Consider the following 56,363-nt stretch of genomic DNA (forward strand, 5'->3'; position numbering starts at 1 on the left):
GACGCTTGTAGCGGTCGACGCCATAGTTCATCAGCGCGTGGCAGGAGTCGAGCAGTTTCTCCACCTCATCAACGCCGTACCGCTCCTCGCATTCGGTGATGTATTTGCGGGCGAAGATCAGGTAGTCGATTATCGAGCTGGCATCGGTCCAGCTGCGGAACAGGTAGTTATTCTTGAAAAAGGAGTTGTGCCCGTAGCAGGCGTGAGCCATCACCAGCGCCTGCATGGTAATGGTGTTCTCCTCCATCAGATAGGCGATACAGGGGTTGGAGTTGATGACAATTTCGTAGGCCAGCCCCTGCTGGCCGTGCTTATACGCCTGCTCGGTTTCGATAAATTTCTTACCAAACGACCAGTGCGGGTAGTTGATTGGCATTCCGACGCTGGAGTAGGCATCCATCATCTGCTCGGAAGTAATGACTTCGATCTGATGCGGGTAGGTGTCGAGACGATACAGCTTCGCCACCCGGTCAACCTCGGCGAGGTAGGTTTCCAGCAGTTCAAAAGTCCAGTCGGGTCCATCGCTTAAACGAGTCGTGTCCCTGTTTATGGAATCAATCGTAGCCATTAGCGCGCCCTCATTGTCGGTGACTCTCTCTATACGGAGAGCCTCACAACAAGCATAGAACACGGCTCGGCAAACTGCGCCTGCGAACAATTTCTTTTCTTCGCGATTTAGCAATCTTAAAGGCCTGGTTTAGCCTTTAATGCAGAATTTTATTCTGGTGAAAAATGAAGCGCAGCAGGAGATAGTAAATCTTCGGGGTCAGGGCTGGTGCGGTTTGCTGTGAGATAAGTCACCATAAATAAAGCGTATGTTGAATAATATTTTCAACTGAGTTATCAATTTGTAATCAGATGATTGTTCTTTAACTATTACGGAGTCGCTATGCGAGTCGTCATACTGGGAAGTGGGGTGGTTGGGGTAGCTAGTGCATGGTATTTAAGTCAGGCAGGGCATCAGGTGACGGTTATCGACCGCCAGCCGGGGCCGGCGGAAGAGACCAGCGCCGCCAACGCCGGACAGATCTCCCCGGGCTACGCCGCACCCTGGGCCGCGCCCGGCGTGCCGCTGAAGGCCATTAAGTGGATGTTTCAGCGCCACGCGCCGCTGGCGATCGGCCTTGACGGCACGCAGTTCCAGCTAAAATGGATGTGGCAGATGCTGCGCAACTGCGACACCCGCCACTATATGGAAAACAAAGGCCGCATGGTGCGACTGGCGGAGTACAGCCGTGACTGCCTGAAGGCGCTGCGCGAAAGCACCGGCATCCAGTATGAAGGGCGCCAGGGCGGGACGCTGCAGCTTTTCCGTACCGAAAAACAGTATGAGAACGCCACCCGCGACATCGCCGTGCTGCAGGATGCCGGCGTGCCGTATCAGCTGCTGGAGGCCAAACGTCTGCTGGAAGTCGAACCCGCCTTAGCCGAGGTGAGCCACAGGCTGACCGGCGGCCTGCGTTTACCGAACGATGAAACCGGCGACTGCCAGCTGTTTACCACGCGCCTGGCGGCGATGGCGGAGCAGGCGGGCGTCACCTTCCGCTTTAATACCTCGGTTGACGCGCTGCTGTACGAAGGAGAGCAGATCGCCGGCGTGAAGTGCGGCGATGAAATTGTCAAAGGCGATGCCTACGTCATGGCCTTCGGCTCCTACTCGACGGCGATGCTGAAAGGGCTGGTGGACATCCCGGTCTATCCGCTGAAGGGCTACTCGCTGACGATCCCGATCGCCGAGGAGGACGGGGCGCCGGTATCGACTATCCTTGATGAGACTTACAAAATTGCGATTACCCGCTTTGACCAGCGGATCCGCGTCGGCGGGATGGCGGAAATCGTCGGCTTTAATAAAGAGCTGCTGCAGCCGCGTCGCGAAACGCTGGAGATGGTGGTGCGCGATCTGTTCCCGCGCGGCGGCCACGTAGAGCAGGCGACCTTCTGGACCGGCCTACGTCCGATGACCCCGGACGGCACGCCGGTGGTCGGGCGCACGCCGTATAAAAACCTGTGGCTCAATACCGGGCACGGCACCCTGGGCTGGACCATGGCGTGCGGCTCAGGACAGCTTTTGAGCGATTTGATTTCGGGTCGCACTCCGGCTATTCCGTACGACGATCTTGCCGTCGCCCGCTATAGCTCGGGCTTCACTCCGGCGCGTGCTCAGCACCTGCACGGCGTTCACAACTAAGGAGTCTTCATGTCCCGTCCGGTACTGGCCAGCATTGATTTGTCGGCCCTGCGGCAGAATTTGCAGATTGTCCGGCGCGCGGCCCCGGGCTCGCGGCTGTGGGCGGTGGTGAAAGCCAACGCCTACGGCCACGGCCTGGCGCGCGTGTGGAATGCGCTCAGCGGCGCAGATGGCTTTGCCATGCTGAACCTTGAAGAGGCGATCCTGCTGCGCGAGCAGGGCTGGAAAGGACCGATTCTGCTGCTCGAGGGCTTCTTCCACGCCGACGAGCTGGCGCTGTTTGATAAGTATCGCCTGACCACCAGCGTGCACAGCAACTGGCAAATCAAGGCGCTGCAGCAGGCGAAGCTCCACGCTCCGCTGGATATCTACGTTAAGGTCAACAGCGGCATGAACCGGCTGGGCTTTATGCCGGAGCGCATCCATACCGTCTGGCAGCAGCTGCGGGCGCTGGGCAACGTCAGCGAAATGACGCTGATGTCGCACTTTGCCGACGCGGAAAATCCGCAGGGCATCGTCGAGCCGATGCGCCGCATCGAGCAGGCGGCAGAAGGGCTGGCGTGCTCGCGTTCGCTGGCGAACTCGGCGGCGACCCTTTGGCACCCGGAAGCGCATTTTGACTGGGTCAGACCGGGGATCGTGCTCTACGGCGCCTCGCCGTCCGGCCAGTGGCAGGATATCGCCAACAGCGGCCTGAAGCCAGTGATGACCCTCAGCAGCGAGATTATTGCCGTGCAGAACCTGAAGGCGGGTGAGGCGGTGGGCTACGGCGGCCTCTACCGGACAACGGAGGAGCAGCGGATTGGCATCGTGGCCTGCGGCTATGCCGACGGCTATCCGCGCATTGCGCCGGCGGGAACGCCGGTGCTGGTTGATGGCGTGCGCACCACGCTGGTGGGGCGCGTGTCGATGGATATGCTGGCGGTAGACCTCACGCCTTGCCCACAGGCCGGCATCGGTGCGCCGGTCGAACTGTGGGGCAAAGAGGTTAAAATCGACGACGTGGCCGCCGCCAGCGGTACCGTCGGCTATGAGCTAATGTGCGCTTTGGCGCCGCGCGTCCCTGTTGTGACGGCGTAACTTTCCGTGAGGCGGATCACTCCGCCTCATCTTCCGCAACGCGAACGCCCACCTTCAGCACGTGGTCCTCTTCTTTTTCGGCCACCGTCCACACCATCCCGGCGAACTCAACGTGGTCACCCACAACCGGCGCCGCTCCGAGCTGATGCTGAACGACATCACCCAGCGACAGCTGGCGATCGCGATACTCTTCCCCGCCCTCCAGGCCATAAATTTGCGCCACATCTGCGAATTTTGCGCTGGCATCGAGAATAAAGTCGCCGAAGAAGCGCTGATCGAGCGCCACCGGCGGCGACTGGCTGAACATCTTACCCAGCGCGGGCAGGTCGCGCTCGCGGCCAATCACGCACAGAATATCTCCCTCCAGCAGGCGGGTGCTGCCGGTGGGGTGCAGCAGCGCGTTATCGCGAAACAGGGCGGCAATGCGCGTTTCCGGCGGCATATGCAGATCGCGCAGCGCCGCGCCGACGCACCATTTATCGGCGCTAAGCTGATAGACAAACTGCTCCCACGGGTTCTCCGGATGGATATCCAGCCCGACCCGGGAAATGGGCCAGCCTACCGGCGGGACCACCACCCGAGCTTTTTTCGCCGCCCACGATAGCGAGGTGCCCTGCAGCAGCAGTGAGACCAGCACCACGAAGAAGGCGACGTTGAAGAACAGGCGCGCATTCTCAAGCCCGGCCATCATCGGGAATACGGCGAGGATAATCGGTACCGCGCCGCGTAATCCTACCCAGCTGATGAAGATGCGCTCGCGCAGGTTAAACCCGCGAAATGGCAGCAGGCCGGCGAAGACCGACAGCGGACGGGCGACAAAAATCATCCACATCGACAGCAGCAGCGCCGGGATCGCAATCGGCCACAGGTCCGACGGCGTCAGCAGCAGGCCGAGCACCAGGAACATGCCGATTTGCGCCAGCCACGCCAGGCCGTCGAAGTTTTGCAGAATGCCGTGACGGTTGCGAATCGGCCGGTTGCCGAGCAGGAAGCCGCACAGATAAACCGCCAGGATGCCGCTGCCGTCCAGCGAGGTGGTGACGGCGAAAATCATAATCCCGCCGCTCAGTGCCAGCAGAGGATAGAGGCCGGTTGGCAGCACGATGCGGTTTATCATCTGCAGGAGCAGATAGCCGCCGCCGAGGCCGATGACGATCCCAAGGCCAAACTGCTGCACGATGTGGACCGCAAACATCCAGCTGAGGCCGGTTTCGTGCTGCTGAATCATCTCGATAAGCGTGATGGTCAGAAACACCGCCATCGGATCGTTGCTGCCGGATTCGATCTCCAGCGTTGAGCCGACGCGCTCGTTGAGGCCCTTGCCGCCGAGCAGGGAGAAGACCGCCGCGGCGTCGGTGGAGCCGACAATCGCGCCGATCAGCATCCCCTCAATCAGGTTGAGATGAAACAGCCACGCCGCCATCAGCCCGGTCAGGCAGGAGGTGATCAGTACCCCGACGGTGGCCAGCGAAAGCGCGGGCCATAGCGCCACGCGAAAGGAGCTGGCCTGGGTGCGCATCCCGCCGTCCAGCAGGATCACCGCCAGCGCCAGGTTACTCGCCATATAGGCGAAAGGGTAGTTGTCAAAAGGGATGCCGCCGATACCGTCAACGCCCGCCAGCATGCCGATAGCCAGGAAGATGACCAGAATCGGAATGCCGAGACGTGAGGAAAAGGAACTCAATAAAATGCTACAGGTTACTAATACAGAACCCAGAATAAACAGACTAATAACCGCACCGGCATCCAATGTTCATGCACTCCTTACGCGTATGAAGACTTTGAGAAATTGACATCATATTAACCATCCGCGGGGGATCCGGAAATGTGTCACGGAAAATTTTATTCCGTCAGCACCGGATGGCCGCTCAGCGTGAGGGTGGTGGTGGCCGCATTGTTCACCAGCAGCGCCCGCGCGCCGAGCGGCAGGGTGACGGTACGCTGCTCGTGGCCGAAATCTAAGCCGTCGATCAGCGGAACAGCGAGCTGCGCGCGCAGGTAAGCGTAAACTGCCGGTAAATCGTATCCGGCGTCGTAATCGTTGGGCGCGGCGCCGCTGAAGCTGCCGAGGATAATCGCCCGCTGGCGTGCAAGAATGCCGCTATGCAGCAGCTGCAGCAGCATGCGCTCGACGCGGAACGGATGTTCGTTGATATCTTCCAGCACCAGAATGCCATCGGCAATCTGCGGCAGCCACGGCGTGCCGATAAGCGAGGTGAGCATCGCCAGGTTGCCGCCCCACAGCGTGCCCTGCGCGCGGCACTCCGGACCGTCGCCGTCCCATTCGAGGGTAAACTGCGGGCTGCTCAGCGCCTGCCAGAAGTGAAATTCCGTGAACGGATCCAGCGTTTCTGCACCAAAATTACCTGCCAGCATCGGCCCGCTGAAGGTGATTATGCTACCCTTTGCCAGCAGACCCAGCTGGATCGCCGTGAAATCACTGTGGCCGCAGATCAGCAGCGGGTCCTGCCGCTGGCGCGCGGTCAGGCCCTGCCAATCGATGTGCGGCAGCAGGCGGCTGGCACCGTAGCCGCCGCGCACCGGCATGACGATGCGGTTGCTGCCGTCGAGGGTAGCGAGCTGGTTGATATCGTCCAGGCGTTGCTGCTCAGTCCCGGCAAAGCGCTGCTGTCGGCGGGTAATGACCTGCTGGTTTATCACCTGGTGTCCTGCTTCCAGCAGACGGCTGACGCCGCGGGCCGCCGCCTGCTGGTTGGTGCAGTAGCCTGAGGGGGCGACCAGATAAAACTGAGACATGGCAATTCCTTGCTAAGAATGAAAGGGTTATCATGCCGCCTGGAGCGATTATTGTCATCTCCAGGCAGCAAACTTCAGCCAATAAGGATAGATGTGTGAAATTGAGATGGTGCGTTTTTTTATTTGTGTTCCTGGCCGGCTGTAGCTCGAAACATGATTACCGCAATCCACCGTGGAACGCCGAGGTTCCGGTGAAGCGGGCGATGCAGTGGATGCCAATCAGCGAAAAAGCCGGCGCAGCGTGGGGCGTTGACCCGCAGCTGGTGACGGCAATTATCGCCATCGAGTCCGGCGGTAATCCTACGGTAGTGAGTAAATCCGGTGCGGTTGGCCTGATGCAGCTGAAGCCTTCGACCTCCGGGCGCGATGTTTACCAGCGCATGGGCTGGCGCGGCGAGCCGTCGGTGAGCGAGCTGAAAAACCCGGAGCGTAATATTTCGATGGGCGCGGCCTATCTGAGCATTCTTGAGAACGGTCCGCTGGCCGGGATTAAAGATCCGCAGGTGATGCGCTACGCGGTGGTGGTCTCCTACGCCAACGGCGCCGGCGCGCTGCTGCGCACCTTCTCGTCGAACCGCCAGGACGCGATTGACGAAATTAATGATATGGATGCCGACGACTTCTTCGAGCACGTAGCGAAAAAGCACCCGGCTCCGCAGGCGCCGCGCTATATCTGGAAGCTGCAGAAAGCGCTGGACGCGATGTAATCATCGCCACCTTGCGCCACTCGCGCCGCGCTTAGCGGGGCGACAGAACGCGTGATTCTGTCACCCGCAGGCGCGGCGTTTTAGACTCTGGCTTAGAAATCGTAGCCGACGGTGGCCGTCACGCTGCGCTCCGCGCCCCAGTAGCAGTTACCGGTTCCGTAGCAGCCGGAGAGGTACTCCCGGTCGCTGAGGTTATTCGCATTCACCTGCACGAACGCCCCTTTCAGCGACGGCGACCAGACGCCGAGATCCGCACGCACCATCGCATCCAGCAGGGTCACCGACGGCAGACGCTCGGTATTGGCATCATCCGCCCACTGTTTCCCAATGTAGCGTACCCCCGCACCGGCGCTGATCCCCGCCGGGAACTGATAGCGCGCCCAGAAGGAAGCCATCTGATCCGGCGAGAGCTGCGGCGTATTATCGTTGGTACCGTCCTTGGTTTCCTGGAAGCGCAGGCGGTTCCAGGTATAGGAGGCGATGGTGCTCAGCTGCGGCGTAATTTGGTTATGCATCTCCAGCTCGACGCCCTGAGAGTGCACCTTCCCGGCCGGAACAAAGGTTGCGGTGGCGATATTCGGATCGCGGGTGGCGACGTCTTTCTGGGTTAAATCATAGATAGCGATACTGTACATATCGGCGCTGCCCGGCGGCTGGAACTTCAGACCCGCTTCTACCTGTTCCGCGGTCGTCGGTTTGAGCAGGGTGCCGTCGGCTCCCGGCAGCATCGCCGGGGTAATGGCCTGGCTGTAGCTCAGGTACGGCGAGAGGCCGTTTTCCAGCGCGTACAGCAGGGAGGCGCGGCCGCTGATATGGTCATCCGAACGGCGGCTCGAGGTACCGAACGTGTCGCTGACCTGCTGGGAAACGATGCGGTCGTAGCGGCCGGAGAGGTCCAGATGCCAGCGATTCCACACCATCTCATCCTGCAGATAGAGCCCGGTCTGGTAATAGCGGCGGTTATTGTTATCGCTGTAGGTGACGGTATGCCCGCTCTGAGCGGTATAGCCGGTAAACGGATCGAGCGGCGAGGCGCCGCCGGCACCGGTCCATAAATCGTTGCGGAAGCGGTGGTATTCCGCGCCGAGTATGAGGGTATGCGCCAGCTCGCCGGTACTAAAATCGGCGCGCAGGCGGTTATCCGTGGACCACGCGTCCAGCGAGCCGCGCGAGCCGCTGTAGCCGCGGGAGAGCATATTCGTGTCGTCAACCCAGCCCACCTGATACACCTGATCTAACGAGACGTTGGTGTGGGTATAGCTGCCGGCGGAATAGGCCGACCAGACGTCGCTGAACTGGTGATTAAACTCATAGCTGTAGATCTGCTCGCGACGCTGATAGCCATCGGCCGGATCGCCTTCGTTGGTGCTGGTGGAGAGCTTGCGCCCATTGTGCGCGTAGCGGGTGCCATCCAGCGGCAGCGAACCGTGATAGCCGCCCGACGGATCTTTTTGCAGATAGGCGCGCAGCAGCAGCGACGTGTCGCTATCCGGCTGCCAGAGCAGGGACGGCGAAATGGCGTAACGCTCTTCGCGGGAGTTGTCATACTGGGTATCGCTGGAGCGCGTCATGCCGATAATCCGATAGGCCCACTGGTCGTTAATGGCATCGGTATAGTCGAAGGCGGCGCCTTTGGTATTTTGCGTTCCGCCGCTGAGGCGGAAATGACCTTCGGAGGTGAACTGCGGGCGCTTCGAGGTCAGGTTGACCAGGCCGCCCGGCACGCTCTGTCCGTACAGCGCGGAGGAGGGGCCGCGAATAACGTCCACCCGTTCGATAAACCACGGATCGACCTGAATGACGTTGTGGCTCCCGCCGTCGCTCATCAGGCGCATGCCGTCGAGGAACAGGTTGTCGACGTCGCCGCCGTGATAGCCGCGCAGGGAGACGGTATCAAAACGCGTCGCGCCGCCGCCAAAGCTCGAGTAGACACCGGGCGTGTACTGTAGCGCCTGGCTAATCGTATTCGCGCCCTGATCGGCCATTTGCTGCCGGGTAATAACCGACACCGACTGGGCGGTAGTAATCAGCGGCTGATCGGTTTTGGTGGCCCCTGCGGAGGTCTTTGCGCTATAGCCCACGGTGGGCGTGCTGGCGGAATCGACGGGCTGGGCGGTAACCACGACCGTCTCTTCCGCAAGGCCTGCGAGAGGGAAAGCGGTAGCGAGGGCGCACAGCAAGGCGGAGCGTTTGAAGGTGACGCGAGCGATCATTGCATAATCCTGATGTTACGCAGCCTGGTACTCCTGTACGCCGCCGCGTGAAAAAGCGAAATTGTCAATTTTCGTCATAAAGTAATGCGAATTATTATTGTTTATCTTTTCGTTATCAAGATGTAATTGCCGCGCAGAAAAGTAAAACCTCATGATAAGTATGGTATTTATCGACGCAGGCGCGGCGGGCGGGGGATGGCGCGGCGAAAGCTGCTGCGCCGGGCTACCAGATTTGGTAGCCCGGCGCTAAGGAGCGGCGGGAGCTAAGAGCGGCTTTGCAGACGCAGCAGCGCCAGCGCTCTCCAGCCGTCGGCAAGGAACGGCATGGCTGAGAGCGTCAGCAGCTCCTCCGGCGTCCCGCCGTCGCTAAAGACAATGGCCTGCACTCGGCTAAGCGGCCAGCCCTCCGCCGGCCTATCGAGCAGCACAAAGCCGTCGCTGCAGCTGGTCTCCCCGGGGGTCAGCACCCGGTAAAACCAGCCGTTGCGCGACTGCTGGTGCATCAGCTCCGGCGCGTGAGGGTCCCTTAGCCGCTCGGCCATGGTCTGACAGGCCACGCGTCCCCAGGAGATCTGGATTTCGGCGCTGCCGAGGCGAAAAACATCCCCCGGACAGACGTTGGCTTCCGTCATCCCCCGAGTAGAAAAGTTCTCGCCGAACAGACCGATATGCAGCTGCTGTCCCGCCAGCGCCGGGTAGCGCTCGCGCCAGTAGTCGTAATGCTCGCGCGCGTAGTGCATCAGCGCGCAGTCGCGATCGGCAAAATGCTCCTCAATACCGTTCTCTGCCTGCAGGCCGTGGGTATCGAGGAACACGCGTCCGCTTAGCGCCGTTTTACGCAGGGAACCGTCCGCCTGGCGCTGGTTGACGAGAATGCTGCGCAGCATTACCGGAAAATCTGTCTTCATGGTGCTCTCCTTGTTCTCCGCCGCGGCGGAGAAGGTCTCAGAATTTATACTCCACGCCGGCCCAGAAGTTACGCCCCTCCTCAATAAATCCTTCACCGTAGTAGTATCGGGTATCGAAGAGGTTGTTAATCGAGGCGTTGACGCTAAAACCGTGGCCTATGGCGTAATCGGTCCGCAGATGGGTAATGGCAAATCCCGACGCTTTTTGCGATCCGTCGCTGCTGCTGTAGCTGGAGGAACGCGCTTCTTCAGAGAGCGTGATTTGCAGCGGCTCGACGGGCTTGAGGGTCAGCCAGGCGGTCAGCGTCTGCGCCGGCAGATCGGTGACCTTGCCCGCCTCTTCGCGTTTGGCATCAGCGTGAATCAGGCCGTAGCTTAGCCCGACGTCGAGCTGCCCGAACGGCGAGCCTTTGATCCCCACATCCAGGCCGGTATAGTCAACCCGGCCGCTGTTCTGGTTCTGTACCGTATCGGCATCGATATTGATCGCCAGGATGGCGTCGCTGACCCGGTTATAGTAGGTGCTTATCTCGTAGGCCCAGCGGTCGTTGAGGCGTCCATTCCAGGTCAAATCGACGCCGCGGGCGCGCTCGGGCTTGAGCTGCGGATTGACCAGCGCAATCTGGTCTTTGGCGGGCTTCGAGGTGGTATAGCGCTCTTTGAGCGTCGGGAAGCGGGTGCGATCGGACCAGGAGAACGACAGGGTGTCTTCGTTGCTAAAGCGGTAGCGAGCCATTGTTTCCCAGTTAAACGCGCTCTGCCGGTTGTCGTCGTAGCGGGTCAGGCTGCCGTTCTTTTCGTGCTTCATTCCCTGAAGACTGTTGCGCCAGTCATAGCTCATCCCGGCGACGAGGTCGAGATTCTCCGCTGCCGCCCACTGGTATTCGCTGGCGACGGACCAGGTGCGATCCTTATAGCGATCGTACGGACCGTTGACGGCGCTCTTCTCCCGATGAACATCATCTTTCCAGTTAACGGCAAAAGAGAGCTGGTCGTTCTGGCGGACGTCGGCGGCGAGCTGCAGCCCAGCGCCGGTGCTGTAGTCGCTATAGTGGCTGTAGCTGCCGTTCTTATTGTGCAGATCCGCCAGCGAGTTATACATCAGCAGGGTGTTTTTGAAGGTGTCGTGATAGAGGCGGCTTTTCAGGGTGAAGCTGTCGCCGAGGTGCGTCGTGCCCTGGTAGTAATAGCTCTCCTTATCGTACTCCGGCCACTGCCAGTAGCGGGATTTCTGGCTGCTGGTGCCGGCATAAGGCGGGTTCTGCTTCTCGCCATCCTGCTTGATATAGGTCAGGGCGTACTCGTCGTTAGCGCGCGGCGTGAAGCCGAGCTTAATAATGCCGCGCTTATCATCGCTTGCCGAGTTAACCAGCTTGCCGTCTTCCCCGGCGACAGGGTTACCGGTGCCGTGAGGCAGGCCAAGAAAATCCTGCTTCAGGCGGCTGCCGCTGAGCTGGATGTAGCCCAGATCGCCGCTGGCCCCAAGGGAGGCGTGGGTGTCATAGGCATTAGTTTCGCTGCGGCTCCAGCCCTGGCGATAGCCGATGCTGGCTTCCAGTGGTTTACTGGGGCGCGGGGTGGTGATGTTGATCGCCCCGCCCATTTGGTTCGGGCCCTGCAGCAGGGAAGAGTAGCCTTTTGATACCTCCACCGAGGCGATATCGGAAGTGAGAAACCGGCCCAGGTCGAGGTTGCCGTCGTAGGGGACGTAGATCGGCACGCCGTCAAAAAAAACCGGAACCTGACGGCCATCGAAGCCGCGGACTTTTACCTGCAGTTCGTTGCGGCTGCCTGACTTTTGTAACACCACGCCGGGGATCACCGATAGCGCGTGGGCGACATCCTGCTTATCCAGACTCTTGATTGTCTCCTGTCCGAGGATATTGGTGGTCGCCGCCGGGACGGGGCTTGACCAGACGGTCATGGACTCCTCCGCCGGGTCTGCCCAGGCGGTCTGACCTAAGCTGAGGCTAATCAATGTGCAAAGATAACGCTTCCTGATTCTCATTTTTATTGTTCCTGTTTTCGTTTTTTTATCTTGAACTGTCCGGCTCCAGGCGAACCTGAATATCCGCCGGCGGCGCATACCACGGCGCCGAAGTAATAAACAATTCAATCCCACAATCGAGGTAGTTGGTTAAGGTGGTTAAGGTAATTCCGCCCGTCAGCGCCAGCGTGCAGCGCGGGGCAATACGCTGCGCCAGGTCAGCAACCTGGCGCGCCTGCGGCGGGGGAAATTTATCCAGCTGCAGGATGTCGGGTTCCGCCTGCAGCGAGGCCAGCGCTTCTTCGAGCGTGTCGGCCTCAACGGCAACCTTTTTCTCCGGCGCTGACCGGCGCAGGAGCTGAACGGCGTGCCGCCAGTCGCCGCTGTCGGTGAGGAACCGGCGATGATTGGCGAACAGCAGCAGGGTTTCGGCGCAGCCGGCACGGTGGATCAGCCCTCCGGCGGCAACGATGGCCTGGGTTCCGAGCAGCCGGGTGCCGGGAATGGCTTTGCGGGTACAGGCGATGTGGGCGGCCGGAAGACGGGCGCGCAGCAGCGCCAGCATTTCCGCGACGTAGGCCGAGACGCCGCAGCTCCACTCCAGCACGTTCTGCGCCGCTTTCCAGCCCTGATGCAGCGCCTCCGCGCTGCCGGTCGCGCGCAGCAGCGGCGCATTGGGCGGGACGTGCGCGCCGTCGTCCTGGAGCGCGGTAACGGTTAATCCCAGGCTTTTCAGCATCTCTCCAGCCGGAGAGATGCCGCTGACGCAGCCGCCCTGACGGTGGCTGAAGGTCATTACGCCGGGGTGGGCGCCGATTGCCAGCGCCCGGGTGGTCAGGTCGCCGCCCTGAATATCCTCCATCAGCCACGCGTCGGTCAGCGCCCGGGGGATATAAATCATCCTTTTTCCCCGCACTCCCAGGAGATCAGCGCCCAGTCGCGGCTGGGCGGCGCGATGGCCTGCGGATCCTGCCGCTGATACCAGTGGCGCAGCCGCGCGCGGTCCTCTTCGCTGAGTACGCCAAGCGTCCATTTGACGTTCTCTTCAAAACGTTCAAAGGTGGCGTTATCCCATTGGCAGCTGGGGCCGCGGATAAAATCGACCCGCGCGTGAATGCCCATTTGATACAGGACGTTCAGCGCGTAGATATAGTTCGGCAGTTCGACCACTTCGCGTCCCAGCGCACGCTGGATTGCCGGCGGCATAAACGTCGGCTGGACGAGGTGGGTGGTATAGACGCGCAGCCGCGCCTGGCGGTTGAGCTTATCCATCGCCTGACGCATATTGCCGACCAGCGTTGAGCGTGAGGCCACGGCAATATCACAGCGCGGAATATCGTGCCACGACTCCTCCCACGCCCGCAGATGCCAGCAGGCGTTGGCGATGCGCATCTGCGCCGCGCGCTTTTCGGCGACCTCCAGCATTCCCTGGCTGTAATCGACGCCGTGTACCGCAGCGAGTTTGTCCGCCAGCGCCAGGGCGACGGTTCCCGGCCCGCAGCCCATATCGAACAGGCTGTGCGCATCGGTTAAGTCTATTTTTGCCAGCAGCTGGAGAAGATAGCCGTCCGTGGGCTGGGCGCAGCTGTCGGCCATTTTCTCCGCCCGGGCGTCCCAGTGGGCGGGGGATTTCTCGGTGCGGCCGGCGAGCCTCATCTGCTGTTGGTAAAGCCCGGCAAAATCAATGTCGTCAATAAGCATAATTATTCCTGAAGGTGGGAGTGACCCAGGTGATGGCGGATCTGTGACGGCGTCACGCCGTACAGGGTGGCAAGCTTGTCCGCAGCGAGCTGCTCCGCCGCCGTCCCTTGGGTGACGAGGCCGTTTGGTTCGACCGCGATCACGCTATCGGCGATGGCGAGGGCGTGCAGCGGATGGTGGGTGGCCATAAACAGCGTCATCCCGGTTTGGCGCAGCTGGCGCAGGGTGTCGAGCAGGCGGATCTGGTGGCCGAAGTCGAGGCTTGAGGCCGGCTCATCCAGCAGCAGCAGACGCGGGCGCTGGACCAGCGCGCGGGCAATTAAGGTCAGCTGGCGCTCGCCGCCGCTCAGCGTGGCCCAGTTCCGTTCGGCGAGATGAGCGATATCCAGCGCCTCCAACTGGGCGTAGGCGATACTGCGATCGCTTCTGGCTGGCTGGGTGAAGGTACCGATATAGGGGCTAAGTCCCATCAGCACCATGTCGAGGACGCTGAAGGCGAAGGCCCCGTCGTGCGCCTGCGGCACCCAGGCAATCGCGCGGGCACGCTCGCGGGAGCACAGCTGGGTTACCGGCAGGCCGTCAATCAGGATCTGGCCGTCGCGCAGAGGAAGGAGGCCGAGTATGCTGCGCATCAGCGTGGTTTTACCGCTGCCGTTGGCGCCGAGCAGGCAGCTCAGCGTGCCCGGCAGCAGCGAAAACGAGACGTCGCGCAAAACGGCGCGTTTGGGATAGCCAATTTCGGCATGGCGTACCGTCAGCAGCGTCATGGGCGGCTCCTGCGCAGCAGCAGCGCCAGAAAGAACGGTGCGCCGATAAAAGAGGTCAGGATCCCGAGCGGGATTTCGCTGGCGCTCAGCCCGCGGGCCAGGGTGTCGGTTAAGAGCAGCAGCACGGCGCCAAGCCCCATGGCGACGGGCAGAAGGCGCTGATGATTGCTGCCGGTGAGCAGGCGTCCGATATGGGGGACGATCAGCCCCACCCAGCCGATAATGCCGGCAATAGCGACCGCGCTGGCGGTCGCGAGGGTTGCGCAGGCGACCACAATCAGCCGCAGGCGAGCGACGTTGATCCCCAGCGATCGCGCTTCGTCATCGGACAGGGTCAGCAGATTGATGCGCCAGCGCAGCAGCCACAGCGGCAGGCATCCGACGAGCATCAGCGGAGCGGCGACGGCCAGATCGCCGGAGGTAATATCGGAGAGCCCGCCCATCAGCCAGAAGGTGATGGAGGGGAGCTGGGTGTAGGGGTCGGCGAGGATTTTGATAAGCGAAATCCCCGCCCCGCACAGCGTACCGAGGCAGATCCCCACCAGCACCAGCGTCAGCGCCGGATCGTGGCGGACGATGGCGCGAGAGACGATCCCGACGCCGGCGACCACCAGCAGGCCGCCGCAGAAGGCAAACAGCTGGATATAGAGCGTCGACATTCCGCATACCAGCGCCAGGCAGGCGCCGAGGCCGGCGCCGCCGGCGACGCCAAGGATATCCGGCGAGACCAGCGGATTGCGAAACATGCCCTGGTAGGCGGCTCCGGCGGCTGAGAGCGACGCGCCGATGGCCAGCGCGGCGCCGATGCGCGGCAGGCGTATCTGCCAGAATACGATGCCGGCCTGCGGGGGAAGCGAGGCGCTGTGCGGATCGAACAGCAGATCAATCAGCCGTCCGAGGGTCAGGTTCCACGGGCCGGTTAGCAGGGCTGCCGAGAGGACCAGCAGGCCGGCAAGCAGCAGCGCGGCGCTCAACGTTGAAGGCTTCATGGACGACTCATCAGCCTCGTATAGCGCTCGGGGGTCAACACCGCGTGCCAGAATAGCGTGCTGTAGCGGGTTAAATCCTCCTGCAGCGTGGCGCGGACCTGCGGATCGAGCCACGCGTGCAGACGACGCATCCCGGCGAGGCGGTTGATCCCAGGCGGCGCGTCCAGCCAGCCAAACGGCAGGCCGTCGAGCAGCAGAACCCGCCCCTGCGCCACGGCGGCGACGCCCTGCCAGGCGGGGTCCTGTAAAATTGCGTTTCGCGTGGTGGCCTGCTGGGTGAGGATGATATCCGGCTGCCATTCCAGCACATTTTCCAGCGAGACCTGGGCCAGCCCGCTGCGTCCGCCCACCCGAGCGACGTTCTCTAATCCCAGCAGCTCCGCCGCCTCAGTGTGCAGCGAACCGGCGAGGCCCGTTTCCAGCCCTCGGGCGCCCCGGGCGGCGTAAAAACGCGTTCGCGCCCCGGCGCCGGAGGAGAAGGCGAGCGCCTCGGCGATAAACGTTTTCGCCAGCGCCGCCTGCCGCCGGGTGCGTTCGACGGTGCCGACGATATCGCCGATCGTCAGCAGCTGCTGCGCCGAAGAGGCCAGGGTGCCGGTAATCAGCACCCACGGAATATGGCTGCGGGCGTGAATCCGGCGCGCCTGCGAGATCCAGGTATCGTCCGCACTCCCGCAGTCCACCACCAGGTCAGGCTCAAGGGCCAGTAGTCCCTCCAGCGACAGGGTGCTGGCGCGTCCGGCAAGGCGGCCCGTTTTCGGCAGCCGGGCGATGCTATCGGGCAGCGGAGCGTCCGGGAAGAGGGAAAAATCGAATGAGGAAAACCCCAGCAGCTTTTCCGGCGCGGCGGCCAGCAGCAGCATATCGGCGGGCCCGCCCGCGCTGACAATCCGCCGGATAGCCGCAGGCGCAGGGCGTTCGCCAATGCTCAGGGCCAATGGCGTGGCGGCGCGACTCTTCTGGCCGGGGAAGCACAGCATGAGGCTTAAAGCCTGCAGGAACGTACGGCGCGAAAAAGGCATATGTTTCTATCCTGAAACAAAGTGATGAAAAAACCGCTATATATTTACATATATAGCGTTGATGAAATTGCCGGAGATCAAAAATCGACACATTAGTTTCCGCCTTACTCCGTAAGGGTGAGATGAAGTCGGGGTGTCATTGTGCAGGTTATTCAGGAGGGAAAGCGCCCGGCATGGCTGAGCTGCCGGGCGTACGCTGGGTGCGGTGAGCGGTTAATGCGCGGCGGCGGGCGCCGTTTTATCCGTTACGCCGGCGCTGTCGTTTGCCGCCGGTCGCGCGGCCGGGAGCGAATCGCAGGGCTTCTCTTTCGGGCACATCAGGTCGAGCATTTTCAAGGTCACGCCGTTGGTCCAGCCGAAGCCGTCCTGCAGCGGATACTCGCCACCGCCGCCGCCGGTGCCGGTGGAGCTGACGTCATACTTTTCCACCAGCTTCTGCTTGCTGTCATAGGTGTGCTGGACGTTGCTGAGGAAACGCCAGCTGACTTCCATTGCGATTTTCTGCTGGCCGTAGTTCTGCAGCCCTTCGGCGGCCACCCACTGCAGCGGCGCCCAGCCGTTCGGCGCATCCCACTGCTGGCCGCTGTTGACGGTGGTGGTGGTTAAACCGCCTGGTTTCAGCAGGCGAGACTGCGTCGCGGCGGCAACTTTGGCCGCCCGTTCGCTGGAGGCGGCGTTGACGTACAGCGGGAACAGGGCCGCGGCGGTGAGCTGATTGCGCACCTTGTGGCTTTTGAGATCGTAATCGGCGTACCAGCCCTCTTTATCATTCCACAGGTATTTCTCCAGCGCCTTCTGGCGGTCGTTGGCCAGCGCGTCGTACTGCGCCGCTTTCGCGCTATCGCCGGCGGCTTTGCTGGCGCGGGCGAGGGTTTTCTCCATGCGGAACATCAGCGAGTTAAGATCGACCGGAACGATGCTGGTGGTACGAATGGTGCCCAGCTGCTGCGGGTTATCCATCCAGCGGGAGCTGAAGTCCCAGCCGGAGGCCGCGGCGGAGCGCAGGTCGCGATAGATCTCGGTCGCCGGGCGGTTGGGGTTGTTTTTGGCGGTGGTCACGTCATCGAGCCAGGACTCCGGGCGTGGCGTGTCGTTGTCGTCCCAGTAGCGGTTCAGCAGCGCGCCGTCTTCCATGCGCACCACCCGCTTATTGGCTTTGCCCGGCGACAGCGCATCGGCGCCCTCCATCCAGTATTGGTACTCTTTCTCCATCTGCGGCAGCCAGGCTTTCAGCGCCCGATCGCCATCGTGGGTTGCCAGCAGCTCCACCATAAACGGGAAGAACGGCGGCTGCGAACGGCTCAGGTAGTAGCTGCGGTTGCCGTTGGGGATATGTCCCCAGGTATCGATCTCGTGGCCGAAGTTGGCCACCATATCGGCCACTTTATCCCAGTGCCCGCTTTCGGCGAGGCCCAGCATGGTGAAGTAGCTATCCCAGTAGTAGACCTCGCGAAAGCGGCCGCCCGGGACGACGTAAGGCTTGGGCAGCGGCAGCAGCGAATCCCACTTCTCGACCTCGACGGTGCTGCGGGTCAGCACCGGCCACAGGCCGTCAATATGCTGGCGCAGGGTTTGGCCCTTGGGCGGTACATACGTGTCGTTATCTTTCGGCAGCGCAAAGTTGAGCTCGACGAAGTGGCGCAGGTCGAAGCTGGCCTGATTTTTCTGCATCCGATAGTCGGCGAGGATCATCAGCGGGTCGCCGTTGGGGACCGCATCGGCGAAGGTTTTCTGATCGGGGAAGAGTTTGGCGCTTTGCACATCGTTGAACAGCGGGCCTAGCAGAATATCCGGCGACTGCGGCGGGGCGGTTTTTGTCTCATCGGCCTGGGCCGCCAGCGCTGACAGCGCAAAGAGGGCGCCCCCCAGCGCCAGACGCAGCGCTGCCGGGCGACGTGAAACGGATCTCGTCATGGGTAGTTCTCCTTATCATTACAGACGATTTTGCCACTGCGATTGATCATCAGAAAACCTTAGACGAATATCTGCCGCTACGCGTGTCGCAGCTAACATTTTGGATGAAAACAGATAATTTACCTGCATTCTGCGGCGGTGCGGACAAGAAATAAAACGCCTGTCGCCATACTTTAGCCATAATCATGTGCTGCAATGAGCGCAACTCAAACTGACCGGAGCGGCCGGTGAATCGACGTCGTTTTCTGCTGTTCAGCGCGGCGGCACTGCTGATAACCCACCGTACGCGAGCCAGCGATAGCACCCAGGAGACGCTGCCTCTATGGTCGGCGGAGCCGCAAGGGGGCGGCGGGCCTGGCGGCGCTGTGCGGCTGTCGGCGCGCGGCGCGCTGAGCCATATCGTCCGACCGTCGCTGACGGTATGGCGACCGGCGGTACCCAACGGCCACGGCGTACTGGTGGCCGCGGGCGGCGGCTATCGGCGGATTGAAATGGCCAAGGAGGCGTGGCCCGCCGCCCGCTGGCTCACGGCCCGCGGCTATACCGCCTACGTGCTGAGCTACCGCCTTCCCGGCGAAGGCTGGTCGGCGGGGGGCCTGGCGCCGCTGCAGGACGCTCAGCGCGCGCTGCGCCTGATTCGTCAGCGCGAACAGAAGGTCAGCCTGCTGGGCTTTTCCGCTGGCGGTCACCTGCTGGGCATGGCTGCCTGCCGGGCCAATTTCGCCTCTTATCCGCCGCTCGATGCGGCGGATGTGCTGCCCGCCCGCGCCGACGGGGCGGCGCTGATCTACCCCGTTATTTCGCTGGAGCCACCCTACAGCCACACCGCCACCCACCGGATCCTCGCCGGGCCTCACGCCTCGCCGGCGGTTGACCGCGCCTGGTCGGTGCAGACCTACGTGAACGGGCGCACGCCGCCCTGCTTTTTGGCCCAGGCGCAGGACGATCCGGTGTCCGATCCGCACAACACGCTGATTATGGCCGACGCCTGCCGCCAGCATCAGGTGGCGGTCAGCCTGTATCGCTACGCCAGCGGCGGTCACGGCTTTGCGATGGGGCGTCCGGGCACGCCCACCGTCGACTGGCCTGGGCACTATGCGACCTGGCTGGAGGCGCTCTCGCCGTAATGGCGCAAAGCGGTTTGCCGTGCCTCATTGTGGTGCAGGCCGGGCGAAATATAAGGAAAATGACGGGTTGTTTTTTGCACAATTAAGCGGCGCGAGGCTGCCGGCTTGCACAACTCCGTCACCGGCCGCGATCTGGCATACTTAATGCTTATCTCTTCCTGGGGCTACCCCAAAGTGAGTACAACCGGAGGAGACGGCCATGATAAAAATAACGCTTCCTGACGGGCATTATTATGACGAGATGCTTACCGTCGAGGGACAGCAGCGCCAGCACTATAACGCCTGGTGGCAATGGTTTCACAACACCGATCAATTCTCTATCCGGCAAAAAAAAGAGCAGGCGGAGCTGCTTTTTCACCGCATCGGCATCACCTTTAACGTGTATGGCGAAGGCGAGGGGACCGAACGGCTGATTCCGTTTGACAGCGTACCGCGCATTATTCCCGCCGCGGAGTGGCGGCGCATCGATCGCGGCATCCGCCAGCGGGTGAAGGCGCTGAACGCCTTCCTTTACGATATCTACCACGAGCAGAATATCCTGCGCGCCGGCATTATTCCGGCGGAACAGGTATTGGCCAATGAGCAGTACCAGCCCTGTATGCAGGGAATTAATCTGCCCAATAATATCTACGCCCACATCACCGGGGTCGATATGGTGCGCAACAGCGACGGTCAGTACTACGTGCTGGAGGACAACCTGCGCACGCCGTCGGGCGTCTCCTATATGCTTGAAAACCGCAAGATGATGATGCGCCTCTACCCGGAGATGTTTGAGCAGCACCACATTGCGCCGGTGGAGCGCTATCCGGGCTATCTCCTGCAAACCCTGCGCGAAAGCTCCCCCGTGGACGATCCCTGCGTGGTGGTGATGACGCCGGGGCGCTTTAACAGCGCCTATTTTGAGCACAGCTTTCTTGCCCAGCAGATGGGGGTTGAGCTGGTGGAGAGCGCCGATCTGTTTATTAAAGCCGGCGCGGTCTACATGCGCACCACCGAGGGGCCGCGGCGGGTTGACGTTATCTACCGCCGCGTCGACGATGCCTATCTCGATCCGCTGGCCTTCCGCGCCGATTCGATGCTCGGCGTTCCCGGCCTGCTGTCGGTCTACCGGGCGGGGGGGGTGGTGCTGGCGAACGCGATCGGCACCGGCGTCGCCGACGATAAATCGATCTACCCCTTCGTGCCGGAGATGATCCGCTTTTACCTCGGCGAACAACCGATCCTCAACAACATCCCGACCTGGCAGTGCCGCAAGCCGGAAGACCTGCAGTTCGTGCTGAACAACCTCGAGCAGATGGTAGTTAAGGAAGTGCACGGCGCCGGCGGCTACGGCATGCTGGTCGGCCCGCGCTCGACGAAAGAGGAGCGCGAAGCGTTCCGCCAGCGCCTGCTGGCCAACCCGGCCAACTACATCGGCCAGGATACCCTCGCGCTTTCGACCTGCCCGACCTTCGTCGAAGACGGCCTGTCGCCCCGACATATCGATCTGCGTCCGTTCGTGCTTTCCGGCCAGGAGATTCGCCTGGTACCCGGCGGCCTGACGCGGGTGGCGCTGACGGAAGGCTCGCTGGTGGTGAACTCATCGCAGGGCGGCGGCACCAAAGATACCTGGGTGATGGAGGATGACGAATCATGCTAAGTCGTACAGCGAGTGAACTGTTCTGGATGGCGCGCTATCTGGAGCGTGCGGAAAGCTACGCCCGGGTGCTCGACGTGACCTGCAAACTCTCGATGATCCCCCGCCATAGCCAGCAGGCGCGGGATCTGGCCCTGCCGCTGAACCTGTCGCAGACCCACGAGCTGTTTCAGGAGCGCCATGCGCGCTTCTCGATGGGCAACCTGTTCAACTTTTTTGCCCTCGACGGCAACAACCCCGGCAGCATCTACAGCTGCGTCGAGATGGCGTGGAATAACGCCCACGCGGTGCGCGGCAGCCTCTCTGCGGAGGTATGGGAGTGTATTAACGCGACGCGCATTGAGCTGCGTCGGCTGCGCCTGCAGGGGATCGGCGAGCTCGGCAGCGACGGTTTCCTCGAGTGGGTAAAAGAGCGGGTACACCTGTTTCGCGGCGCGGTGCTGGGTACCCTGCTGCGCAACGACGCCCTCAGCTTTATCGGCATCGGCACGCTGATTGAACGCGCCTACGCCACCACCCAGCTGCTGCTGATCAAGGACCAGCAGCTGAGCAGCGACCCGGACCCGGTACGCGAGTACTACCGGCTGGATACCCTGCTTAACGCGGTCAGCGCCCGCGAAGCCTACAACAGCATCTACCGCCAGCCGGTGAGTCGGGAGACGGTGATGGAGCTGCTTATTTTGCGTAACGACGTTCCGCGCTCGCTCAGGGCCTCCATTTCCGATCTGATCGGCCAGCTGGAGCATATCGCCAACGATCGCTCTCATCTGCCGCTGCGCCTGGCGCATCAGCTTAACGTCGATCTGCGCTTCAGCACCCGTGAAGAGCTGGCCAGCGCCGATCTGCAGAGTTACCTCAACGGACTGCTGGCGCGAATTAACGCCCTGTCCGACAGCATCAGACAAACCTATCTGGAGGCGCTATGAAACTGGTTATCGACCACCTGACCCGCTACGGCTACGATGAAGAAGTCAAGTTTTCGACTCAGTACCTGCGCCTGACGCCGCGCAGCTCCGGCCGGCAAAAAATCACCTCCTGGACGCTGACGCTGCCGGATGGGGCCAGCATCGCGACCACCGACGCGTGGGGCAACGTGCTGCACGTGCTGACGCTGGATAACCCGCATAAGGAGATAGCGATCCGCGCCAGCGGGATTGTCGATATCGCGCAGGAGGACGAAGAGAGCGGGGTAGACGAAGAGGAGCTGCTTTCGCCGCTGGTCTTCCTGCGCTGCACGCCGCTGACCCGCGCCGACGAGCGGATCCGCGAGTTCGCCCACGGCCTGTACCGTGCCGACGAGCCGGAGGAGAGCCTCAATCAGCTGATGGCGGAACTGCTGCTCAAAATGCCCTACTCGCCGGGCGCGACCCAGGTGCAGGACTCCGCCGCCGACGCTTTCGCGCGTGCGAAGGGCGTGTGCCAGGATCATACCCACGTTTTCCTCGCCTGCTGCCGGGCGATGGAGATCCCGGCGCGCTACGTTAGCGGCTATGTTTATAGTGATAACGCGCAGCACGTGGCGATGCACGCCTGGGCGGAGGTGTGGCTCAACGGGCGCTGGAAATCATTTGATATTACCAATAATACCCGTAACCTGAATCAGCACCTGCGGCTGGCGACCGGGCTGGACTATCTTGACGCCTGTCCGGTACGCGGTACCCGTCTGGGTGGCGGCGGGGAAGTTATGTTAACCAACGCTGAAGTGCGAGAGCATTCTCAACAGACGCAGCAGCAATAGAGGCAGGAACGGAGAACGATGACCTACTGTGTGGCCATGTGTTTAGCGGATGGGCTGGTATTCGCGTCGGATTCGCGCACCAATGCGGGCGTGGATCATATTGCGACTTTTAAAAAGCTTCATATTTTTCAGCAGGAAGCCGAACGGGTACTGGTGCTGCAGTCCGCCGGCAACCTGGCCACCACCCAAAGCGTGATTAGCCTGCTGAGCGCGCGAATTCGCACCCAGCAGGAGCCTAACCTGATGCAGGTCAGCTCCATGTATGACGCGGCGATGCTGATTGGCAAAACGCTGCAGGAGGTCATTCAGCGCGACAGCAGCAATCAGCAGCACTGCGGCAATACCAACTTTAACTGTAACCTGCTGCTGGGCGGTCAGCTGGCGGGGGAGACGCACCGCCTGTTCCACATCTACCCGGAAGGTAATTTTATTGAGGCCACGCGCGATACGCCCTATTTCCAGATCGGCGAAAGTAAGTACGGTAAACCGATTATCGACCGGGTGCTGACCATCGACACGCCGCTGGAGCAGGCGATGTGCTGCGCGCTGATCTCCATTGATTCAACGCTGCGCAGCAACCTCTCCGTCGGCCTGCCCGTTGATACGCTGCTCTATCGCAGCGGCAGCCTGAGCGGCGCCGAGCAGCATCGCATCACCGAAAGCGATCCCTACTTCAACACCATCCGCAGGGCGTGGTCCGAAGGGCTGCAGAACACCTTCCAGAAGCTGCCGCCGTTCGCGCCGGAGCGTGAGCGCTAAACCGCCGCCGATGACGAAAGGTAGCGTCCCGGCGTCATGCCGGTCATGGTGCGGAAAAAGTAGATAAAGGCGCTGTCGCTGGCGAAATCCAGCGCCTGCGCGACGCCGGTAATGCGTTCTCCCGTCGCCAGCAGCTCCACCGCTTTCATCAATCGCCACTGCTGCCGCCACTGCTGCCAGGACATTCCGGTATCGCGGCGCAAAATGCGGCTGATGGTCTTTTCGCTGGCGCCGCACTCTGCGGCCAGCGCCCGTAACGTCGGCGGCAGGCTCTGACCGCCCAGCGCGGCCAGGCGCTTATCCTGCGGCAGGGCGAGCATCATCGGCTCATGGGCCGCCGCGCTAATCTCCGCCGCACACAGGGCGGCAAGGTGCCAGCCGCTGCCGCTCTCCCAATCGCTGTCCCACGGGCTTGCCGCCGTCCGCTCCAGCAGCTCGCGCAGCAGCGGGCCGACGTTGAGGATCGCCGGATGCGCGGGGAGGTCGGGGAAGCGGGAGGGCTGAAACCACACCGAGCGATAGTCGACGATGTTTTTCATCTCCGCGCGATGGGGGACGCCCGCCGGGATCCACGCCGCCCGGGTGGGCGGAAGCAGGCACAGCAGCGCGCCATCGTTGAGGGTCAAGCGCACACAGCCCTGGCGGGTGAAAAGTATCTGCGCCATATCGTGCCGGTGGCTGCCGGAGTCGTGGCCGCCGAGCGCCGACTGGACGCCCACCACCGTTTTGTTCAGCGTATCCGGGTTGAATGCCGCCTGCGGGTCGAGCCACGCCATAATGTCCGATTTCCGATATATATAGTCACAATGTTTATAATGTCCGATCCGCGGCCTGCCTACAATAGCGCCTCTTAATAACAGGAGGTGGATATGTTCGGGCGTTCGGCCGTGGTGCTGGTCACCGCATTACTGATGTTTCCACAGATGGTGGAAACCATTTACAGCCCGGCGCTGACCGATATCAGCGTCCGCTTTGCCGTCAGCGCGCAGCAGGCGGCGCAAACCCTGGCGGTTTACTTTATCGGCTTCGCGCTCGGGGTTCTTTTTTGGGGGCGGGCCAGCGATCTCTACGGCCGCCGTCCGGCGATGCTGGCGGGGATCGCGGTGTACGCCCTCGGCTGCGCGATGGCGCTGGCGGTAACGGATTTCACCCTGCTGCTGCTGGCGCGGATCGTGGCGGCATTCGGCGCCGCGGCCGGGTCGGTTGTCAGCCAGACGATCCTGCGGGACCGTTTTAGCGGCCGCCGGCTCGCCGGCCTCTTTTCGCTTATCGGCCTGGCGCTGGCGGTCAGCCCGGCGGCGGGCGTCTGGATCGGCGGCCTGCTCGCCGCCGGCTGGGGCGTGCGCGGGGTTTTCCTCGTTCTGGCGCTACTGGCCGGCGTCCTGCTGCTGCTGTGCGGCTGGCTGCTGCCGGAGACGCGGCCGGCGCGGCAGGCGAACGCGGCGTTTCTGCCGGTGCTGCGCCGGATGGCGACCGACCGGCAGATTGGTCTGGCGGTGATCCTGGTGGCGGCGTTCAACGTCAGCCTGTTTAGCTACTACAGCCTGGCGCCGTTTATTTTCGCCCAGCTGCGCCTGCCGGTCGCCGCGTTTGGCTACAGCGGCATGGCGCTGGCCGGCGGCTCCCTGGCCGGGGCGCTGCTCAATCGCCGGCAGCTACGCCGGGGCGTGACCCAGGGGCGGATGCTGCTGCTCGCCTGCTGGCTCCATCTGGCCGGCGGCGCGGCGGTGTACTTCTGGCGCGACTCGCTTTGGTTCCTGCTGCCGATGGCCGGGGTGGCGCTCGCTTTCGCCATGGCGATCCCGCTGGTGCTGGGATCGGCGCTCGGCGCCTATGGCGATTGTCGCGGCACCGCCGGGGCCATTTTCGGTCTCGCCTACTATCTGCTGATTGGCCTCGGGTTGGCGCTGGTCGGCTGGGGGCAATCGCTGGGGGCGTCGCTGATGGTCTGCGCCGCGCTCGGCGTCATCGCCGGCATTCGCTATTTGCCCTGTTTCGCCGAAAAGAGCGCGGGCACCGTCCGGGGCACCCGCGTCGGCTAGTCCTCCTCCGCCAGCCGCTCGCCGCTGGCGGCATCGAAGAGGTGGATCTTCTCGCGCCGGGCGGTGAGATTCAGCGGCTGCTGGAGCCGGGCGTCGATGCGTCCGGCGACCTGCACGTGAACCGGGAATCCCTGCCACTCGAGATGCAGCAGGGTGGACTCCCCGGTCACCTCCATAATGTTAACCGTTCCGGGCAGGCCGTCGGCGGCCGGCTGGATATCCTGCGGGCGCAGGCCGACGGTGACCGGCGCGCTTCCCTGCGCCGCCGCCGCCCGATGCCAGCGTGCCGGCAGCGCCAGCCACAGCTCGCCGCAGCGCACGCCGGGAACCCCGTCGCGGCTGGCTATCTCACCCACCAGCAGGTTCATCGGCGGCGAGCCGATAAAGCGGGCCACAAAGGTGTTGCAGGGGCGATCGTAAATCTCCAGCGGCGGCCCCTGCTGGACGATAAGCCCCTCGCGCATCACCACGATTTGGTCGGCCAGGGTCATTGCCTCAACCTGATCGTGGGTAACGTAAATCATGGTGGTCTTAAAGCGCTGGTGCAGCGATTTGATCTCCGCCCGCAGCTCCATGCGCAGCTGGGCGTCAAGGTTGGAGAGCGGTTCATCAAACAGGAAAACCTGCGGGTTGCGTACCATCGCCCGGCCCATCGCCACGCGCTGGCGCTGGCCGCCGGAAAGCGCGCGCGGGTAGCGGGCCAGCAGCTTATCGATCCCCAGTAGGCTGGCGATATGCTGGACTTTGCTTTTCTGCGTCTCTTTATCGACCTTTTTAACCTGCATATGGAAGGCGAGGTTTTCGGCTACCGTCAGGTGTGGGTAGAGGGCGTAGCTCTGAAAGACCATCGCCACGTCGCGATCGGCGGGGTCGAGATCGCCGATCGGCCGGCGGTTCATTAAGATCTCCCCGGCGGAAAGAGCCTCGAGCCCGGCCAGCAGCCGCAGCAGGGTCGATTTCCCGCAGCCGGAGGGCCCGACCAGCACCGTGAAGCTGCCGTCAGGAATGGTTAAATCCAGCGGCAGAAGCACCTTCTGTTTGCCGTAATGCTTGGCGACTTTTATCAGCTCAACGCTGGCCATCGGCGGTCTCCTCAATATGGTGTTGCAGGGTTCGCCAGTCGGGATAGTGGCGGGGGGAGGTGCTTATGGCGTGCGCGGCAACGGCGTTGCCCCAGCGCAGCGCCTGGGCCGCCGGCTGGCCGCTTAGCAGCCCGGCGAGAAAGCCGGCATTAAAGCTATCGCCCGCGCCGATGGTGTCAATCACCTCGACCGGCTTCACCGCCGCGCGTTCGCTGCGCTCGGCGGTCCACCACCAGGCCCCGTCGGCGCCGCATTTGACGATGCAGCCGCCCCGGCCGCTGAGGCGCGACGCCAGGCTGCGGGCCGCCTGTGGCAGGTCGCTCATCGCGGCGAGTCCGAGGGTTTCGACTTCATTGAGCAGCAGCCAGTCGCAATCGGTCAGCCACTGGTTCACCGCTTCGCGCAGCGCCGGGTCCCAGCTTTGCGGCGGCCAGCCGGTATCCACGGCGACCTGGAAGCCGCGCTGGCGCAGCGCCCGCAGCAGCGTCGGATAGTCCGGTAGCAGGGCGGTACATAAAAAGGTCCCGCAGAGCAGGACGATATCGCCGGCCGTGGCCCGTTCCGGAAGCTGGGCGAGAACGTCGTCCGCCGACAGACGGGTAATATGCCCGTAGTTGCTGAGGAAGGAGCGCTCTTTATCCGGATGGGTAACCGCCACCGTCAGCGAGGTTTCGCAGGCGTACTGCGGCCAGCGCTCGGCGCTGCCGGGAAACTGGGCCGCCAGCCAGGCGGTAAAGGCGTCATCGCCCTGGCAGCCGATGGTACGATGCGGGATCTGCATGGCGGCCAGCGCCAGGGCGCAGTTGCCCGCCGAGCCGCCGGGGCGCAGGGCGCTATGCTCCAGCATCACCTCCGTCCCCGGCTGCGGCCATTGCGCGAGGGTGCCCATAATCAAATCAATATTGTAGTTGCCCGCGATATAGAGCACGGGCGCGGTGAGCTTGTGCATAGTTATCCTTTACTTCCACCGTTAGTGAGGCCGCTGACCAGCGTTTTTTGTAACCAGATAGCGATAAACAGAGGCGGGACCGAGGCGAGAATGCCGACGGCGGCTACCAGGCCATCGTCGGTGGCGCGTCCGGCGGTGAACCCGGCGATAGTGACCGGCAGGGTCTGGGCCGCGATATTGCTGGTAAACAAGAGCGAATAGAAAAACTCATCCCACGCCAGCAGCCAGCCAAATAGCGCCGAGGCGCCGAGCATCGGTTTCGCCAGCGGTAGGGTGATGCGCAGCAGCACCTGCCACACCCGCAGCCCGTCGAGGCGCGCAGCCTGCTCGATATCCTGCGGCAGCGCGTCAAACTGGTTTTTCACCATCCAGGTGAGGAACGGCATAATCAGTGAGCAGTAGACCAGCACCAGCCCGCTGCGGGTGTTGAGCAGCCCGAAGTGTTCGAGAATAAAGTACAGCGGCAGGACGAAGGCTACCGGCGGCACCATGTAAATCCCCAGCCCGGCATACAGCCAGCCGTCGCGACCAGGATAGCGCGAGAAGCTGAAGGCGGCGGGCACCGCCAGCAGCAGCGAGACCAGCGTCGCCCCGGCGGCGACCAGCAGGCTGTTGCGCAGCGCGGGTAAAAATAGCGCCCCCGGCTCGCCGGGTTGCAGGGAGAGCAGGCGGCCGTAGCGGCTAAAGTCCCACTCTCGCGGCAGCCACTCCAGCGGCACGCGGGTCAGATCGGCCGGCGTGCTGACGCTCATTAAAAATAGCCACAGCATCGGCGCGAGGATTGACAGGGCGACCAGCAGCGCCGCCAGATAGCGCAGCAGAGTGCGGATTTTACGCTTCATATTCGGTGCTCCGGCGGCGCTGGCGCAGCAGCATAAACAGATACAGGGCGATCAGCAGGGCGCACATCAGGGTCATCAGTATGGCGTAGGCCGCGCCGCTGCCCGCCCGCAGATAGCTGAAGGACTCCTGATAGACGAAAAAGCTGAGGGTTTTGGTGCTGTCGAGCGGGCCGCCACGGGTCATCACGTAGATGATATCGAACACCTTGAAGGCGTCGATGGTGCGCAGCACCAGCGCCACGCCCAGCGGGGCGGCGATGGCCGGGAAGGTGATGGCGCGAAAGCGCCGCCACGATCCGGCCCCGTCGAGGCGCGCCGCCTCGTACAGATCCTCAGGAATGGACTGCAGCGCCGCCAGCACCAGCAGCGTGACCAGCGGATAGTTTTTCCAGATATCCGCCAGCATCACCGCATTCAGCGCCGAGTCCGGCGACCCCAGCCAGCTGCGATAGCCGTCGATGATCCCCAACTGGGTGAGCAGCGCGTTAACGCTGCCGTAGTCCGGGTTAAAGTTAAGCCGCCACATCATCGCGTTAACGATGGTCGGCAGCGCCCAGGGCAATATCACCAGCACCCGCAGGATATTGCGTCCGACAAAGCGCTGATTGAGCAACAGCGCGACCAGCACGCCGATAACGCCCTCAATGGCGACGGAAACCACGGTAAAGTAGAGCGAACGGGCGAAAGCGGCGCGAAAATCCGGGTCGGTCAGGGCATAGAGATAGTTCTCCAGCCAGACGTAGTTCGTCGCCTCGCCGTTTCCCACCAGCGCGGTATCGGTAAAGCTCAGCCACAGGGTGCGCGCCAGCGGCCAGGCCGTCAGCAGGAACATCGCGACCAGCATGGGTGCCAGCAGCACCCATGCCTGACGACGCTCGCGTTGTTGCAAGCTCAGCATCAAAGCTCCTTAACGCAGGCGGGCCGCGCTTTTATCAACGGTCTGCATGGCGGCTTCCGGGGCTTCTTTACCCTGAAGCACCGCCTGAAGCTGCTGCTGCAGGGTGTTGGAGAGCCGCGAATAGTCGGCGGTTTCCGGGCGCGAGAGCATCACGTTCAGCGATTTATCCGCGGCGGCGATCAGGCTCTCCTGGCCCTGGGCGACCGCCGGGTCGTGGTAGGAGGATTTCCACACCGGCAGGCTGAGCTTGGCGTATTTATCCTGCACCGGCTGCGAGGTCAGGTAGTGGATGTACTGCCACGCCTGCTCCGGATGCTGGCTGGCTTTGGCAATGCCTAAGCCCATCGAGCCGTTGACGGCGCCGGCCCTGTCCGGGGTATCGCCGGGGGCGGGAATAATGCCGACGTCGCCGGCGACTTTACTCTGTTTGGGGTCGTTGGCCATGTTGTACATATAGGTCCAGTTCAGGGCGAACGCCGCGTCGCCGTTGGAGAAGGCTTTACGCACGTCCTCCTCGAGATATTCGCGCGAGGCGGGGTTGGTCAGGCCGTCGTCCAGCGATTGCTTCATCAGCGTGACCGCTTTTAGCGAAGCCGGCGTCGAGAAGTCGAGCTTGCCGTCCTGGTAGAACTTGCCGCCGAAGCCGGAGACGAGGGTGGTGTAGTCGCAGACCAGGGCCTCCGCCTGGGACCAGCTCCAGACCAGCGGGTATTTCACCACGCCTTTATCTTTAAGAATTTTGGCGTCGTCCAGCACCTGCTGCCAGGTGGTTGGCACCTGCTTGATACCCGCTTTTTCGAGCATGGCTTTGTTGTAGTAGAGATACTTGGTGTCGAGGATCCACGGCATCCCGAGGGTTTTGCCTTTGTAGACCACGGTATTCATTGCGCCAGGGAACACCTTCTCCCGCTCGTCGGCGGGGATCCGCGCCGAGACGTCCTGCAGCAGGTCGAAGCGGCTAAACTCCGCCGGCCAGATGGCATCGAAGAGCACCACGTCATAGCCGTTACCGCCGGCGCCGCGCGCGGCGACGATCTTGTCATGCAGCGCTTCATAAGGGACGAACTCGAGGTTGATCTTAATATCCGGGTTCTGCTTTTCGAAGTCGGCGGTCATCGCACGAATATCGTTTTCGCTGTACGCCGCCTGGGTCATAAACAGGGCGTTGACCTGGGTGGTGGCCGCGGCCGCGCTGCCGCTGATGACGAGCATAGCCAACAGACCGGCCTTCACCCGAAGTGTGCTGTGGTATTTCATGTGGCTCTCCGCTGTACTGGGAAAAAGGGGTTATGATTTATTAAATCAATTTGATTGATTTAATCGGGGCGACAATACAGCCGTAAGGTCATTCGTGGCCCTTGGCATAAGCGTAGCAAAGCCTGTGCCATGCGAAAGTCGGCCCGAGAATGTGATTGCGGGATTTGTGACGAGGGCTAGAATTGCAGCATCAGGCGCCTGGGAAAGGCAAGGAAGGGAAAGGATGAAAACATCGGGAACAAACCTTGAGCACGCGCGGGTGCACAACCGGCGGGTGGTGATTGAAGCCGTGCGCCTGCACGGCAAATTAACCCGCGCGGAGCTGGCGCGCCTTACCGCGCTGACTCCGCAAACGGTCTCTAATATTGTCGCCGAGCTGCAGCAGATGGAGATCCTCACCAGCCACGCGCCGCGACGGGCGGCGGGGCGCGGCCAGCCCGCGGTGCCGGTGAGCCTCAACCCCTCCAGCGCGTGGTCTATCGGCATTCATCTCGATCACCAAACGCTGATCGTGGTGTTGGTCGATCTCACCGGCGAGATCCATTTTCGCCGGCACATTTTGGTGCAAAAGCCCCAGCCTGGTGCCACCTTTGCGCGCATCGGCGAGGTGATACAGGAGCTACGGACGCTGCCGGGGCTCGACTGGGGCCGGGTGCTGGGGATCGGCGTGGTGATGCCCGGTCCCTTTGGCGTGGAGGGGATCTCATCCACCGGGCCGACGACCCTTAACGGCTGGGAGGGCGTGGACGTCGAAGCCGAGCTGGCGCGGCTTAGCGGTCTGCCGGTGACGCTCGAAAACGACGCGACGGTGGCGGCCATCGGCGAGCGTTTTCACGGCGTTGCCCGCCACCTGAACTCCTTTGTCTATCTCTATATCGGCACCGGGCTGGGCGCCGGTATTTTTACCGACGGCCATATTTATACCGGGCATGCGCATAACGCCGGGGAGGTCGGGCATATCGTCGTCCAGCCCGGCGGCCGGACGTGCTACTGCGGCAATCAGGGCTGCCTTGAGCGCTATGTCTCGCTGCAGGCGGCCTATGAGTTCTGCGGCCTTGACCCCTATCGGGCGCTACCGGAAGATCTGCTGGCGGTAGATGAGGCGCTGTTTGACCGCTGGATTGACAGCGCGCTGCCGCCGCTGCGCCAGGCGATCAACCTGCTGGAGTGCGTCTTTGATGCCGAAATGGTGGTGGTAGGCGGGACGATGCCGGCGCCGCTGCTGGAAAAAGTGCTGGCGCGCCTGCCGCCGCTGTATCAGTCGGTGCGCGGGCGCTACCTGACGGGGATGCGGGTGAAAATGGGGATGACCGGCACCGATACTGCCGCGCTCGGCGCCGCCGCGTTGCCTATTTTCGATGAGTTTAACCCGCAGTTTCAGGCGCTGATGAAGTAGCCCGGCGGCCGCTAGCGGGGCCGTCGGGACTATGGCTGAGGGGTGAGCAGGGCCTGGGCCGTCAGCTCGTCGGTAATCAGCCCGCGCAGCAGGCCGCTGGCCAACACCGCGCGCAGGGCCGGCACTTTTGCCGCGCCGCCGACGAGGGCCACAATGTTGTCCCGGCCGTGCGGATCCAGCGGTACCGCCAGCGTTCTGGCGGTGAGGCTGTTATCGATGCGCTGCCCGCGCGCGTCAAAGAAGTGGCCGAGCATCTCGCCCACCGCGCCGGATGCGGAGATCTCGTGCATCTCCTGGGCTTCCAGCATCCCGGCTTCCACCAACTGAGCCGCCGGTTCCACGGTGCCGATGCCTACCAGCTTCAGCGTGCTCGCCGCCGCCATTGCAAATATCTGGCTAACGCCGCGCTGGGAGAGCAGCACGTCACGGTCTTCCACGGTGTTGGCAAAAAACGGCACCGGCATAATATAGGCCCTGGCCCCGGTTTTTTCGGCGATACGGTGCATGACGTCGTGCTGATTGAGCGCGTAGTTGCGGGTCAGGCAGCCGAGCAGCGAGACAAAGCGCACCCGCTGCGCGTCGAGACGCGGCAGTTGGTGGATGGCGGCCGACAGCGTGCGCCCGTGGCCCAGTCCGATGGTTATATCCGGATTGTTCGCCAGCACCGTGCGCAGATAGTCCGCCCCCGCCACTCCCAGGGCGCGCACCGGCAGCCCCTCTTCGGCGACGTCCGGCGCCACGCGGCAGAAATCGAGCCCGTAGTCGCGACGCAGGCGCGACTCCAGCTCCACGCAGCCGACAATATCGCCATCAATCGTCACCTTCACCGCGCCTTCCGCCACCGCGCGGGCGATCAGGCGATGGGTTTTGACCGACGGTAAACCGAGGCGTTTGGCCACCTCGGCCTGGGTGAGCCCGCCCACGTAGTGGAGCCAGGCCGCCCGCAGGCTCAGGGAGTCTTCGCCGTCGGTAAGAGAGGTTAATTTCATCTTCTCAGGCTTTTGACAGCGGCAGGCGATGGATCTGCAGTACCGCCTTCGCTGCTTCCTGGCCCTTTTTCACGAAGTGCTCACGATAAAAATCGATAAATTCGGCGGCAGGCTGGAAGTTGTGCGGCGTCAGAGAGACCGAGAACATCGGCACTTCCGTTGCCAGCTGCGCCTGCATCAGGCCGCTGACCACCGCCTGGGCTACGAAATCATGGCGATAGATCCCGCCGTCAACCACCAACGCGGCGCAGACGATGGCATCATAGCTGCCGCTTTTCGCCAGCCGCTGGGCCAGCAGCGGCATTTCAAACGCCCCAGGGACATCCCAGCTCTCGACGGCGTAATCCGCCTGCTGACGATCCAGCTCCTGGCGGAAACCGGTCTCGGCCTGGCTGACGATATCCGCGTGCCAGTTGGCTTTGATAAAGGCGACTCTTAACGATGGCATGACTCACTCCTGTTAAACGGCCGGCATCGGGCGATGCGGACCCAATCATTTAGACCAGCAGATCCTCGACTCCGCTATCGATATAGGGGGCCCAAAAGGCCACGCTTTCAGCGATATCGGCGACAACCTGGCTATCGGTCGGTTCGCGTTCTTTAAAACTGAGCTCAAGGCAGATCTCGTTATCCTCGGCGCCGCCGCGCCTGAGCGCGTCGAGCAGCGGTTCGGGTTGGATCCGTCCGTTAACATTATACTGTAATGTAAAGGGTCGATGCCCGCCTTTATCCAACATGCTTTGTTTAATATGGATAATCGGCGAGTCGCGGGGGACGGTTTCGGCCCAGGCGTAGGGGTCATAGTCGCGCGGGTCGGGGGAGGTGACGTCGCCGTGGTCAATATCCGCCATCATCCGCATCGGCAGCGCCATTCCCGCGGCGGCCAGCCGCGCCTGCAGCGCCCGGCAGGCGGCAAGGGTTTCGCCAAACTCGCGTCCGACGCTCATCGGCTCCCAGAACAGATACTGCAGCCCCGCCGCCTTCGCATGCTCCGCAACCTCCGCCCAGCACTCAGCCGCCGCGTTGATTAACGCCTCCCGCCGCCGCGCATCGGCGTAGTCGCGGTAGGTAAAAATGGCAAACTGGGAGCCGACGGCGCGGCCGCCGAGTTCCGCCGTGATATCGGCAAAAGTTTTAAACCAGTCAATATAGTAGCGGCGCACGGCGGGGTCGGGATGGCCAAAGTGGTTCAGCCGCCCGTAGGGGCCGGTCATCCCGGAGGTGACGCGCACGCCGGTTTTGCCCAGCGCCGCGCGCATTCTCCGCGTCATCCGGGTGATGGTCGGTGCGGGCCATCCGGGATTGATAAACTCGTGGGTCAGCTGCAGATCGCGGATGCGAATCCGCCGCGCCACGGTATCAATCAGATCCTCAGGCTCGGCAAAACGGTTAACCAGCGGATTGGTATTCAGGGACAAAGTCAGCGCCATTATGCTCTCCTTAACCGGCCCGGGCGCGGGGCGGCGCCTCGGCAAGAGGCACGAAGCTCATGGCGAACCAGTCGTTAAAGCACTGCTGCTGCTGCTCGGTCAGGTGCAGCCGATGCTTGGTTCGTCGCCACAAAATATCCTCCGCCTGTTGGGCCCACTCGTTTTCGACCAGATAGCGGACTTCGGCTTCGTAGAGCAAGCCGCCAAAATGCTGCCCCAAATCCTGCAGGCCGCGGGCGTTACCCAGCAGCCGCGGCAGCCTGGCGCCGTACAGCCGGGCGTAGTGCCCGCGCAGCGCCGCCGGCAGCCAGGGGAACTGCTCTTTTAGCGTCTGCAGGAAGGTGTCAAAGTCGGCGTTGGCGATTTCGCCTCCGGGCAGCGTGGCGCCGCGGGTCCAGTCGCCCCCCATCTGCGGGAAATAGGGCGCGAGCTTTTGTACGGCGTGTTCGGCCAGTTTGCGGAAGGTAGTGATTTTGCCGCCGAAGATATGCAGTATCGGCAGCTGCTGCTCATCATCAAGGTCGAAAACGTAGTCGCGGGTCACTGCGGAGGGGTTGCCCTTGCCGTCGTCAAACAGCGGACGAACGCCGGAGAAGCGGGCGATCACATCCTCAGCCCGCAGCTTGATTTTGAAATAGCGGTTAACGGCGTCAATCAGATACTGCTGCTCGCGGTCGTCGGCGCTGACGGAGTCGGCGTCGCCCTCCCAGGGAATATCGGTAGTGCCGATCAGCGCTTTATCGCCTTCATAGGGATTGATAAAAATCACCCGCTTATCGTGGTTTTGGATCAGGTACGCCTGCTGTCCCTGCCAAAACTTATCGACGATGATATGCGAGCCCTTCACCAGCCGGACGCTACGCCTGCTGCGGGTGTGGGTGACCTGAGTAATGATATCCAGCACCCACGGGCCGGCGGCGTTGACCAGCGCCCTGGCGCGGACGGTTTCCTGCGCACCGGTCAGCGTATTCTGCAGGGTAATTTCCCAGGCGCCCTCGGCGCGTTTTGCCGCGATGCAGCGGGTGCGGGTCAGGATGGTGGCGCCGCGCTCGGCGGCGTCCCGGGCATTGAGCACCACCAGCCGGGCGTCATCAACCCAGCAGTCTGAGTACTCGAAGCCCTTAGCATACTGGTCGAGAACGGGATCGCCCTGCGGGTCGCGGTGTAAATCGAGGGTGCGGGTGCCGGGGAGCTTTTTGCGCCCGCCGAGGTTGTCGTAGAGAAACAGGCCGAGGCGGACCAGCCACGCCGGACGATCGATCGGGCTGTGCGGCAGGACGAAGCGCATTGGCCAGATGATGTGTGGCGCGGACTGCAGCAGGACCTCGCGTTCGATCAGCGCTTCCCGTACCAGGCGGAACTCATAGTACTCGAGGTAGCGCAGCCCGCCGTGCACCAGCTTGCCGGATCGCGACGAGGTGCCCTGCGCCAGATCGTCCTTCTCGCACATCATGACCGACAGGCCGCGTCCGGCGGCGTCGCGCGCGATGCCCGCGCCGTTGATGCCGCCGCCAATGACAAATAAATCGAGGATCTTTTCACTCATTTAGGGACTCCATTAATCCGGTTAACGGCCCGCGCCCGGCTGCCGCAGGGCGTGCCAGACCGGCGGCAGTTCGCTGCGAACCTGCTGGTAGCTGTGAAAAAGGTGCTGATAGCGTGCAACCAGCGCGGGAGAGGGGGCTTCCGGGGCGTCCAGCAGCGGCGTCACCCAGGTTTCAACGCAGCGCGCCATGGTGGGATAGGCGCCGATAGCGACCGCTGCCATCATCGCCGCGCCCGCGGCGCCGGCCTCTTCCCGGCGGCTGCTGCGAACCGGCACGCCGACGCAGGCCGCGAGGATCTGCCGCAGCTGCGGGGAGCGAATGGCCCCGCCGGTGAGCCGCAGCTCTCCGGGCATGCTGTGGCCCATGGCCTGATAGCAGTCGCGGGCGGCAAAACCGATCCCCTCAATCACCGCCCGCACCATGTCGCCGAAGCCGTGGCTGTAGCTCAGCCCGACAAAGCTGGCGCGGGCCTCGGCGTTGACGAAGGGGCCGCGCTCGCCGGCTTCGGAAATATAGGGGTGATAAAGCAGACTGCCGGGCTGCGCCTCGCTCAGCCAGCGGTCGATATGGCCCACCAGCCTGGCGTGGTCGACCTCGCAGCCGAAGTCGTTGAGCAGGTCGCTGGCGACGTGCAGCAGCCAGTCGAGGTTGAGGGTTGAGGCCATGTTGGTCTGCACCTGGGTGACGTAGCCCGGCCAGGGAAGGGGGATGACGTATCCGGTTTGCTGCGGGTTGAGCCAGACCTCGGCGGTGGGGAGCGCGCGCAGGTGCACCCCGGTTGAGCCGACGATGGAGCAGGCGCTGTTTGCCGCCCCGGTATGCACCCCGGCGCCGAGCGCGGTCATCGCCATATCGACGTAGCCGAGGCTCACGGGAGTGCCAGCCCGCAGGCCGGTGGCCGCCGCGGCCTCGGCGCTAAGCGGATGGGTCGTTTGCGTCCCGTCGACGATCTCCGGCAGTAAGTGGCGACGGTGCTCGAGCTCCAGCGCGGCGATGGCCTGTGGATCGTAGCGTCCGGTGCGGAAGTTGCCGAAGGTGAAGCTGGCTTCCGAAGGGTCGGTGGCGCGCACGCCGGTCAGGTTAAGATAGAGCCAGTCTTTACAGTGCAGGGCCACTTCGCTCTTATTCAGCAGCTCGGGATGGCAGCGATCCATATGCGCCATTTGCGATCCCTGCTGGCAGGTGCTCAAACCGGTTCCCGTCGCCTCAAAGCGCGCGCGCGCCAGCGGCGAACGCTTCAGCCGCTCAACCGTCGGCGCCGCTCGGGCGTCGAGCCAAATCCAGGCGTCGTCAACCGGTCGGTTTCCGGCACCCACCAGCCAGGTGCCGTCGCCCTGGCCGGTGACCGCCACGGCGACCACGCGGGCGGCGAGGTTATCGATACGTTCGCCCAGCCGGCGTATGGCGTCGACCGCATCCTCCCAGGTCTTGCTCATCGACTGCAGCGCGGCGCCGCCTTCCGCCCGGCGATAGCTGTTGCGCGCGGAGGCGCAGCCCAGCTGCTCCCCTTCGAGATCGAAAGCCACCGCTTTGACCACCGAGGTGCCCGAATCCAGCCCCAGAATAATGTCGCGATTATCCATCGATACCTCCGCAGCGCCGATCTATTCCTCGTGGAAGAAGGGAGAGAATGTTCATCTGTCGTCACCAGTGTGTTAATTAAGTGTGATTGTTTTGATAAATAACTTCATACACCATCTATCACATACTTAACACTACTGATGTATTATTTTTCCTCATATGTAATAAATTTCAGTTGAGAAAGCGGTGACGATCACGGTTTTAACGTTAACCTGGCGATCGATAGCCCTGGATATTTTCCATTTCTGCCTTGCATGACCCATCATTCAGCCAATTTCCCGCTGCGGTAAAATTTTCGATCCAGATCGCGCTCTGTAGAAAAAATTCAAACCCATGTTGACAATAGTGCAACAAACGAACAATTCTCATCACATATAGTTATCGTATTTATAACACTACGGCGTGCTACTCGCGTCAAAGCTAACTCTCTGTGAGGTCAACATTATGTCCGGTGTTTCCGCCCTCTCTGCCCGGCACTCGCGTCAGCGCATTCGCCGCTACGCGCTAACCGGCCTCGCCGTCGCGGCGGCCATCGCCGCCATTGCGGCAGATACCAAAGTCGTCAGAACAGGCTCCGGCGCAGCGGCCGAGGCGCAGGGGTTCTCTGCCGAAACCTATGGCGACAAAACTTTCCCCGACATTAAGCGCGCCGTTGAAAGCCGCGCGGTGGAGGCGAGCGAGCTGGCTGCTGCGTTAAAGGCCGACCCGCAGGCGGCGATAAAAAAATATGGCGTTGGCGCCACGCTGCCGGTGATGGCAGTGCGTTTTCAGGGCGCGGTGGGCGACGAGAAGTCGGGGATCTTTAGCGTCGCGGTGCCCGGGCTCCCCGAAGGGTGGAAGGTTCGCCTGCAGACGGGGCCGGTGCTCACCGGCACCGAGCTGCGGGACGCCACCGGCAGCATCCAGTTTGGTGATTTTACTAACCAGATTGAGTACCAGAACGCCGGCGCGGCCCTCAACCGGACGCTGAAGGCGACGCTGCTGGATACCCTCGATCGCCAGGCGCTCCCCGGCAAGCAGGTCGCGGTCGTCGGCGTGTTTCGGCTGCTGACGCCCAATAACTGGCTGGTCACGCCGGTTAGCCTGGAGGTGAAATGAAACAACCCAAACTGCATCCGGCGCTGCTGAAGGGCGAGATTATTCTCTCGGCGCGCAACGTGAGTAAAGTCTACGGCTCCACCCACGCCCTCAAAGGCGTCAACTTTGATATTCGCCGCGGTGAGGTCACTACGCTGTTTGGAGAAAACGGCGCCGGAAAATCGACGCTGATGAAAATACTCTCCGGCGTGATTACGCCAAGCAGCGGCGAAATCGTGCTCGACGGTCAGGTGAAGGTCTTCAGCTCCGCCAGCGATGCGCGGGACAGCGGCATTTCGATTATCCACCAGGAACTGAACCTCGCGCCGAACATGAACGTTCGCGACAACATCTTTATTGGCCGCGAAATCATGAAGCCGGGCGGCGTCGATTATGCCGAAGAGACGTGGCTGACCGCCCACCTGATGAAGTCGCTGGAGGAGGGGATTGAGCCGCTGACGCTGGTGGAAAATTTACGTCTTGGCCAGCAGCAGATCGTGGAGATTGCGCGGGCGCTGTCGGTGGATTCGCAGATCCTGATTATGGATGAACCGACCTCAGCGCTGAGCGCCGCGGAGGTCAGCGTGCTGTTCCAGGTGATTCGCGATCTCACCAGCCAGGGAGTGGCGATTGTCTACATCTCCCACCACCTGGAGGAGGCGCTGGAGATAACCGACCGCGCGGTGGTGCTACGCGACGGCGTAATGACGGCCTGGGCCCGCCGGGATGAGATCGACCTCGACTGGGTGGTGCGCAACATGGTGGGCGACAGCTTCGATCTCGGCTCGCCGCCTGAGGGCTATGCGTTCGGTGAAACCGCGCTGGCGGTCAACGACCTGACGGTAAAAGGCAAAGCCGGAATTCGGCTGGTGGACAACCTGTCGCTGACGGTACGCGCCGGGGAGATCGTCTGCATTTATGGCCTGATGGGGGCCGGGCGGACCGAGCTAATGGAGTGCATCGCCGGGCGCTTAAGGCAGTCGGCAGGGACGATTTCGCTGCGCGACGGTGACGTCTCGGGCCTGTCGATTGCGCAGCGCATCGCCAGCGGCCTGGCGCTGGTGCCTGAAGATCGCCAGCGCGACGGGCTGGTGCAAACCATGTCGGTGGGGGAAAACCTGACCCTCGCCAGCATCGGCGAGTTTATTCGCGGCATGGTGCTCTCCACGCGGCGGGAAAAGCAGCTTATTAACGACAGCATCCGCAGCGTGACGGTAAAAACGGCCGGCGGGGAGGCGGCGATCGGCTCGCTCTCCGGGGGGAATCAACAGAAGGTGGTGATCGGCAAAATGCTCGCTACCCGGCCAAAGGTGATTTTACTCGATGAGCCCAGCCGCGGGATCGATATCGGCGCCAAAGCCGAGGTCTTTCGGCTGCTGGCGGAGAACGCCAGGCAGGGGCTGGCGGTGATCTACTCCACCTCGGAAGTGGGGGAGTGCCTAAGCATTGCCCACCGTATTGTGGTGATGAGCAAAGGCCGGATTACGGCCGTGTTTGACGCCAACGTAAGCAAAGAACGCATCATGGCGGCCTCCGGCGAGTCGCTGGTGGCATGAAAATAAAACCTGGAGTAGAAACCATGACCGACAGAACTCAGTCGTTAAGCCTCGCTACGCCGCTGGCGCGCGCAGGACGGGTAAATAAAGGGATGAGCGTGGCGCGTATCCTGCTGGAGGGGCGCGCCTTTTTCGCCCTGCTGCTGATTATCGCCGTGTTCTCATTCCTGTCGCCGAACTATTTAAGCGGCGCCAACTTTCTCACCATGGCCTCGCACGTCGCCATTTTTGGCCTGCCGGCGATTGGCATGCTGCTGGTTATTCTCAACGGCGGTATCGATTTGTCCGTGGGCTCCACGCTGGGCCTGGCGGGGGTCTGCGCCGGCTATATGATGCAGGGCATTCATCTTGATGCGGCCGGCGTGGTGCTCTATCTGCCGGTGTGGGCGGTGGCGCTCCTGACTCTTGCCGTCGGGGCGCTGGTGGGGTTGATCAACGGGGTGCTGATCGCCTGGTGCCGGGTGCCGGCGTTCGTCGCCACGCTTGGCTCGCTATACGTGGCCCGTGGCGTGGCGCTGCTGATGACCAACGGCCTGACCTACAACAAACTCTCCGGCGCGGCGGAGCTGGGGAATACCGGCTTCGACTGGCTGGGATTCAACCGTATTTTTAACATTCCTGTCGGCGTTCTGGTGCTGGGGGCGGCGGCGCTGGCCTGCGGCTTCTTGCTGAGCCGTACCGCTTTTGGCCGCTGGCTGTACGCCTGCGGCGGTAACGAGCGCGCCGCTGAGCTATCCGGCGTGCCGGTTAAGCGCGTCAAAATCAGCGTCTACGTGCTGTCGGGTGTTTGCGCGGCGATGGCCGGGCTGGTGCTCTCTTCGCAGCTGACCTCCGCCGGGCCCACCGCCGGAACCACCTACGAGCTGACGGCGATCGCCGCGGTGGTGATTGGCGGCGCGGCGCTGACCGGCGGGCGCGGCAACGTGCGCGGCACCCTGTTGGGGGCTTTCGTTATCGGCTTCCTCTCCGACGGCCTGGTGATTATTGGCGTCTCCGCCTACTGGCAGACGGTCTTTACCGGCGCGGTGATCGTGCTGGCGGTGCTGCTGAATACCCTGCAATACGGCCGTCGCGGCCGCTAGCTCGAAACTTGTCCGCAGCGGAGGCCGGGTCGTATCCGTTCTGACGTTAATCCGTAACCTGTACCCTAAAAATAACGGAGCACTACCACTATGATGTTTGATAACAGCAAGCGTTTTATCCTCGTTGCCGCCACCGCGGCGTTAACCGCCTTCTCTGCGCCAACGTGGGCCGACGGGCTGATGACGATTATCGTTAATGACCCCTCCAACCCCTACTGGCTGGCGGAGGGGCAGGTGGCGCAGAAGACGGCGGAGAAGCTTGGCTACACCGCGAAAGTCAGCGCTCATAAAGGTGATACCAATACCGAAAGCCAGCTGATTGATACGGCGATCACCAATAAATCAAAAGTGATTATCCTCGACCCGGCGAACGCCGACGGCTCTATCGGCTCGGTGAAAAAAGCCATTGCCGCCCACATCCCGGTGTTTATTATCAACGCCGAGCTGAATCAAAGCGGGCTGGCAAAAGCGCAGCTGGTGTCCAATAACGCGCAGGGCGCCGCGCTGGGGGCCCAGCAGTGGGTGCAGCAGGTTGGCGACAGCGGCGACTACGTCGAGCTGAAGGGGCCGCCGTCCGATAACAACGCTGCCACCCGCGCCAACGGCTTCGAAACCGTGCTCGGCCAGTATCCGGACCTCAAGAAGGTCGGCTCGGAGGTGGCTAACTGGGATCGCACCCAGGGCTTTAACAAGATGCAGTCCCTGCTGCAGGCCAATCCGAACCTTAAGGGCGTCATCAGCGGTAACGATGAGATGGCGCTCGGCGCGATCGCCGCGCTGAAGGAGGCCGGAAAGCTCAAGCAGGTGACGGTCGGTGGCTTTGACGGCTCCCCAGACGCGGTCGATGCGGTGAAGGAGGGGAGCCTGGCCTATACCGTGATGCAGCCGGTGGCGACCTTTACCGCCAAAGCGGTGGAGCAGGCCGATACGTTCCTGAAAACGGGCAAGACCGGCGCTGCGGCGGAGAAGCAGCTTTTTGACTGCATCCTGATAACCAAAGATAACGCCGCGAAGATGACCTCACCGTTTATCCTCTCCGAATGACCGCGTAGTCTCCGCATTGGGGCGCTCGCCGCCCCTTTGCGCGAAAGCCGCTTGAAGTATGGCGGCTATAGCGCTGTAATTGACGCTGTTCAGGCCCTTTACCGATCTCTTTATGGACGAACTATGACGCAATTTACTCAGGATCATTCCCTCAACGCTTTTCTGGCGGAAGGGCTGCCAGGCGATAGCCGACAGGCTCGCCAGCGCGCGCGTCGCCAGCTGATTGTCGAAGCCGTCATGGTCGAAGGGGCGATTCGGATTGAGGATATTACCGAGCGCTTTGGCATTAGCCTGATGACCGCCCATCGCGATATCGACGAGCTGGTCGAGCGCGGCCTGCTGCATAAATCCCGCGGGGTGGTGTCGGCGACGCCCACCAGCCTGGTGGAGTCCAGCGATATCTACCGCTCAACCCGCCAGTTGGAAGAGAAGCAGGCTATCGCCGAGGTGGCGGTCAGCTACCTGGAGCCGGGGCAGTCCAGTTTTCTCGACGACTCCACCACTGTCTTTCAGATGGCGCGGCTGCTGCCCGCCAGGGCGCCGCAGACCATCATCACCAACTCGCTGACCCTCATGGGCGAGCTCAAGGGCCTGCCGGATATCACCCTGCTTGGCCTGGGCGGACAGCTGCACAACTGGTGCAACGCCTTTATGGGGCACATGACGCGCAGCGAGATTGCCGGGCTGCGTGCGGATATGTTTTTCCTCAGCATGTCGGCGATCGTGGACGACGCCGTATTTCATCAATCTGCCGAAATGGTCGAAACCAAGCGCGCGATGTTTGAATCGGCGCAGCAGCGTATTCTGCTGATGGATCACACCAAGTTCGAGCGCCGGGCGCTGCACCGGTTCGCCGACCTCAGCGAGTTTGACGTGGTGATTGTGAATCAGGGGATCCCTCTCCCGGCGCTCAACCGGATGCGCGAGCTGGGGGTGAACGTGGTGGTGGCACCGATGAAGCCGACGGCGTCGCTGAAGTAAATCCGCCGCGGCAGCGCCCCGCAGGCGCTTCGTTTACCTCGCGTTTCTGGCAAAGCTAAGTCATTTAAATACTTTGTTATTTTCCGTGTTATCTCACATCTTCGAAGGATAAAAGATAACGCGGAAACGGTATTTGCGGTAATGACCAAAAAAACGTCTGTCTATTTGCACCCGCAGCAGCGCGACCTGATCCACCAGCTTTCACGCAGCCGCTTATGGCGCAGCGAACTTCCGACCTGGCTCCTGATTATCACCATCTACGGCGGCTGGTTTGCCACCCTCGTATACTGGCAAACGCTGGGGCTGCTGCCGGCAACGCTGCTGCTGATCTGGTTTAGCGCCTGGTATATGTCTTTACAGCATGAGCTGATACACGGCCATCCGACGCGCTGGCCGCGGCTGAATCAGCTGCTGGGCATCCTGCCGCTGGCGGTGTGGTATCCCTACGGCCTGTACCGAGATTCCCACCTCGCGCACCACGATAATCACCATCTCACGCTGCCGGTCGATGACCCCGAATCCTACTATTTTACCGCCGAGAGCTGGCGGCGTTTCGCGCCCTGGCAGCGGCGGGTGATTCATCTGCGCAACACCTTTATCGGGCGGCTGCTGCTGGCGCCGCTGCTGGATATTGCGCAAACGCTCCTCAGCGCGTGGCGCGCCTTTCGCCTGCGTCAGAAGGCGGCGATGGCGATGTGGGCTACCCACGGCCTGCTGCTGGCCGGCCTGTTTACGCTGATGGCGCACGTTGAGTTCTCGCCGCTCTATTTTGTCGCCGTCGTCAGCTATCCGGCGCTGGCGCTCACCAAGGTTCGTTCCTTCCTTGAGCATCGGGCCGCCGACGATCCGCTGGCGCGCTCGGTGATTAATGAAGCGGGGCTACCGTGGCGGGTGCTGTTTCTTAACCTCAACTATCATTCAGTCCATCACGACCTGCCGGGGGTTCCCTGGTACGGATTGCGTAAACTCTATTTGCTCGAACGGGAGAGCTATCGGCAGCGTAACCACGGCTTTGTGGTGCGCGGCTATGGCGAATGGCTGCGGCGCTTTTCGTTTCGCGCGGTAGCGGTGAACGCCCATCCCGGCGTAAAAAAGCGGCCTGGCGCGGGGGAGAACCATGAATAACGTTGTCGATTTTCCCATGTACGCGGTTAATCATGAAGAGACGCGGGCGCTGTGGCTGGCGCTGCGCGAGATCCTCGCGGCCCGCGGGGTGACGGTGGCCGACCTGCCGACCCGCTGGCCCCGGGATGAGCTGCTGAGCCACTGGCGCGATCCGCAGCTGCTGCTGAGCCAGACCTGCGGCTATCCGCTGGTCACCCGACTTCCGGAGGTGCAGATCGTCGGCTGCTTTCACTACGCGGCGGAGGGCTGTGAAGGGGCGAACTACCGCAGCCTGCTGGTGAGCCAGGAGGCGAACCGGCATCGGACGCTGGCGGATTTTCGCCATCGACGGGCGGTGTGCAATTCGCCAGATTCGCAGTCCGGCTACAATGCGCTGCTGGAAAGGGTGGCGCCCTTGGCCGAGAGCGGGCGGTTTTTTTCCGCCGTGCGCTGGAGCGGCAGCCACCGCCGGTCGCTGATTGAATTACGGCAGGGAACGGCTGATATCGCGGCGATTGACTGCGTCAGCTGGGCGCTGCTGCAGCGCCACGACCCCGCGCTGCTTGCCGGACTGTGCGTTATCGGACGCAGCCCGTCGGCGCCGGGGCTGCCGCTGATAAGCAGCAAGGATACGCCGCCGGCGACGATGGCGCTCCTGCGCGAGGCGCTGCATCAGCTGGTCAGCGGGGAGCAGTACCGGGATATTTGCCGGGCGCAGCTGATCGACGACTTTAGCGTCGTGACGCGCCGGCCCTATGCGCAGCTGCTGGCGTGGCGCGCCGAGGCGGCGACAAGGGGCGTGACCCAACTGTAGTCGGGTGAAGGAGGCCGGGCCTCCTTCGGCGTAGGCTAGCGCGGAGCCGGCGCGGTAAAGCGGTTTTCCGCCGCCGGCAGCCCGAGCTTCTCCCGCAGTGTGCCCGACGGGTAGCTGGTGCGCATCGCGCCGTTGCGCTGCAGGATCGGCACCACCTGGTCGACAAAGCGATCGAAATCCCCCGGCAGCAGCGGGAACATCAGGTTAAATCCGTCCGCCGCTCCGGCGCGCCAGGTGGCGGTCAGCGCATCGGCGACCTCTTCCGCGCTGCCGATAAGCAGCCAGCTGTCGGAGCTTTGCAGCAGCAGGCGCCCTAGCTGCAGAACGGTCAGGCTGGGATCGTAGTGGCGGATAAGCCGCAGCGCGGTGCGGATGCCGTCAAACGTCGCCTCGTCCGGCAGCGGCGGCAGGGGCTGGTCCGGCGAGTGGGCGCTTAAATCCATCCGCAGGTAGGACGAGAGCAGGTCTATCGCCATCTGGTCGCTCATCAAACGCTCGTTAAGCCGCTGGCGCTCCTCCTTCTCGGCGTCGGAATTGACCACCACGGGCAGAACGCCGGCGATGATTTTAAAGTGCGCCGGATCGCGACCGTAGTCCCGCAGCCGCTGGTTCATCTCCTGACGATAGGCCAGCCCCTCTGCAATGGATTTAATAAACACGAAGTGCATATCTGACCACGCCGCGGCGAGGTTTTTCCCCGCCTCGGAAGATCCGGCCTGGACCAGCAGCGGATGACCCTGCGGCGGGCGCGGGACGTTGAGCGGCCCGCGGACGTTAAAGAACTCGCCGCGATGGTTGAGGTGGTGCACTTTAGGCGCATCGGCAAACAGGCCGCTCGTTTTGTCATACAGCACCGCATCGTCCTCCCAGGAGTCCCAAAGCCGGGTGACGACATCGATAAACTCCCCGGCGCGCTGGTAGCGGTTGCCGTGCTGCGGAAGCTGGTCGAGGCCGAAATTCGCCGCTTCCTCTTCCAGCCACGAGGTGACCACGTTCCAGCTCGCCCGGCCGCCGCTGAGAAAGTCCAGCGAGGCAAAGTAGCGGGCGAGGTTGTAGGGCTCGTTGTAGGAGGTGGAGGCGGTTGCCATCAGGCCGATATGCTCGGTCACGGCGGCAAGGGCGGCGAGCAGGGTGATGGGCTCCAGCCGCGCGTTGGCGTAGTGGGTTAAGCCGCTGGGCACCGTATCCCAGATGGCAATGTGGTCGGCGACGAAAATGGCGTCGAGGGTGGCGGCCTCGGCCCTCTTCGCCAGCTCCGCGTAGTAGCCGAGGGTAAAAATTTCTTTGCCCGGTGCCTGAGGATGGCGCCATGAGAAGCGGTAATCCCCCTGCGGATTGAAGAAAAACAGGTTCAGAATCATATGATTTTCAGACATGTGCGGCTCTTTTGCGGTTATTGCCGATCCCTGGCATGGTGAGATTAGCGGTTTGCCAGATGGTCGTTGACCCACGCTTCAGCCACGGCGGCCGGATCTTTATGCTGCAGATCAACCTGCTGGTTGAGTTCAATCAGGGTGGCGTTGTTCAGCTTGCCGGAGACGTCGTTTAGCACCTTGCTCACCGTCGGCGTCAGGCTGGCTTTACGCACCAGCGGCACCACGTTCTGGCTCGGCTGCTCGTGCTTATCGTCGTCCAGCACCACCCAGCCCTCTTTCGCCAGATTGCCCTGGGTGGAGATAACCGTCGCAACGTCGATTTTGCCGGAGTTGAGCGCCAGGCGAGTCAGCGGCCCGCCCATATCAAGGGATTTTACCGCCTTAAATTCGAGGCCATAGACACGCTTAAGCCCCGGCAGGCCGAGCGCGCGCACCGCCAGCTCCGGCGGCCCGCCGATCGTCAGCTCATGAGCAATGGGCTGCAGATCGGAGAGCTTGCTCAAGCCGTACTTTTTCGCGGTGTCGGGGCGAACCGCCCACGCGGTAATCGAAGTGGCCGGCGAAGGCGTCAGCAGCGTGAAGTCGGCGGGCAGAACCTTAGTCAGCTCGGCGCTGACGTCGCTCTGGCTGGTGGCCAGGGTTTTACCGTCGTAGTAGTTAAGCAGGGCGCCAAGATACTCCGGCACAATATCAATTTCGCCGCTCTTTAATGCCGGAATAATAATCTCGCGGTTGCCGAGATTAAGCCGGGTGCTGACCTCAATATTATTTTTCTTCAGCGCGCTGGCGTAAATATTCGCGAGAATAGAGCTCTCGGTGAAATTTGCGCCGCCGATCGTGACGCTTTCCGCTAATGAGCTAAAGCTTAAGCCGAGTAACCCGACGGCTAATAGTGACAGGCGAAAACGGCGATGGTGAAAAGGGAAAACTAATATATTGTGCATAGTGCCTCGCTAGGTGAAAAAATATCCGTGATGCGCTAAGTCAGACACGGGTACGCTGCGGCCCGTGTGAAATATTCGGGCCGCGGTGATGGGTGAACAAAACTAATACTCCGGAGTGCCGATGGTATGGGTGAAGCGCCGGTCAATCAGTGAAAAGAGCAGCTCGCTGCCGATGGCCAGCAGGGAGACCACCAGCGAGCCGGCGATCACCTGCGGAATATCGCGCTGGCCGAGCCCGTCAATCAGAAACCGACCGAGTCCGCCGAGGCCCGCATAGGCCGCGACGACGGCGGTGGCGATAAGCTGTACCAGCGCGGTGCGCATTCCGGCGAAAATAAGCGGTGCGGCCAGCGGGATCCGCAGCTGCCAAAGGCTTTGCAGCGGCGTCATGCCCAGCGCCTTCGCCGCATCGCACAGCTGGCGATCGGCGTGATAGATCCCGACCCAGGCGTTGGTCAGAATCGGCGGAACGGACATGGCGACCAGTGCGGCGAAGAGCGGAATATCGTTAAAACCAAACAGCAGAATGCACAGCAGAATTAATCCCAGCGCCGGAACTGCCCTGCCGATATTAAATAAGTTAATGATCACAAAGGCGCCTTTGCGCCAGTAGCCGAGCGCAATTCCCGTGGGCAGGGCAATGGTGGAGGCGATCAGCATGCTCAGCGTAACGTAATAAATATGCTCCCGCAGGCGCACCAGAATACCGCCGTCGCTGAGCCAGTGTTCGGGCTGCAAAAACCAGTCCAGCGTTGCCTGTAGGATATCCATCAGCGCGTCCAGGGCGTAAGCCAATAGCCAACGCGGGCGATCAGCGAGTCAAATAACAGCGACAGCGCGAGGCTCAACGCCAGGCTGACAATGACAGGAGTAATAAAATCCTGGTTAAACCCCGCCAGCAGCAGCTGTCCCAGCCCGCCCTGGCCAATCAGCGCGGTCACCGTCACCAGCCCAACCAGGGTGACGGAGGCGATGCGCAGGCCGGCAAAAAGCGACGGCGCCAGCAGGTGCAGCTCGATATCAAAAAAGCGGTAGCCGCGGGTGTAGCCCAGCGCACGGGCCGACTCCAGCACCGCCGCCGGCAGCTTCTCGATGCCGGCAAGCGTATTGCGCAGCAGGATCAGCAGGGAATAGAGCGTCAGACCGATGACCGAGGTGGTCAGCGACAGGCCGGTAAACGGCAGCAGTAAAATGAACAGCGCCAGCGAGGGGATCGTAAACAGGACCCCGCAGAGATAGAGCAAGGGCTGCGCGGCCTTCGGCCAGCGCAGGGTCAGCCCAATCAGTAACCCCGTCAGTAGGGTGCCAAAAAAGAGCGGGATAGCCACCAGCCGGGTATGCTGCCACAGCAGCGCGCCGATCGTCATCCGGTTGTCGAGGATCCACTGCCAGTCAACCATAGCGGCGAATTTCCACCAGACCATCCAGCACGTGCTGGAGCAGCGAGTACGAAACGGTGCCCTGATATTTTCCGCTGTCGTCGACGTGCACCAGCACGCCGCCCGGCGCATCCAGCAGCGCGCTGTAGGCAAAGCGCAGGTTGTGCAGCGCGGCCAGCGGCTGGGTGATGGGCAGCGCGATGCGCCTGTGCGGATCGAACCACTGCAGCGGGCGCTGATTTTTATCGAGGATCAGCTGCAGCGGGCTACTGAGGGTCGGGTGGTGGCTGGCGATTGGCGTATATTGCTCGTCAACCAGCGCCACGTCATGGCGCGGCAGCTGGCCGACCTGAATCATGCCCAGCCGCTTGAGGTTGGGCTCGGGACCAATAAAGCGGCGGACAAAGTCGCTGGCCGGGTGCGATAAAATATGGTCAGGTGAGGCAAACTGCGCCAGCACGCCGCCCTCCTCGAAAATGGCAATTCTGTCGCCCAGGCGGATGGCCTCGTTAATATCGTGCGTCACCAGCACTATCGTTTTATGCAGGCGCTGCTGGAGCAGCAGCAGCTCGTCCTGCAGGCGTTCGCGCACCAGCGGGTCGATGGCGGCAAAGGGCTCATCCATCAGCAGCACCGGCGGGTCGGCCGCCAGCGCCCTGGCGATAGCGACGCGTCCCTGCTGGCCGCCGGAAAGCTGATGCGGATAGCGCTCAAGCAGCTGGCGGTCCAGCGACATTAAATCGACCAGCTCGGCAATGCGCGCGCGGATCTGCGTTTTGCTCCAGCCGAGCAGGCGCGGTACCGTTGCGATATTTTGCGCCACCGTGCGGTGCGGAAATAACGCCGCGCTTTGCATAACAAAACCAATTTTGCGGCGCAGCTGGATAATATCGCTTTCGGCTATTTTTACACCCTGCACGTAGACATAACCGGAGTCCGGCTTATCGAGCTGATTAATCATCCGTAATAGGGTGGTTTTACCGCAGCCGCTGGGGCCAACGAAGGTGCACAGTTCACCGCTATTAATCGTCAGGTTCAGATTGCTTATTGCCGCATGCGCGCTGCCGGGGTAGGTCTTATAGATATTTTCGAGTCTAATCATTTGCCGCCGTTGCGCCCTGAAGTTTATTTCATGGAAAGCATGAATAAACTACAAGCTACAGAGGCGGTGATTAACGGGCAAATATGATATTTGCATTTGCAATGCCGCTATTTGAATTTAACGCGTGGGGGAAGCTGATAATGAAAAGGCCACGATAACCGTGGCCAGGAGCATAATTAAAGCAGCAGGTAGCTGAGTGCGGAAAAGGCAACCATCCCGGCAATTACCGTGGCAAACAGGCTGCGGGTGAGAGCACCGGTCGCCGTCGCGACAGCGGCAGCCAGCAGCGAAATGCTGATCCCCGAGCCGCTTAGCGCCGGTTTGCCGAGCAGCTCTGCGGCAATAATCGCCGCCATAATGGCGGACGGAATAAAGCTCAGCCACTGTTGGATAACCGGCGCCAGGCGAAAACGCGAAAGCAGTAACACAGGCACCGTGCGCATCAGGGCGGTGACCAGCGCGGAGGCGAGAATGGCAAGGATAATATTTCGTTCCATCTATTTTTCTCCTTTGGACGTCAGGCGCAGCCCGACCGTTGCCAGCGTTGCCGCGACCGACGCCGCCACGATGACCACAACGCTCATATCGGTGTGGCCGGCGGTGAACAGCGTGATGACCACCGCCGTCGCAATGCTGAAGGCCTCCAGCGCCTTACGCTGGCTGGCAAACCAGATCATCAGCACCAGCCCGATAAACATCGACACCAGGCTGAAGCTCAGCCCCTCCATCAGCGACGGCGGAAGGGTGGAGGCTAACCCCGCGCCGACCACGCAGGCGAGGATCCAGTTCAGCCACGCGGCGAGGTTAAGTCCGAGCATCCACGCGTAGGGCACGTTGTTGTGCCCGCTGCCGCGCTGGACCGCGACGCCGAAGGTTTCATCGGTCAGCAGCAGCCCGCTGATAATTTTTTGTCCGGTAGTGTATTCCCGAAAGAATACGCTCATGGCGGAGCTCATCAGCAGGTAGCGCAGGTTCACCAGCAGTACGCTCAGCACCACCGAGGCGACTTCGGCGCCGGTGGCCCACAGCGAATAAAACAGGAACTGGGCGGAGCCCGCGTACAGCGCGCTCGCCAGTAGCGCCGTCTGCGCGGTGGTGAACCCTGATAAGGTGCCGATAGCCCCGGCGGCAAACCCAATGCTCCAGTAGCCGGGGATGGTGGGCAGGCAGGCGATAATGCCCGCGCGAAACTCCGCGGCTGCCTCATCCCTGGGCGAGGTCTTCTTGTTCATCAACATCAAATAGTCCCGAATTGTCCGTCACTGAATGATAATCTTAAGAAATCGTCAGGATCGCTATAGTAAAATCCTGCTCATTGGCTGAAATATCAATTTTGCGCAATAAAAAGGGTGCCGGAGTGGCGAAAGAGATACGGGATGATATCAGGCTCTGGCGGGACAGCGAGCTGCACGGCGGGATGGAGATCCTCCGCGCCTCCTGCTACGAGCACAGCTATCCGCCGCACTTTCATAATGAATATGTGATTGCCGCCTTCGCCCGCGGCGCCCAGCGCACGCGCATCTGCCGGGAGCGCGGCATCGCGGCGGCGGGGACGGTGATGGTGATCATGCCCGGCGAAGTGCACACCGGCGAAGCGGTGCAGCGTGACGAAGGCTGGGATTACTGCGCATTTTATCCTTCAGCGCAGCTGATCGATGAGGTGGCCGCAACGGTGCTCACCGGTACCGGGGAGGTCCATTTTGGCGGCGAAGGGATGCGCCACGACCCGCTGATGGCGCGCAGCATGCTGCAGGCCTCCGCGGTGCTTGGCGCCAGCCGCGATCCGCTGGAAAAAGAGTGTCTGATGTACCAGGTGCTGAATATGCTGGTGGGGCGCTATGCCGGGCGCAGCGCCCGCGGTGGCCGAAGGGATGCGATCCGCGCCGACATCCGTCGCGCCATCGAGTATTTACACTGCGCCTATCAGCAGCCGCTGACGGTTAAGGAGATTGCCGGGGTCGCCGGGCTGAGCGAGTTTCATTTTATGCGTACCTTCCAGGCGCAGACCGGGCTGTCGGTCCATCAGTACCTGACGCAGCTGCGCCTGGTCAGAGCCAAAGGGCTGCTGGCGAAAGGCTTCGGCGCCGCCCTGGTCGCGACGGACGTCGGGTTTTACGATCAAAGCCACCTGATTAAATACTTCCGCCTGCATTATGGCATCACGCCCGGCGTCTTTGCGGCCTCGTCGATATAGGCCGTTCGGCAGACGCTTCCCGGCACAGCGAATGATTTTGCGTATGCAACTAACATATCCGTATTTGCGCGATGGCGCCGATCGGTTATTGATTGCGGCTGGCATTCGCCTGCAGGAGGCATTGATGGAGATTAATTCTGTATACCGGATCGCCGCCGGGCTGGAGCAGGTCTGGCAGTCGCGGGTATTGGGCGCGGTAGGCAATAGCGCCATAAAGATCATAAAAATGGGCGGCGAGGGGATCGCCGCCGAAGCGCACGATGATTTCGACGAGCTGCTGCTGGTGCTGGAAGGGGCGCTGCCGCTGGTCGTCGACGGCAGGCGGTTTAACCTCGCCGCCGGCGATTACTGCTTTGTGCAGAAGGGCGTCGTGCACCACGTCCCGGCCGGCAGTTTCGGTACGCTGCTGCTGGTTGATATCAGGGACGCGCCGCTGGATTAATCGCCGCTGACCGGCAGGTTTCAGAACGGACTGGCGCTGCTGGCGTTGATTAGCTCCCCGCTGACCGGGTGGGTAAAGCGCAGCTCGCTGGCGTGCAGCATCAGGCGCGGCGCGTTCTCGGTGCCGGGTAGCAGCAGGCCGCCGTAGAGATCGCAGCCTAAAATGGGGTGCCCCGCGAGCTGACAGTGAATGCGCAGCTGGTGGGTGCGGCCGGTCTCCGGGGTGAGGCGCACGCGGGTCAGCGGCAGCAGCGTTCCGTCTTCACCCGGGCGCTGCAGGCGCTCAAGCACCCGATAGCGGGAGCGGGCCGGCTTGCCGCGGGTGATGCAAATGGTCATCCGCGGAAACAGCGCCGGGTCTTTGGCGATGGGGGCGTCTATCACGCCTTCGTCATCGGCCAGGTGCCCGCACAGCAGCGCGCTGTAGACCTTGCTCACCGCGCGCTGGCTAAACTGCTGGCAGAGGGCGGCGTTGATGGCCTTGCTGCGGGCAATCACCATCACGCCGGAAGTCCCGAAATCGAGACGATGAACCAGCGTACAGCCGGGAAAGGTCTGGACTAACCGATGGTGCACCGAGTCGAGATTGCGCGGGTTTTTCCCCGAGAGGCTGAGCAGGCCGGCAGGTTTTGCGATCAGCAGCAGATGATCGTCCTGATAAAGGATCTCAATCTCGGCACGGCACGGCGGGGCAATAAAGGTATCAACGATCGTAGACATCGGGCGGCTCGCCTGGGAAAGAGGAGGCGGATGATAGCGAATTTTCAGCCAGCTGGCGAATTCGCTATTTAGCCGGCGACGGACGCAAGCCGCCGATTTTATTGCTCAGGACTGGCGGGCATCCCGGGATTTAATATGCTGCCAGAAGCGCTCGGCCGACTGGTTAAGCCGCGAGCCGGAACGATACATATAGGCCCCAATCGGCAGCGAGAGCGTGGCGTCCATAATGGCCAGGCGGCCCTCATCAAGCTCGCGCTGGATAGAGTATTGCGGCAGCCAGCCCACGCCATCGCCGTTGAGGATCATACGCTTAAGCAACTCGCTCATCGAAGAGACGAAGGTCAGCGAGAAGGTGATCCCCGGCGTGCGGTCGATAACCTGATTCACCTGGCGCCCCATATAGCTATCGTTGGCATATCTCATCAGCGGCAAAACGCCGCGGTGCAGATGAAAGAGCGGTCTGCCGCTCTCATCGCAGGGCGTAACAAGGTGCACCGAGGAGTCGAAAATTTTGTGGTTAATAAACGGATAGTTCATTAACTCCTCATTATAAAACGACAGAATAAAGTCGCTCTTGCCTTCCTTGAGGTTAAATACGGCTTCGTTAACGTTAATGGATTCGACGTGGAAGGTTTTATTTTTTATATCGGTGTAGCCAGCAATTAATTCCGGAAGGACTAAAACAGAGAGCGACGGAGCGGCATCGATTCTTATTTTCTGGGTGGTGTTATTTAGCCCCTTAATGCGACTAATCTGAAAGTCCATATCGTCCAACATATTTCGCGCATAGCCGACGAAAATTTTCCCACGAGTGGTGAGCTGTAGCGGGTTAACCCCGCGGTCGAAGATGCTGAAACCCAGCGACGCCTCAAGCGCCTGAATCCTGCGGCTGAACGAGGATTGCGATATATTTCTGGTTTTAGCCGCCAGAGTAAAGCTTCTGGACTCCTCCAGAGCAATGACATCGTACAGCCACTTCACTTCAAGATTAGCCAGCACGGATCCGTTCCTTAACGCTATATTTAATGCTATGCAATTTTAGCATAACGCATAGAAACTATGCAATTAACATAACTAACCACAGGTGTTAACATTTTTCTCAGATTTAGCGTATTCCTAAGCAGTTAATACGAGTTGTCGTAAAGCACAGGCGATACCCTACGAGCACCGCTATAAAATCGCTGCTCCAGGCGGCTCACCCTGTTATTTCATTTTGCTGTGGATTTTTTACACCGGAATTCACAGAAGAACGCAATGACGGGCTGAAATAATGAATACATCTTACCTAGCCAGCTGTTTGTCAGGAGTTCCATGCCACGTATCGAATTAGTAAAACAGGCTCTGCACGAGCTTGGTATTAAGAATAGCAGCGAGTTATTTTATAACCCCGATTACGACCTGCTGATTGCCCATGAAACCAGCCCGGAACTCACCGGCGCAGCGCGCGGCGTGATGACCGCATCCGGCGCAGTGGCCGTTGATACCGGGATATTTACCGGACGTTCGCCGCGCGACAAATATATCGTCAGAGATGACCTGACCCGCGATACCGTCTGGTGGTCCGATGCCGGGCTTGGCCGCAACGACAATAAGCCGTTAACGCCGCAGATTTGGGCCAGCCTCAAAACGCGGGTTGCCGGACAGCTGAGCGGTAAAAAGCTGTACGTGGTTGATGCCTGGTGCGGGGCAAGCCCTGATACGCGCCTCGGCGTGCGCTTTGTCACCGAGGTGGCGTGGCAGGCTCACTTCGTCAAAAACATGTTTATCGTTCCCGAGGCTGAGGAGCTGGAACAGTTCACGCCGGACTTCGTGGTCCTCAACGGCGCGGGCTGCACCAATGACCAGTGGCAGGAGCAGGGCCTCAACTCCGAAAACTTCGTCGCCTTTAACCTGAGCGAGAAAATTCAGCTTATTGGCGGCACCTGGTACGGCGGAGAGATGAAAAAAGGGCTCTTCTCGGTCATGAACTATCTGCTGCCGCAGCAGGGTATTGCTTCGATGCACTGTTCGGCTAACCGCGGGGAAGAGGGCGACGTGGCTCTGTTCTTCGGCCTTTCCGGTACCGGCAAAACGACCCTTTCCACCGACCCTCTGCGCCAGCTTATTGGCGACGACGAACACGGCTGGGATGACGACGGCGTCTTCAATTTTGAAGGCGGCTGCTACGCCAAAACCATCAACCTCGATCCGCAGGCGGAGCCGGAGATTTATCAGGCGATTCGCCGCGATGCGCTGCTGGAAAACGTGGTGGTCCGGGCTGACGGTACGGTGGATTATGCCGACGGCAGTAAGACCGAAAATACCCGCGTTTCATACCCGCTGTCGCATATCGAAAATATCGTCAAGCCGGTCTCTCGCGCCGGCCATCCGGCGCGGGTGATTTTCCTCGCCGCCGACGCATTCGGCGTGCTGCCGCCGGTTTCACGTCTGACGACCGAACAGATGCAGTACCATTTCCTGTCGGGCTTCACTTCGAAGCTGGCCGGCACCGAGCGCGGTATCACCCAACCAACGCCAACTTTCTCCGCCTGCTACGGCGCGGCGTTCCTGCTGCTGCACCCCACGCAGTACGCCAGCGTGCTGGCCGCCAAAATGGCGGAAGCGGGCGCCGAAGCCTGGCTGGTCAACACCGGCTGGAACGGGGAGGGTAAACGCCTGTCGCTGCGCGATACCCGCAGCATTATCAGCGCTATCTTAAACGATACCACCGGCCCTCTGCGTACGGAGGCGATCCCGGTCTTTGGTCTGGCTATTCCGCAGAGCATCCCGGGCGTTGACAGCGCGCTGCTCGACCCGCGCAGCGGCTGGCGCTCTGCCGACGGTTGGCAGGATAAAGCCGAGAGTCTGGCCCAGCTGTTTATCGATAACTTCAGACAATACAGCGATACTGAGGCCGGCGCGCGCCTGGCGCTGGCGGGCCCGAAGCTTGAACCGTCCGCCGCTACGGCAAACTAATTCGCGACGTAAATAGCGTCGCCCGCGCGAAACCCGGATGGCAACACGTTTGCTGTCCGGGTTTTTCTGTTTCTGGTAACCGGCCGAA

52 protein-coding genes (1 of these 52 running past the window's edge) are annotated in these 56,363 nt (G+C 61.8%); 20 read left to right on the top strand and 32 right to left on the bottom strand.

Annotation, left to right across the window (positions count from 1 at the left end; all coding sequences use genetic code 11):
* Nucleotides 1-568, bottom strand: partial view of a SpoVR family protein gene (locus tag GVK32_RS12720; protein WP_041146171.1) — the 5' end (the start) only. It extends 965 nt beyond the left edge of the window; only the first 568 of its 1,533 coding nucleotides appear in the window; it begins with the start codon at nt 566-568; its stop codon lies off the left edge, out of view.
* Between the two features lie 321 nt (nt 569-889).
* Here GVK32_RS12720 and GVK32_RS12725 point away from each other — a divergent pair, with 321 nt between their 5' ends.
* The gene (locus GVK32_RS12725) at nt 890-2,188 is read left to right on the top strand and encodes a D-amino acid dehydrogenase (RefSeq protein ID WP_159868128.1); all 1,299 of its coding nucleotides are present in this window, start codon (nt 890-892) and stop codon (nt 2,186-2,188) included.
* A 9-nt stretch (nt 2,189-2,197) separates the two neighbouring features.
* Complete coding sequence (gene dadX, locus GVK32_RS12730; protein ID WP_041146169.1) at nt 2,198-3,268, top strand: catabolic alanine racemase DadX; 1,071 nt, start codon at nt 2,198-2,200, stop codon at nt 3,266-3,268.
* 16 nt (nt 3,269-3,284) lie between these two features.
* On the opposite strand, the gene GVK32_RS12735 is transcribed toward dadX, so the two are convergent.
* Both GVK32_RS12735 and ldcA read right to left on the bottom strand, forming a co-directional pair.
* Nucleotides 3,285-5,018 (bottom strand): potassium/proton antiporter, encoded by a 1,734-nt coding sequence (locus GVK32_RS12735; protein WP_159868131.1) that lies wholly within the window; start codon nt 5,016-5,018, stop codon nt 3,285-3,287.
* 92 nt (nt 5,019-5,110) lie between these two features.
* Nucleotides 5,111-6,025, bottom strand: coding sequence for a muramoyltetrapeptide carboxypeptidase (gene ldcA / locus GVK32_RS12740; protein ID WP_159868134.1), 915 nt, complete (start codon nt 6,023-6,025; stop codon nt 5,111-5,113).
* 95 nt (nt 6,026-6,120) lie between these two features.
* On the opposite strand from ldcA, the gene emtA reads away from it, so the two are divergent.
* On the top strand, nt 6,121-6,732 hold the full coding sequence (gene emtA / locus GVK32_RS12745) for a membrane-bound lytic murein transglycosylase EmtA (RefSeq protein ID WP_041146166.1): 612 nt from the start codon (nt 6,121-6,123) through the stop codon (nt 6,730-6,732).
* 92 nt (nt 6,733-6,824) lie between these two features.
* Here the strand turns inward: emtA and GVK32_RS12750 are convergent, their stop codons facing one another.
* From GVK32_RS12750 to GVK32_RS12790, 9 genes are all read right to left on the bottom strand, one after another.
* The gene (locus GVK32_RS12750; protein ID WP_159868137.1) at nt 6,825-8,945 is read right to left on the bottom strand and encodes a TonB-dependent siderophore receptor; all 2,121 of its coding nucleotides are present in this window, start codon (nt 8,943-8,945) and stop codon (nt 6,825-6,827) included.
* Between the two features lie 263 nt (nt 8,946-9,208).
* Complete coding sequence (locus GVK32_RS12755; protein WP_159868140.1) at nt 9,209-9,853, bottom strand: MOSC domain-containing protein; 645 nt, start codon at nt 9,851-9,853, stop codon at nt 9,209-9,211.
* Between the two features lie 37 nt (nt 9,854-9,890).
* Nucleotides 9,891-11,861: a TonB-dependent siderophore receptor gene (locus tag GVK32_RS12760; RefSeq protein ID WP_159868143.1), complete on the bottom strand. Its 1,971-nt coding sequence runs from the start codon at nt 11,859-11,861 to the stop codon at nt 9,891-9,893.
* Nucleotides 11,862-11,886: 25 nt separating this feature from the next.
* Entirely contained in the window at nt 11,887-12,741 is an 855-nt protein-coding gene (modD, locus tag GVK32_RS12765; RefSeq protein ID WP_159868146.1) for a ModD protein, read from the bottom strand.
* Nucleotides 12,738-13,541, bottom strand: coding sequence for a class I SAM-dependent methyltransferase (locus GVK32_RS12770; protein WP_159868149.1), 804 nt, complete (start codon nt 13,539-13,541; stop codon nt 12,738-12,740). The genes modD and GVK32_RS12770 overlap by 4 nt, the downstream gene beginning before the upstream one ends.
* 2 nt (nt 13,542-13,543) lie before the next feature.
* Nucleotides 13,544-14,308 (bottom strand): ABC transporter ATP-binding protein, encoded by a 765-nt coding sequence (locus GVK32_RS12775; RefSeq protein ID WP_159868152.1) that lies wholly within the window; start codon nt 14,306-14,308, stop codon nt 13,544-13,546.
* Nucleotides 14,305-15,297 carry an iron ABC transporter permease gene (locus tag GVK32_RS12780; RefSeq protein ID WP_159868155.1) on the bottom strand — a complete coding sequence of 331 codons (993 nt, stop codon included), beginning with the start codon at nt 15,295-15,297 and terminating at the stop codon, nt 14,305-14,307. Before GVK32_RS12780 ends, GVK32_RS12775 begins: the two co-directional genes overlap by 4 nt.
* The gene (locus tag GVK32_RS12785) at nt 15,294-16,319 is read right to left on the bottom strand and encodes an ABC transporter substrate-binding protein (protein ID WP_159868158.1); all 1,026 of its coding nucleotides are present in this window, start codon (nt 16,317-16,319) and stop codon (nt 15,294-15,296) included. The genes GVK32_RS12780 and GVK32_RS12785 overlap by 4 nt, the downstream gene beginning before the upstream one ends.
* Nucleotides 16,320-16,532: 213 nt before the next feature.
* On the bottom strand, nt 16,533-18,233 hold the full coding sequence (locus GVK32_RS12790; RefSeq protein ID WP_159868161.1) for an alpha,alpha-trehalase: 1,701 nt from the start codon (nt 18,231-18,233) through the stop codon (nt 16,533-16,535).
* 227 nt (nt 18,234-18,460) lie between these two features.
* On the opposite strand from GVK32_RS12790, the gene GVK32_RS12795 reads away from it, so the two are divergent.
* From GVK32_RS12795 to GVK32_RS12815, 5 genes are all read left to right on the top strand, one after another.
* Nucleotides 18,461-19,360, top strand: coding sequence for an alpha/beta hydrolase (locus GVK32_RS12795; protein WP_159868164.1), 900 nt, complete (start codon nt 18,461-18,463; stop codon nt 19,358-19,360).
* A 199-nt stretch (nt 19,361-19,559) separates the two neighbouring features.
* Nucleotides 19,560-20,999 carry a circularly permuted type 2 ATP-grasp protein gene (locus tag GVK32_RS12800; protein WP_041146162.1) on the top strand — a complete coding sequence of 480 codons (1,440 nt, stop codon included), beginning with the start codon at nt 19,560-19,562 and terminating at the stop codon, nt 20,997-20,999.
* Complete coding sequence (locus GVK32_RS12805; protein ID WP_123709054.1) at nt 20,993-21,922, top strand: alpha-E domain-containing protein; 930 nt, start codon at nt 20,993-20,995, stop codon at nt 21,920-21,922. Before GVK32_RS12800 ends, GVK32_RS12805 begins: the two co-directional genes overlap by 7 nt.
* On the top strand, nt 21,919-22,734 hold the full coding sequence (locus GVK32_RS12810; protein ID WP_159868167.1) for a transglutaminase family protein: 816 nt from the start codon (nt 21,919-21,921) through the stop codon (nt 22,732-22,734). The genes GVK32_RS12805 and GVK32_RS12810 overlap by 4 nt, the downstream gene beginning before the upstream one ends.
* An 18-nt stretch (nt 22,735-22,752) precedes the next feature.
* Nucleotides 22,753-23,493: a proteasome-type protease gene (locus tag GVK32_RS12815; RefSeq protein WP_123709052.1), complete on the top strand. Its 741-nt coding sequence runs from the start codon at nt 22,753-22,755 to the stop codon at nt 23,491-23,493.
* Here GVK32_RS12815 and GVK32_RS12820 read toward each other — a convergent pair.
* Nucleotides 23,490-24,269, bottom strand: a complete 780-nt coding sequence (locus GVK32_RS12820) for a helix-turn-helix domain-containing protein (RefSeq protein ID WP_159868170.1) — start codon at nt 24,267-24,269, stop codon at nt 23,490-23,492. The two genes, GVK32_RS12815 and GVK32_RS12820, sit on opposite strands and share 4 nt — an antisense overlap.
* 93 nt (nt 24,270-24,362) lie before the next feature.
* Between GVK32_RS12820 and GVK32_RS12825 the strand changes: the two genes are divergently transcribed.
* The gene (locus tag GVK32_RS12825) at nt 24,363-25,535 is read left to right on the top strand and encodes an MFS transporter (protein WP_159868173.1); all 1,173 of its coding nucleotides are present in this window, start codon (nt 24,363-24,365) and stop codon (nt 25,533-25,535) included.
* Here GVK32_RS12825 and GVK32_RS12830 read toward each other — a convergent pair.
* From GVK32_RS12830 to GVK32_RS12850, 5 genes are read right to left on the bottom strand one after another with little or no spacing between them, the layout of a single operon-like run.
* A complete protein-coding gene (locus tag GVK32_RS12830; RefSeq protein ID WP_159868176.1) occupies nt 25,532-26,617 on the bottom strand; it encodes an ABC transporter ATP-binding protein in 1,086 nt (361 codons plus the stop codon). The two genes, GVK32_RS12825 and GVK32_RS12830, sit on opposite strands and share 4 nt — an antisense overlap.
* Nucleotides 26,604-27,566 carry a carbohydrate kinase family protein gene (locus GVK32_RS12835; protein WP_159868180.1) on the bottom strand — a complete coding sequence of 321 codons (963 nt, stop codon included), beginning with the start codon at nt 27,564-27,566 and terminating at the stop codon, nt 26,604-26,606. Before GVK32_RS12835 ends, GVK32_RS12830 begins: the two co-directional genes overlap by 14 nt.
* Before the next feature lie 2 nt (nt 27,567-27,568).
* The gene (locus GVK32_RS12840) at nt 27,569-28,408 is read right to left on the bottom strand and encodes a carbohydrate ABC transporter permease (protein ID WP_123709047.1); all 840 of its coding nucleotides are present in this window, start codon (nt 28,406-28,408) and stop codon (nt 27,569-27,571) included.
* Nucleotides 28,398-29,306 carry a carbohydrate ABC transporter permease gene (locus GVK32_RS12845; RefSeq protein WP_159868183.1) on the bottom strand — a complete coding sequence of 303 codons (909 nt, stop codon included), beginning with the start codon at nt 29,304-29,306 and terminating at the stop codon, nt 28,398-28,400. Before GVK32_RS12845 ends, GVK32_RS12840 begins: the two co-directional genes overlap by 11 nt.
* A 9-nt stretch (nt 29,307-29,315) precedes the next feature.
* A complete protein-coding gene (locus GVK32_RS12850; protein ID WP_159868186.1) occupies nt 29,316-30,563 on the bottom strand; it encodes an extracellular solute-binding protein in 1,248 nt (415 codons plus the stop codon).
* A gap of 223 nt (nt 30,564-30,786) precedes the next feature.
* On the opposite strand from GVK32_RS12850, the gene GVK32_RS12855 reads away from it, so the two are divergent.
* On the top strand, nt 30,787-31,959 hold the full coding sequence (locus GVK32_RS12855) for an ROK family transcriptional regulator (protein WP_159868189.1): 1,173 nt from the start codon (nt 30,787-30,789) through the stop codon (nt 31,957-31,959).
* A 29-nt stretch (nt 31,960-31,988) separates the two neighbouring features.
* Here GVK32_RS12855 and GVK32_RS12860 read toward each other — a convergent pair whose 3' ends face one another.
* The 5 genes from GVK32_RS12860 to GVK32_RS12880 are packed head-to-tail and all read right to left on the bottom strand — an operon-like array spanning nt 31,989 to nt 37,508.
* Complete coding sequence (locus GVK32_RS12860) at nt 31,989-32,948, bottom strand: sugar-binding transcriptional regulator (protein ID WP_159868191.1); 960 nt, start codon at nt 32,946-32,948, stop codon at nt 31,989-31,991.
* Nucleotides 32,949-32,952: 4 nt separating this feature from the next.
* Nucleotides 32,953-33,396 carry a 6,7-dimethyl-8-ribityllumazine synthase gene (locus GVK32_RS12865; protein WP_159868194.1) on the bottom strand — a complete coding sequence of 148 codons (444 nt, stop codon included), beginning with the start codon at nt 33,394-33,396 and terminating at the stop codon, nt 32,953-32,955.
* 49 nt (nt 33,397-33,445) lie between these two features.
* Complete coding sequence (locus GVK32_RS12870) at nt 33,446-34,378, bottom strand: sugar phosphate isomerase/epimerase (protein ID WP_159868197.1); 933 nt, start codon at nt 34,376-34,378, stop codon at nt 33,446-33,448.
* A 10-nt stretch (nt 34,379-34,388) separates the two neighbouring features.
* Nucleotides 34,389-35,924, bottom strand: a complete 1,536-nt coding sequence (locus GVK32_RS12875) for a glycerol-3-phosphate dehydrogenase (protein ID WP_159868200.1) — start codon at nt 35,922-35,924, stop codon at nt 34,389-34,391.
* A 21-nt stretch (nt 35,925-35,945) separates the two neighbouring features.
* A complete protein-coding gene (locus GVK32_RS12880) occupies nt 35,946-37,508 on the bottom strand; it encodes an FGGY-family carbohydrate kinase (protein ID WP_159868203.1) in 1,563 nt (520 codons plus the stop codon).
* Between the two features lie 442 nt (nt 37,509-37,950).
* On the opposite strand from GVK32_RS12880, the gene GVK32_RS12885 reads away from it, so the two are divergent.
* The 7 genes from GVK32_RS12885 to GVK32_RS12915 all read left to right on the top strand — a co-directional run bounded on the left by GVK32_RS12885 (nt 37,951) and on the right by GVK32_RS12915 (nt 45,164).
* Complete coding sequence (locus GVK32_RS12885; RefSeq protein ID WP_159868206.1) at nt 37,951-38,604, top strand: DUF2291 family protein; 654 nt, start codon at nt 37,951-37,953, stop codon at nt 38,602-38,604.
* Nucleotides 38,601-40,139 (top strand): sugar ABC transporter ATP-binding protein, encoded by a 1,539-nt coding sequence (locus GVK32_RS12890; RefSeq protein WP_159868209.1) that lies wholly within the window; start codon nt 38,601-38,603, stop codon nt 40,137-40,139. The genes GVK32_RS12885 and GVK32_RS12890 overlap by 4 nt, the downstream gene beginning before the upstream one ends.
* 23 nt (nt 40,140-40,162) lie before the next feature.
* The gene (locus GVK32_RS12895) at nt 40,163-41,221 is read left to right on the top strand and encodes an ABC transporter permease (protein WP_159868212.1); all 1,059 of its coding nucleotides are present in this window, start codon (nt 40,163-40,165) and stop codon (nt 41,219-41,221) included.
* A gap of 93 nt (nt 41,222-41,314) precedes the next feature.
* Nucleotides 41,315-42,265, top strand: a complete 951-nt coding sequence (locus GVK32_RS12900; RefSeq protein ID WP_159868370.1) for a D-ribose ABC transporter substrate-binding protein — start codon at nt 41,315-41,317, stop codon at nt 42,263-42,265.
* A 123-nt stretch (nt 42,266-42,388) separates the two neighbouring features.
* Nucleotides 42,389-43,246, top strand: a complete 858-nt coding sequence (locus GVK32_RS12905) for a DeoR/GlpR family DNA-binding transcription regulator (RefSeq protein WP_159868215.1) — start codon at nt 42,389-42,391, stop codon at nt 43,244-43,246.
* Nucleotides 43,247-43,387: 141 nt separating this feature from the next.
* The gene (locus GVK32_RS12910; protein ID WP_159868218.1) at nt 43,388-44,371 is read left to right on the top strand and encodes a fatty acid desaturase; all 984 of its coding nucleotides are present in this window, start codon (nt 43,388-43,390) and stop codon (nt 44,369-44,371) included.
* Nucleotides 44,364-45,164 carry a phosphate/phosphite/phosphonate ABC transporter substrate-binding protein gene (locus tag GVK32_RS12915; protein ID WP_159868221.1) on the top strand — a complete coding sequence of 267 codons (801 nt, stop codon included), beginning with the start codon at nt 44,364-44,366 and terminating at the stop codon, nt 45,162-45,164. The genes GVK32_RS12910 and GVK32_RS12915 overlap by 8 nt, the downstream gene beginning before the upstream one ends.
* Nucleotides 45,165-45,199: 35 nt before the next feature.
* On the opposite strand, the gene GVK32_RS12920 is transcribed toward GVK32_RS12915, so the two are convergent.
* The 7 genes from GVK32_RS12920 to GVK32_RS12950 form a co-directional block, all read right to left on the bottom strand.
* A complete protein-coding gene (locus tag GVK32_RS12920) occupies nt 45,200-46,540 on the bottom strand; it encodes an LLM class flavin-dependent oxidoreductase (protein ID WP_159868224.1) in 1,341 nt (446 codons plus the stop codon).
* A gap of 44 nt (nt 46,541-46,584) precedes the next feature.
* Entirely contained in the window at nt 46,585-47,484 is a 900-nt protein-coding gene (locus GVK32_RS12925) for an ABC transporter substrate-binding protein (protein WP_159868227.1), read from the bottom strand.
* A gap of 102 nt (nt 47,485-47,586) precedes the next feature.
* A complete protein-coding gene (locus GVK32_RS12930; RefSeq protein WP_159868230.1) occupies nt 47,587-48,255 on the bottom strand; it encodes an ABC transporter permease in 669 nt (222 codons plus the stop codon).
* Nucleotides 48,255-48,884: an ABC transporter permease gene (locus GVK32_RS12935; RefSeq protein WP_159868233.1), complete on the bottom strand. Its 630-nt coding sequence runs from the start codon at nt 48,882-48,884 to the stop codon at nt 48,255-48,257. The genes GVK32_RS12930 and GVK32_RS12935 overlap by 1 nt, the downstream gene beginning before the upstream one ends.
* The gene (locus GVK32_RS12940; RefSeq protein ID WP_159868236.1) at nt 48,877-49,965 is read right to left on the bottom strand and encodes an ABC transporter ATP-binding protein; all 1,089 of its coding nucleotides are present in this window, start codon (nt 49,963-49,965) and stop codon (nt 48,877-48,879) included. The genes GVK32_RS12935 and GVK32_RS12940 overlap by 8 nt, the downstream gene beginning before the upstream one ends.
* Nucleotides 49,966-50,141: 176 nt before the next feature.
* Nucleotides 50,142-50,462, bottom strand: coding sequence for an AzlD domain-containing protein (locus tag GVK32_RS12945; RefSeq protein ID WP_159868239.1), 321 nt, complete (start codon nt 50,460-50,462; stop codon nt 50,142-50,144).
* Nucleotides 50,463-51,203, bottom strand: coding sequence for an AzlC family ABC transporter permease (locus tag GVK32_RS12950; protein ID WP_159868242.1), 741 nt, complete (start codon nt 51,201-51,203; stop codon nt 50,463-50,465).
* A gap of 131 nt (nt 51,204-51,334) precedes the next feature.
* Between GVK32_RS12950 and GVK32_RS12955 the strand changes: the two genes are divergently transcribed.
* Together GVK32_RS12955 and GVK32_RS12960 are read left to right on the top strand one after the other, a co-directional pair.
* Nucleotides 51,335-52,159 (top strand): AraC family transcriptional regulator, encoded by an 825-nt coding sequence (locus tag GVK32_RS12955; RefSeq protein ID WP_159868373.1) that lies wholly within the window; start codon nt 51,335-51,337, stop codon nt 52,157-52,159.
* 43 nt (nt 52,160-52,202) lie between these two features.
* Nucleotides 52,203-52,601 carry a cupin domain-containing protein gene (locus GVK32_RS12960; protein WP_227697848.1) on the top strand — a complete coding sequence of 133 codons (399 nt, stop codon included), beginning with the start codon at nt 52,203-52,205 and terminating at the stop codon, nt 52,599-52,601.
* 20 nt (nt 52,602-52,621) lie between these two features.
* Here GVK32_RS12960 and GVK32_RS12965 read toward each other — a convergent pair whose 3' ends face one another.
* Both GVK32_RS12965 and GVK32_RS12970 read right to left on the bottom strand, forming a co-directional pair.
* Nucleotides 52,622-53,320 (bottom strand): RluA family pseudouridine synthase, encoded by a 699-nt coding sequence (locus tag GVK32_RS12965; protein WP_159868244.1) that lies wholly within the window; start codon nt 53,318-53,320, stop codon nt 52,622-52,624.
* Nucleotides 53,321-53,425: 105 nt separating this feature from the next.
* Complete coding sequence (locus tag GVK32_RS12970; protein ID WP_041146137.1) at nt 53,426-54,319, bottom strand: LysR substrate-binding domain-containing protein; 894 nt, start codon at nt 54,317-54,319, stop codon at nt 53,426-53,428.
* 312 nt (nt 54,320-54,631) lie between these two features.
* On the opposite strand from GVK32_RS12970, the gene pckA reads away from it, so the two are divergent.
* Entirely contained in the window at nt 54,632-56,275 is a 1,644-nt protein-coding gene (pckA, locus tag GVK32_RS12975; RefSeq protein WP_159868247.1) for a phosphoenolpyruvate carboxykinase (ATP), read from the top strand.
* The last annotated feature ends 88 nt before the right edge of the window (nt 56,276-56,363 follow it).

It is taken from the genome of Klebsiella sp. 18074, assembly GCF_902705905.1.
GTDB classification, from domain to species: domain Bacteria; phylum Pseudomonadota; class Gammaproteobacteria; order Enterobacterales; family Enterobacteriaceae; genus Klebsiella; species Klebsiella terrigena.

What these genes read in the sequence shown, in the direction of transcription:
- GVK32_RS12725 (WP_159868128.1), top strand. Translation starts at nt 890, where the DNA reads ATGCGAGTCGTCATACTGGGAAGTGGGGTGGTTGGGGTAGCTAGTGCA.
- dadX (WP_041146169.1), top strand. Translation starts at nt 2,198, where the DNA reads ATGTCCCGTCCGGTACTGGCCAGCATTGATTTGTCGGCCCTGCGGCAG.
- ldcA (WP_159868134.1), bottom strand. Translation starts at nt 6,025, where the DNA reads ATGTCTCAGTTTTATCTGGTCGCCCCCTCAGGCTACTGCACCAACCAG.
- GVK32_RS12750 (WP_159868137.1), bottom strand. Translation starts at nt 8,945, where the DNA reads ATGATCGCTCGCGTCACCTTCAAACGCTCCGCCTTGCTGTGCGCCCTC.
- GVK32_RS12755 (WP_159868140.1), bottom strand. Translation starts at nt 9,853, where the DNA reads ATGAAGACAGATTTTCCGGTAATGCTGCGCAGCATTCTCGTCAACCAG.
- GVK32_RS12760 (WP_159868143.1), bottom strand. Translation starts at nt 11,861, where the DNA reads ATGAGAATCAGGAAGCGTTATCTTTGCACATTGATTAGCCTCAGCTTA.
- modD (WP_159868146.1), bottom strand. Translation starts at nt 12,741, where the DNA reads ATGATTTATATCCCCCGGGCGCTGACCGACGCGTGGCTGATGGAGGAT.
- GVK32_RS12770 (WP_159868149.1), bottom strand. Translation starts at nt 13,541, where the DNA reads ATGCTTATTGACGACATTGATTTTGCCGGGCTTTACCAACAGCAGATG.
- GVK32_RS12775 (WP_159868152.1), bottom strand. Translation starts at nt 14,308, where the DNA reads ATGACGCTGCTGACGGTACGCCATGCCGAAATTGGCTATCCCAAACGC.
- GVK32_RS12780 (WP_159868155.1), bottom strand. Translation starts at nt 15,297, where the DNA reads ATGAAGCCTTCAACGTTGAGCGCCGCGCTGCTGCTTGCCGGCCTGCTG.
- GVK32_RS12785 (WP_159868158.1), bottom strand. Translation starts at nt 16,319, where the DNA reads ATGCCTTTTTCGCGCCGTACGTTCCTGCAGGCTTTAAGCCTCATGCTG.
- GVK32_RS12790 (WP_159868161.1), bottom strand. Translation starts at nt 18,233, where the DNA reads ATGACGAGATCCGTTTCACGTCGCCCGGCAGCGCTGCGTCTGGCGCTG.
- GVK32_RS12800 (WP_041146162.1), top strand. Translation starts at nt 19,560, where the DNA reads ATGATAAAAATAACGCTTCCTGACGGGCATTATTATGACGAGATGCTT.
- GVK32_RS12805 (WP_123709054.1), top strand. Translation starts at nt 20,993, where the DNA reads ATGCTAAGTCGTACAGCGAGTGAACTGTTCTGGATGGCGCGCTATCTG.
- GVK32_RS12810 (WP_159868167.1), top strand. Translation starts at nt 21,919, where the DNA reads ATGAAACTGGTTATCGACCACCTGACCCGCTACGGCTACGATGAAGAA.
- GVK32_RS12815 (WP_123709052.1), top strand. Translation starts at nt 22,753, where the DNA reads ATGACCTACTGTGTGGCCATGTGTTTAGCGGATGGGCTGGTATTCGCG.
- GVK32_RS12820 (WP_159868170.1), bottom strand. Translation starts at nt 24,269, where the DNA reads ATGGCGTGGCTCGACCCGCAGGCGGCATTCAACCCGGATACGCTGAAC.
- GVK32_RS12825 (WP_159868173.1), top strand. Translation starts at nt 24,363, where the DNA reads ATGTTCGGGCGTTCGGCCGTGGTGCTGGTCACCGCATTACTGATGTTT.
- GVK32_RS12830 (WP_159868176.1), bottom strand. Translation starts at nt 26,617, where the DNA reads ATGGCCAGCGTTGAGCTGATAAAAGTCGCCAAGCATTACGGCAAACAG.
- GVK32_RS12835 (WP_159868180.1), bottom strand. Translation starts at nt 27,566, where the DNA reads ATGCACAAGCTCACCGCGCCCGTGCTCTATATCGCGGGCAACTACAAT.
- GVK32_RS12840 (WP_123709047.1), bottom strand. Translation starts at nt 28,408, where the DNA reads ATGAAGCGTAAAATCCGCACTCTGCTGCGCTATCTGGCGGCGCTGCTG.
- GVK32_RS12845 (WP_159868183.1), bottom strand. Translation starts at nt 29,306, where the DNA reads ATGCTGAGCTTGCAACAACGCGAGCGTCGTCAGGCATGGGTGCTGCTG.
- GVK32_RS12850 (WP_159868186.1), bottom strand. Translation starts at nt 30,563, where the DNA reads ATGAAATACCACAGCACACTTCGGGTGAAGGCCGGTCTGTTGGCTATG.
- GVK32_RS12855 (WP_159868189.1), top strand. Translation starts at nt 30,787, where the DNA reads ATGAAAACATCGGGAACAAACCTTGAGCACGCGCGGGTGCACAACCGG.
- GVK32_RS12860 (WP_159868191.1), bottom strand. Translation starts at nt 32,948, where the DNA reads ATGAAATTAACCTCTCTTACCGACGGCGAAGACTCCCTGAGCCTGCGG.
- GVK32_RS12865 (WP_159868194.1), bottom strand. Translation starts at nt 33,396, where the DNA reads ATGCCATCGTTAAGAGTCGCCTTTATCAAAGCCAACTGGCACGCGGAT.
- GVK32_RS12870 (WP_159868197.1), bottom strand. Translation starts at nt 34,378, where the DNA reads ATGGCGCTGACTTTGTCCCTGAATACCAATCCGCTGGTTAACCGTTTT.
- GVK32_RS12875 (WP_159868200.1), bottom strand. Translation starts at nt 35,924, where the DNA reads ATGAGTGAAAAGATCCTCGATTTATTTGTCATTGGCGGCGGCATCAAC.
- GVK32_RS12880 (WP_159868203.1), bottom strand. Translation starts at nt 37,508, where the DNA reads ATGGATAATCGCGACATTATTCTGGGGCTGGATTCGGGCACCTCGGTG.
- GVK32_RS12885 (WP_159868206.1), top strand. Translation starts at nt 37,951, where the DNA reads ATGTCCGGTGTTTCCGCCCTCTCTGCCCGGCACTCGCGTCAGCGCATT.
- GVK32_RS12890 (WP_159868209.1), top strand. Translation starts at nt 38,601, where the DNA reads ATGAAACAACCCAAACTGCATCCGGCGCTGCTGAAGGGCGAGATTATT.
- GVK32_RS12895 (WP_159868212.1), top strand. Translation starts at nt 40,163, where the DNA reads ATGACCGACAGAACTCAGTCGTTAAGCCTCGCTACGCCGCTGGCGCGC.
- GVK32_RS12900 (WP_159868370.1), top strand. Translation starts at nt 41,315, where the DNA reads ATGTTTGATAACAGCAAGCGTTTTATCCTCGTTGCCGCCACCGCGGCG.
- GVK32_RS12905 (WP_159868215.1), top strand. Translation starts at nt 42,389, where the DNA reads ATGACGCAATTTACTCAGGATCATTCCCTCAACGCTTTTCTGGCGGAA.
- GVK32_RS12910 (WP_159868218.1), top strand. Translation starts at nt 43,388, where the DNA reads ATGACCAAAAAAACGTCTGTCTATTTGCACCCGCAGCAGCGCGACCTG.
- GVK32_RS12915 (WP_159868221.1), top strand. Translation starts at nt 44,364, where the DNA reads ATGAATAACGTTGTCGATTTTCCCATGTACGCGGTTAATCATGAAGAG.
- GVK32_RS12920 (WP_159868224.1), bottom strand. Translation starts at nt 46,540, where the DNA reads ATGTCTGAAAATCATATGATTCTGAACCTGTTTTTCTTCAATCCGCAG.
- GVK32_RS12925 (WP_159868227.1), bottom strand. Translation starts at nt 47,484, where the DNA reads ATGCACAATATATTAGTTTTCCCTTTTCACCATCGCCGTTTTCGCCTG.
- GVK32_RS12930 (WP_159868230.1), bottom strand. Translation starts at nt 48,255, where the DNA reads ATGGATATCCTACAGGCAACGCTGGACTGGTTTTTGCAGCCCGAACAC.
- GVK32_RS12935 (WP_159868233.1), bottom strand. Translation starts at nt 48,884, where the DNA reads ATGGTTGACTGGCAGTGGATCCTCGACAACCGGATGACGATCGGCGCG.
- GVK32_RS12940 (WP_159868236.1), bottom strand. Translation starts at nt 49,965, where the DNA reads ATGATTAGACTCGAAAATATCTATAAGACCTACCCCGGCAGCGCGCAT.
- GVK32_RS12945 (WP_159868239.1), bottom strand. Translation starts at nt 50,462, where the DNA reads ATGGAACGAAATATTATCCTTGCCATTCTCGCCTCCGCGCTGGTCACC.
- GVK32_RS12950 (WP_159868242.1), bottom strand. Translation starts at nt 51,203, where the DNA reads ATGTTGATGAACAAGAAGACCTCGCCCAGGGATGAGGCAGCCGCGGAG.
- GVK32_RS12960 (WP_227697848.1), top strand. Translation starts at nt 52,203, where the DNA reads ATGCAACTAACATATCCGTATTTGCGCGATGGCGCCGATCGGTTATTG.
- GVK32_RS12965 (WP_159868244.1), bottom strand. Translation starts at nt 53,320, where the DNA reads ATGTCTACGATCGTTGATACCTTTATTGCCCCGCCGTGCCGTGCCGAG.
- pckA (WP_159868247.1), top strand. Translation starts at nt 54,632, where the DNA reads ATGCCACGTATCGAATTAGTAAAACAGGCTCTGCACGAGCTTGGTATT.